We start from the raw sequence: 56687 nt of genomic DNA, 5'->3' as shown, positions 1-56687 counted from the left end.
CTGGTCGCCGGCGCCGAACAAAGTGCGCAGCGAGGTCAGCACGCGCAGATTGTTCACCGGGTGGATGTCGCAGGCGATCATCTGCGCCAACATTCGCACGCGCGCCCGGCCGAGCGCGTCCTTCGGCAACAGCGGCGGTTCGGGATGGGTCTCGTCGAGATATTCGATGATCGCCAGCGACTGCGTCAAAAGCGTGCCGTCGCCCAGGATCAGCGCCGGCACCAGCCCCTGCGGATTGACCGCCAGGTAAGCCGGCTCCAGATGGTCGCCATGACGCAGATGATGCGGCACGTAATCGTAGGTCAGGCCCTTCATCTCCAGCGCAATGCGTGCGCGATAGGAGGTGGAAGAGCGGTAGTAGTTGTGGAGGACGAGGTCGCTCATTGGATCACGGCTTGTCGGTGGAATTTTGGCCGATCGAATCTTGGCCGACAGTGATCTCGATGGTGCCGATGCCGTCGACGCCGCCGGTCATCGTCTGGCCCGGCACCACCGCGCCGACGCCGGCCGGCGTGCCGGTGAAGATCAGGTCGCCCGGTTGTAGTACAACCGCACCGCTGCAGATCGAAACGATATCGGCGATCGGCCAGATCAGTTCGGCGAGGTCGCCCTCCTGTTTCACCGTGCCGTCGACGGCGAGCCAGATGCGGCCCTTTTGCGGGTGGCCGGATTTGGCGGCTGATACCAACGGGCCGCAAGGCGCCGAGCGGTCGAAGGCCTTCGACCAGTCCCACGGCCGCGCCGCTTTCTTGGCCTCGTCCTGCAGGTCGCGGCGGGTGAGGTCGATACCGGCGCCGTAGCCCCAGACATGGTCGAGCGCTTGCGCGCGCGGGATGCGGAAGCCGGCCTTGCCGATCGCCGCCACCAGCTCGATCTCATGGTGCAGGTTTTTGGTCAAAGGCGGGTACGGGACCGTGGTGCCGCTATCGACCACCGCATCGGCCGGCTTGGTGAAGAAGAAGGGCGGGTCGCGTTCGTCATTGCCGAGTTCGCGGGCGTGCGCGGCGTAGTTGCGGCCGACGCAGAAGATGCGGCGCACCGCAAAGCGAGCCGACGAGCCTGCTATGGCGACCGACGAGGTTGCGGGCAAGGGAAGGACGAAGTCTGTCATGCCAGGTCTTTCTGCTTCAGCTGCCGGCACATTTGACCGATTTGAACCGCCGGGCAAGGCATCGGCGTCCGCAAAAGCATCGGCTGCGCCTTGATTGTCGGATAAAGTCGGCTTCGCCTTCGGGGGTTAAGATGGCGATAGACTATTTGCCAATAAGCTGCCCATGGTCCGGGGAGTATCCTGCCCAGGGAGGACTGAAACGAACACCATGACCGCAATCAACGATCGCGCCCGGTTTCTGATCATCGATGACCATCCGCTGTTTCGCGAGGCGTTGCACAGCGCCGTGCAGATGGCGTACCCGGAAGTCGACACGGTGGAGGCGCGCTCGATCGCCGAAGCGCTCGATCTCCTGGGTGGGATAAAACCGTTCGATCTGGCGCTGCTCGATCTCAACATGCCCGATGTCCATGGCTTCGACGGCCTGCTGCAGCTCAGGACCCGCCATCCGCGGCTGCCGGTGGTCGTCGTCTCGGGCTATGAGGAGCCGAAGATCATTTCGGAGGCGCTGTCCTATGGCGCTGCCGGCTTCATCCCGAAATCGGCGCGCAAAAGCGATCTCGCCGCCGCCATACGCTCGGTGATGGAAGGCGCGATCTACGTGCCGGAAAACTATGAGGGACAGCCGCCGGACGCCGACAGCACTGACCGCGCCGACATGGTGCAGCGGCTGGCGAAACTGACGCCGCAGCAGTTGCGGGTGCTGCAGATGCTGCGCCAGGGCCTGCTCAACAAGCAGATCGCCTACGAGCTGCAGGTCGGCGAGACCACGGTAAAGGCGCATGTCTCGGAGATCCTGCGCAAGCTCAATGTCTACAGCCGCACGCAGGCGGTGATCGAGGTGTCGAAGCTGGACAATGCGGAGCTGTTTCGCGATCAGGCCGGATTTTGAGATTCCTGTCTATCGGCGAAAATCCAGGCGTCCCGCCGGCCAGCGGCCGTCGATCCTCTCTTCGTTCACAATCAGACCGATCCAGGGCCGCGTGACTGAGGGATCGCTCAGATTGATGTACTTTCCGACCATCCTGCTGCCTTCGCGCCGCGCGTCGATGAGGCCGTGGCGGGCCGCGTTGTCCCAATTGAAATGCAGATAGACCCGCTCCCCCACGGTTCTCACCTCGGCTTGCCCCTGTTTCCATTTGTCCTTTGCATCGCCGGCTATCGTGGGATCGGCGCCGCCGTTCCAGCGGCTGGACCAGTTGCCTTCGATTGTATCGTTTGAGCCACCGTTGCCGCCCCAGGCCTCGGCATTCTCGTCATCCGCTGATCCGGAGAGCGTTGCACTGGAGGCGAAGTCCATGACCTCCTGATCGCCAGGGTTTGGGACGTCCATGACGCCAAACGGGTTGCGTACGGTGCTGCCTGGTTGGGCTGCTTTACTTTTCTGGTTTTTCGGCGTCACGACGAAATCCCTTTCCTGCCTGCTTTTCAATACGCGGGGCAAGTGTCGAGGTTCGCAGATCGGGTCAGGCCCCGCCACCCGTTTCCGGCGATGCGCTATCAGGCCAGCAGATGCTCGGCCAAGTTCAGCGGTAATTTCCTAGTGCGCCGGATGCTCGGCGGGGTACTTTCGCTTGGCGAGATGAGTGTTCACGTCGATAGCTAGCTGTTTCACCCTTTCCGCGTATTTGTAAAAGGAGGGAGTGGCTTGGACAATTTGCTGATAGTCCATCTCCTGCTCGTTCGTTGAAAAAACCGAGTAGCGGATGAACTGGACGGCTTCGCTATTCTCCCTGTGCCAAGCCTCGCCGTGTGCAAGAATGTTGCGTCTAGCGTATAGCGTGCCGGCCTTGTTTTTGATTGCGTTCCATTCGGCCAAAAGAGCATCATCTTTCACGAGCCGCTTGATCATATGCCCGATTAAATCGAGACGCCCTCGGAAATTGCTTGTGGCATTGAACACGTTGCCGAGGATGAAAAATCCTTCGCCGGTGGGACTGCCGATCCCACCTCCGCTGATTGCGCAAAGGATGAGCCTCTGGAACAGATCGCAGTATGCGGACTCCACGCGACTCCACTGGAAGATCGCGAGGCCAAGAGCTTCATAAAACTCGGCATCCGTATTATTTTTGGGCATGACAGCGCACTACCTTACAACTGTATTCTGACGCCGGCGCTGCCCCTCATCCGGCTGCCGCCACCTTCTCCCCGTATAGTGACGGGGAGAAGGAGCTAAGCCAGCAGATGCGCCAGCAGCGCCCTCAGTTGCGCTGGTTTCAGCGGCTTGCGCATCAGCTCTATGCCGGCGGCGCGGGCTGCTTTGGCGACGGCCTCCGATCCGTCGGCGGTGACGATCAGCGCCGGCACGGCGCGGCCGAGATAATCGCGCACTTCGGCTATTGTTGCGGTGCCGAGGTCGCCGTCGTCGAGATGCTGGTCGGCAATGACGATGTCGGGCACCCAGTCGGTGTCGCCGAGCAGGCTGAGCGCATCCTCGGTCGAGGTCGCGGCACGCACCAGGCACTGCCAGCGCTCGAGCAGGAAGGTCATCGCCTGCAACACATCGGCGTCGTTTTCGACCAGCAGCACCTTGGTGCCGAACAGGCCGTAGCCGCGCGGCCGCTCCATCTCGGCAAGGCTGGCGATGGCGTCGGCGCTGGCGCCGATGCCGACCGGCACATCGATGTGGAAGATGGTGCCGCGCCCGACTTTCGACGAAAACGTCACGGGGTGGCCGAGCGCGGCGGCCATGCGCCGCACGATGGCAAGGCCCAGCCCCAGCCCGCCGCCGGAAATTCCGGTATCGGCCGGAATGGCGGAGCCGCGATGGAATTCCTCGAACACCGCCTCGCGCTGGTCGTCGGGAATGCCGCAGCCGGTGTCGGCGACATCGATGCGGATGGTGTCGCCGCGATGCCTGGTGCCGACCAGCACGCCGCCCGAGCGGGTATAGCGCAGCGCATTGGACAGGATGTTCTGCAGGATGCGGCGCAAAAGCGTGCGGTCCGAACGCACCACGGCGCTGACCGGGCGGAATTTAAGTGTCAGCCCCTTCAGCTTGGCAACCGGCTTGAAATCCGAGCGCAGCGACGAAAACAACGTCTCCAGATTGACGTCGCCAATGTCGGGCTGGACCACGCCGGCGTCGAGCTTGGAAATGTCGAGCAGCGTGCGCAACAGGTCTTCCATCGTCTCCAGCGAGCGCTCGACCTGACGGACGAGTTTCTTGCCCTCGTCGCTGGTCTGCACTTCGGCCAGTGCCGAGACCGAGAGGTGGGCGGCGTTCAGCGGCTGCAGCACGTCATGGCTGGCGGCGGCCAGGAACCTGGTCTTGGACAGGTTCGCCAGCTCGGCGTTTTCCTTGGCGGCGCTGAGGTCGATGTTCGACTGTTCCAGCCGGCGCAAGGTCGAGTGCAGTTCCTCGGTGCGCATGCGCACCCGGTTTTCCAGTGAAATTGCAGTCTGGAACAGCGAGAAGGCATTGCCCTGCTGGTCCATCGAGCGCTCGACGCGGCTGACCAGAGCGGCGTTGATCTTCTTCAGCCTGTCGACGTCGTCGATGTCCCTGAGCGGCATGGGCTATTCCGCCGCCTGGCATTCGCCGAAGGCGATGCCGGTGAAAGTCTGGTTGAGGTGCATCGAACGATACTGTTCGCCATAGGTGCCGAAGCCGATGACATTGTTGACCCGGTAAAGCTCCGAAATGTCGCGGAACACCTGGCGGTTGCGGGCGTCGAGCCGGCGCAGCACGCAATCGAAGCCGAGGATCATGTCGATGCCGCCGAGCCGCTCCTCGACGTCGCGCAGTGCGGCGCGCGTCGATTCCACCATGTCCTTGGGCTGGGCGATGGACAGCACGACGCCGTCGTCGATGGCGCAGAAGAACGACAGCGAGCCGTCGGGATGCATCTTCTGGATCGAGCGGCAGTAGTATTCGCCGCCCACCTTCACCACAACGGGGTGAGAGGCGAAGCTCAGCGGCGTCAGGTTCTGCGCAACGATGCCGACCGAGGCTGCATATTCCTCGGCCGCATTGGTGGCGTTGAACTCGCGCACGGTGCGGTGGTCCGGGTCGGATGCCGTCACCACCAGCTTTTCGTCGGTGGGGATGAAATTGTCGGTCTTGAAGACGTGGAAGGGAATTTCGGTAGCAATCAACACGATGATGGCGCTGTCTGACGCCACCTTGCCGTTCGAAATCAGACTGGTGGTTTCGAATTTGAGGTCGTCGCCCGCCGAACCGCCGAGCAGCGGGATGTCGTCCAGCCCCCAATGGATGGCCGAGGTCACCGCTTCCTCGGCAAAGGACAGGCCGTCGATGAAGCAGAGCGCGAAGGTGCTTTTGGTATGGCAACAGCCGAGGCGCCCGCGCAGTAGGCGCCGCAGGGCCTCGACTTCATCAGTGATCCTGTCCATGCCCGACGAGGAGAGATTGTCGACCATGGTGCTGACCGCCGAAAACGACGCGGAGGGAAAGAGCAGCGCCAGCACATGGCCTTCCTCCAGGCCCTGGGGGGTAATCTCGCCGGCGGTCGAGCAGGCGGCGTAGGCCAGCGTCGGCGCGTGGGTCTTCAGCCCTTGCGAAAGGACGCTCGCGTCAAACAGGCTCTGGGAGAAGAACAGCAGGGCAAAGCCGGCATCGATGGCTGCGGCCTCGACGGCGACCGCCAGGGCGAATGCATCGGCGTCGGGCTCGTCGGTGGTGAGCGCCGACAGACCGGATGCATAGCTCGTCCGTGAACTGGCCAGAGGCTTCCTCCCGATATCCTCCGACGCTTCCTGCGCGCGCCCGTTTTATGTCTCTCGGCGCGCTGGCGTCGAGGGCATTGTTGCCCCCTATTCGCTCTTTGGCAATGGGGCGGACAGGCCCATGATTTTCGTTTTCTCCATGACCGAAAGTACAATGAGCGCCGTGTGTTTTTTGCGCTTTGTGCAGTGTACCAATAGCGCATGGCCGAGCGCCAAAGCCGCATCGGCAGCATGACTACCAAGGTCATACCCAGGGAGGATGCATGTCGGACGTTTCGTTTGTCGTGAACGGAAAACGGATCAGCGGCGCTGCCGAGGACCGAACGCTTCTGGTTCATTTCCTGCGCGAAAATCTTGGTCTCACCGGAACGCATGTCGGTTGTGACACCTCTCAATGCGGCGCCTGCGTCGTGCATGTCGACGGCAAGGCGGTGAAGTCCTGTTCGATGCTGGCCGTGCAGGCCTCCGGGTCGACCGTGGTGACGATCGAAGGGCTTGCCAATGGCGGCGACCTGCATCCGATGCAGGCCGCGTTCAAGGAACATCATGGGCTGCAATGTGGCTTCTGCACGCCGGGCATGATCATGACCGCGACCGACATGGTCGCGCGCCATCCCGAAGGCCTCGATGAGGCGACGGTGCGCGCCGAGCTCGAAGGCAACATCTGCCGCTGCACCGGCTACCACAACATCGTCAAGGCGATCCTCGCCGCATCGCAGACTATGGCGAAGGTGCCGAAGGGCAGGGCGAAACAGGCAGCGTAAGAAAGAAGCGAGTAGCGAATAGGGAGTAGCGAGTAGTCGGTTTAGCCGAACCGCTCCGAGCACAATTCCCTACTCACTAATCACTATTCGCCACTCACTATTCGCTATTCCGGAGGAATTCCTATGGGCATTGAAGGCATCGGCGCTCGGGTCGTGCGCAAGGAAGACAAACGCTTCATCACCGGCGCCGGCCGCTATGTCGACGACATGGTGGTTTCCGGCATGAAGCATGCCGCTTTCGTGCGCAGCCCGCACGCGCATGCTCAGATCAAGAAGATCGACGTCAGACGAGCGCAGGCGATGCCCGGCGTCATCGGCGTCTTGACCGGCAAGGAGCTCAAGGCCGACGGCATCGGCAACCTGATCTGCGGCTGGATGATCCATTCCAAGGACGGCTCGCCGATGAAGATGGGCGCGTGGTCGCCGCTGGCCGTCGACAAGGTGCGCTATGTCGGCGACGCGGTCGTCATCGTGGTGGCGGAAACCAAGGGCCAGGCCCGCGACGCGGCCGAAGCGGTCGAGATCACCTACAAGGAATTGAAGGCGGTGGTCGATGCCACTAAGGCGCTGCAAAAAGGTGCGCCGCAGGTCCATGCCGAAGCCGAGGACAATCTTATCTTCGACTGGGAGATCGGCGATGCCAAGGCGACCGACGCGGCGATCCAGGCGGCGGCCCATGTCACCCGCATGAAGATCGTCAACAACCGGCTGGTTCCCAACGCCATGGAGCCGCGCGCTGCGCTTGGCCATTACGACAAGGCCGAGGACCATTTTACCTGCTGGACGACGTCGCAGAACCCGCATGTCGCGCGGCTAGTGATGAGCGCCTTCTACAATGTCGCGCCGGAAAACAAGCTGCGCGTCATTGCGCCCGATGTCGGCGGCGGCTTCGGCTCGAAGATCTACATCTATCCCGAAGAGATCGTCTGCCTGTGGGCGTCGAAGAAGACCGGCGTGCCGGTCAAATGGGTTGCCGACCGTACCGAAAGCTTTCTCACCGACGCACATGGCCGCGACCATGTCTCGACGGTCGAAATGGCGTTCGACAAGAACAACAAGATCACCGGCTTCAAAGTCGACACCATCGCCAATCTCGGCGCCTACATGTCGCTGTTCTCGTCTTGCGTGCCGACCTATCTCTACGCGACGCTGCTGTCGGGCCAGTACAACATCCCGACGATCCACGCCAATGTGCGCACCGTCTACACCAACACGGCACCCGTCGATGCCTATCGTGGGGCAGGGCGGCCGGAAGCGACCTATTTGCTCGAACGCACAATGGAGACCGCCGCACGCGAACTCGGCGTGTCTCCGGCGGAGCTTCGGCGCGCCAATTTCATCACCGAGTTTCCGCATCAGACGCCGGTCATCATGAACTATGACGCCGGCGACTATGGAGCTTCACTCGATGCGGCGACACAGGCGTCCGACTATGCCGGCTTCGCCAAGCGCAAAGCGGCGGCCGCCAGCCAGGGCAGGCTGCGCGGCATCGGCATGAGCTGCTATATCGAGGCCTGCGGCATCGCGCCGTCGGCGGCGGTCGGTTCGCTCGGCGCCGGCGTCGGTCTGTGGGAATCGGCCGAGGTGCGGGTCAATGCCGTCGGCACGATCGAGGTGCTGACCGGCTCGCACAGCCACGGCCAGGGCCATGAGACGACCTTCGCGCAACTGGTCACCCAGCGCTTCGGCGTGCCGCTCGACTCGGTGTCGATCGTCCATGGCGACACCGACAAGGTGCAGATGGGCATGGGCACCTACGGCTCGCGCTCGGGCGCGGTCGGCATGTCGGCAATTGCCAAGGCGCTCGACAAGGTCGAGGCCAAGGCCAAGAAAATCGCCGCCCATCTGCTCGAGGCCGACGAGGGCGACATCGTCATCGAGAATGGCGAGGTCAAGGTTGCCGGCACCGACAAGAGCCTGCCCTGGTTCCAGGTGGCGCTTGCCGCCTACACCGCTCACAATCTGCCGGCAGGCATGGAGCCGGGACTGAAGGAAACAGCCTTCTACGATCCGGCGAACTTCACTTTCCCGGCGGGCTGCTACATCTGCGAGGTCGAGATCGATCCGGAAACCGGCACGACCGAGATCGTCCAGTTCGTCGCGGCGGACGATTTCGGCAACATCATCAACCCGATGATCGTCGAGGGTCAGGTGCATGGCGGCATCGCCCAGGGCATCGGCCAGGCGCTGCTGGAAGGCGCGCACTATGACGATAGCGGGCAGCTGCTAACGGCGAGCTACATGGACTACACCATGCCGCGCGCGGACGACCTGCCGTCATTCAAGGTGTCGACCTCGAACACGCCGTGTCCGAGCAATCCGCTCGGCATCAAGGGCTGTGGCGAGGCCGGCGCCATCGGCTCGCCGCCGGCGGTCATCAACGCCATCACCGACGCTTTGGGGATTGTGGACATCGCCATGCCAGCCTCGCCGTCAACGGTGTGGGCGGCGATTAGGGCGAAGAAATGAGTGAGTAGGGAGTAGTGAGTAGGGAATGGGCATTACCGGAGATGACAGCGTCCCTATTCCCTACTCACTACTCACTACTGCCTAACCACTTCAGGGGAGGATCCCATGTACGCAGTCAACTACCACCGCGCCGCCTCGGTCGCCGACGCCGCCAAGCTGGTGAAGAGCGGCGACGCCAGGCTTTTGTCAGGCGGCATGACGCTGATCCCGGCGATGAAGACGCGGCTCGCCGCACCGTCCGACCTGATCGACCTGTCGCGGATCAAGGAGCTGCAAGGCGTCAAGGTGTCGGGCAAGACCGTCACCATCGGCGCCGCCACAACCCATTACGACGTCGCCAATGACGAGAAGCTGCGGAAGGCCTGTCCGGCGCTTGCCCACCTTGCGTCGCTGATTGGCGATCCGGCGGTGCGCCACAAGGGCACGATCGGCGGCTCGGTCGCCAACAACGACCCAGCCGCCGATTATCCGGCGGCGCTCTTGGCGCTGGGCGCCACCATCGTCACCAACAAGCGCGAGATTTCAGCCGCGAAATTCTTCACCGGCCTGTTCGAAACGGCGCTGAAAGAAGGCGAGATCATCACCGCGGTGAGTTTTACCGCGCCGGCCAAGGCTGCTTACGAAAAATTCCGCAACCCGGCCTCGCGCTATGCGATCGTCGGCGTGTTCGTGGCAAAGGGCAAGGACGGGGTCAGCGTTGCCGTTACCGGCGCCGGCGATGACGGTGTGTTCCGCTCGAAGGAGATCGAAGCAGCACTGGCGAAGAATTTTGCCGCATCGGCGCTCGACGGCGTGAAAGTGCCGGCGAAGAATTTGATGACCGACCTCCACGCTTCGGCCGAATACCGTGCCAATTTGATCGCCGTGATGGCCAAGCGCGCGGTGGCGGCAGCCAACGCCTGACATCATAAAGCTACTGACAAGGAAAGGGGCCATCGCGGCCCCTTTGTTCGTCTGTGGCGGGCTGTAACTGCCCAGTCCTTGCGGGTTCGCTGCCACGCGCAAATCCGTTGTTTCAGGAAATTCCCGTGCAAGAACAGGCGCATACTTCCCAAGGGACTGCCCAGCCCCATTCTCGCACTTGCACAATCTGATATTGCACTGCAATATGTATAGCTTGGCGGAACACGGGGTGGATTCTGCGCGCGGCGGTGTGAGCTGCGCCAAGATCTTGCGTCGTAGAGGATCGGCATGGCCGACATCTCCGCAGCGTCTGTTGCCCTGCCGCGGGCCACAGCCGACAAAGCAGCCAGAGCAAGACTGGCCTATCTCGATGGTTGGCGCGGGCTTTCGATCGCACTGGTGCTGATCGGCCATTTCTTCCCCGTTCCCGGGATCAATCTCGGCGTGCTCGGCGTCGAGTTCTTCTTCGTGCTCTCAGGCCGGCTGATGGGCGAGATACTGTTCATCGAACGCTTTCCGCTGAAAAAATTCTTCAAGCGCCGCTTTTCGCGCATCTATCCCGCGCTGCTGGTGTTCGTGACATCAGCCATGATCGGGCTCTCCGGCACCTTTATCGGCTTCAAATGGAAGGCGGCGCTGACGGCGCTGACATTCACCTACAACTATGCCGGAATTCTCATCACCCGCGCCGGCGCGCTCGACCACATCTGGTCGCTATGCGTGGAAGAGCATGCCTACATCATCCTGGCGCTGATCAGCGTGGTGGTGACCGGGCGGGGTAATGTCGTTCGGCTGCTGGTGACGCTGTCGCTGCTGGCGATGGCCAATGGCGCCATTTCGTACTGGGCACTCGGCATGGATTACGAGCACAGCTATTGGCGCACCGATGTGCATATCGCCTCGATCCTGCTGTCGGCATCGATCTGCCTGCTCAAGCACGATGACCGGCTGCCGGCATTCCTGACGAGCCCCTATGTCAGCCTCGTGTCGGCGGCGGCGGCTATATTGCTGTTCCTCGATCCGGTGCCGACGCCGATCCATTACCTACTGGCGGTGCCGTTGCTGGCGCTTGCCGTCAATACGCTGGACACCAGCAACTGGCATCTTACCGGCCTGCTTTCATCCAGGCCGATGGTGATGATCGGGCTATGGTCGTACTCGCTCTATCTCTGGCAACAGCCCTTCTACAAATTCGTCGCCGAGCAGGGCAGTGCACCGATCCCGATGCTGGCGGCTGTCTTCGCCTGTGCATTATGCAGCTACTATCTGGTCGAGAAGCCCGCGCGGGCCTGGCTGAACCGGAATTGGTGAGGGCTACGGACTCCTAATCTTATGCTGCCGTGGCGATCTGCTTGCCGATCATCAGCCAGCGATGCGTCAGCCCGCAATCTGCCTGAGGTAGTAGCGCACGGTCTTCTTGCCGCCATGGATCACCGCGTCGCCGACCTCGGCGAAGCCAAGCGCGGCATGGAAGGCGTCCGAAGCCGGATTGGGCGGTTCGGCATTCACCTCGCACGTGACGATGCTGTGGCCCGCGCATGCGACTTCCCCGAACAGATCCTCGTAGAGCCGGCGGGCATGGCCGCGGCCGCGCGCTTGCGCCGCGACGACGACGCGGTCGACATAGACGAAGCGTGGATAGCGCTCGCGGAACCAGAGGAAATTCGGGCTGTCGTAGCGCGCATCCTGGTCGAAGGTCATGATGAAGGCTTCGAGCGCGCCGATGCGCCTGACGTAAAACGCTTCGCCAAGAAGGAAGGACAGCCGTTCGGGCTCGAGCCATGACAGTTCGGCGGCGTGCTCGTTGTTGAGTGCGAGGATGGCCGCTTCGTCCTGAGGCGAGACACGGCTGATCGGCGACGGCCCACTCACGGCTTCGCTCATCATGCTCTGGCCGCCGCAATCGTCGCGGCAACCAGCGCCCCATCGGTGACTGTGGTGCGATACTCGCGGTCGAGATCGGTGCCGCCCATGCCGACTTGCGGGTTGCGGTAGGCCATGGCGCTCGGTACGTCCTTGAGCGCGGCGAAATGCAGTTCCGTCAGCCCGGTTGATGCCAGCACCCCGGCGATGTTTTCGGGGTCCAGCGCGCCGCAGCCGAGGATGATGATGCGGCCGTCGGCCTGGCGGACGAGATCCGCCAACAGGCCGGCGCCTTCCACCGCGGTGTCCCTCTGGCCGCTGGTCAGCACGCGGCCGACCTTGCAGCGGATTAGCGCTTCCAGCGCCTCGGCCGGGTCGCGCGTCATGTCGAAGGCGCGGTGGCAGGTAACGGCGAGCGGACCGGCGGCATCGACCAGCGCGCCCATGCGGGTTTCATCGATGGTGCCGTCGGCATCGAGGCAACCGACAACGACGCCGGCGACGCCGAGGTCACGAAGCGCTGCGACATCGGCGAGCATCGAGCTGTATTCGGCCTCGCTGTAGAGGAAATCGCCGCCGCGCGGCCGCACGATGACATGGAAGGGAATGGTCGCGCTCTCGAGTGCGGCGCGCACCGTGCCGAGGCTGGGCGTGATGCCGCCTTCGACCAGGCTGGCGCAGAGCTCGACCCGGTCGGCGCCGGCGGCCTGCGCAGCCAGCAGTCCATCGATGCCTTCGACGCAGATTTCGATCAGGGGGCGAGCATTTCCGGCCAAGGGGCGATCCTTCATGATTGCATGACGGCCAGCCCTAGCATCGGCTCGGTTGGCGGGGAAGCCGGAACAGCCAGTCGCTGCTTGGGCCAGCCCGGCAACCCTGCCTAGGTCCGTAGCGAGAGATCTATTGTTTCTGCAGCACCGTGTTCTTGGCGCCTTGTTCGACCTGGTCGATGACCAGCAGCTTGACCGGGGCGTCGCCGATGTTGGTGGCCTGGTGCCATTGGCCGATCATCTCGATGATGAAATCGCCCGTCTTGTAGGTGTTGCTGTTGCCGGTCTCGACATTCGTCACTTTGAGTGTCCCGGCCTCGACATAGGCGTAGCGGGCAAACGGGTGCTTGTGCACCGGCAGAGTGGCGCCGACCGCAATGTCATAGGTTGAAACCAGCACCTGGACATTTTTCTGCGGCAGCACGATCGGCTGGCCGGACGCCGTCTGGCTGCGATCGGCAAGCGGTGTGACGACAACCGGCGGGCTGGTACTGTCCAGCGCCCGAGCGGGGTTTGCAGATAGCGCTGCCGCGAACAGCAGCATCGATGCCAGAATCTTTCGCATGGTTCCTCCAGGTTTTACCGCCACCGCGCGGCGCGACGCCAAAGTTCTAACTCTCGTCAGTTACTGGAGACACAACGTCATCCGCCGGTGCCGTCGTCCATCATCGTATTGGTGAGCGCTTCATAGATGTTGCTGCATACCTGAGACCGCGGACAGTGTTTTACGATGAATGCCGGCACGACAGTCAGTGCGGCGGCGATCAGGATTTGCAGGAAGAGAGGAGCAGGCTCGAAGCGTTTGCCAAACAAGGCTCGGCAAGCGAAGTAGAGACTTTGAGCCAGGCATGCCCAGACAAGGACATGCAACAGCGTGCTCGTTGCTCGGGCATAGGGCGTTATGTATCCGTCGGGAAAGCCGACCATGCCAAGGTCGACGAGCCACTGCAGAGCCAGAACGCAGGACAGGCATGCCCACAGGAAGAGCGCTGCGCGGGTAACCAAAACTCTGCTGCGATCCACGCTCATGTGCGATCGAAGCACAACTGCGCTCGGTCTTCCAGAGCGGCTGCTGCGTGGCTTGGAGTGTGGCCTATTTCAGAGTGCGCAGCGTGATCGAATAGCGGTGCCCGGCGACCGGAGGAATGCTGTGCTCCCACTCGTGGCGCGCCGGGCCGTCAATGAGATAGACAGATCTCGGCTGAACCTCGATCGTCTTGCGATCCCATTTCGAGCCGTTTTTTCGGCGCAGCCGAAAGCTGCAGGGCGCCAGCAGGGAGACGCCGGCGACGAGATCGAAATGCGGCTTGTCGCGATGCCAACCTATGCCCGCGCCCGGCCGATACTCGTTGATGAGCACTTGCGCGAATTCCGTGGCCTGCCTGCCGGCAAAATCCGCGACCTTGTCGCGAAGCGGCAGCAGGAATTTCGGGATGGGCGGCGCTTCGACGACCTGGCGCCGGTCGTAGTCATAGCGCCAGCCGAAGCCGGCGACCTGCCGGTTGGCAATATGGCCATGGAAATCGAACGGCTTGAAGGACAGTTCATTGAGGTGACGGACCAGTTCCGCCTCTTCGTCCGTTGTGATCAGGCCCGGCCGGTAGGAAAATCCTTCCGGCAGCGTGTCGGCCGCGCCGAAGAGATCGCCCTGGCTGGCATACGCTGTTGTGCTGGATTTCGTCTGTGCCATCTGACGGAGAGATAGGAAGCCTCGCCGCCTGGGCAAGATTTTCGGCGTTGTGATGCGCCTCCCTGACGGAACCTCCGCATCGTTGCGGCATTACGCATTTTCGAAGCAGGATCTGGGGCGAAGCAAGATTTTGGGACGAAGCAGGATTTTCGACATGCCGTCCACTGCCATCCGCAACACCCATTACGACCCGTCGACGAAAATCCTCTCGGTCTGGTTCGTTCCAAGCGGAGCCCGCTACGACTATGAAGAGGTCGAGCCTGAGACCTATGCGGCGTTCCGGGCCGCCTTCTCGAAAGGGCAATTTTTCAACGAGTTCGTGCGCGACCGCTACCGGTTTCACTTGGTTGAAGAAGGGCGTCCGCGAGCAACCGGGTTCTGAAGGTGCGGTGATCCGTATAAGGTCGCGAACCCCAATTGCTTTTCAAATTGACTTGTTTCAACCTGCTTTGTGGGGACGGACAATGCCGTGGTCGAGATGGCCGTAACATTGGGGGAGGCAGCTTTTGAAATGCATATTGATTATACTCGGCGTGGTAGGTGTCCTGTCTTCAGCTGCGTCTGCAAAAGATAATCGACAACACATCGACCCTGCCTATCAAAAAAACATCAACTATCTGGCCGGGCTGTCCGACGCCCAGTTGAAATTGGTCGTAACATGGTCAGCTAACGTCATCGCCGTTACGACGCGATGCCCGGCGCTGCAGCTGACTCCAGACGGAAAATCCAAAATAACGGCGATATACATCTTGTACGATGTGCAAGATAAACACCTGATACCCAATCCCCCCGAATTCAAGAGAGCCATCAGGTTTTATGAAGGCGCTTACCGCACGGCGGCGCAACGCACGGACAGCTGTCGGGCGGAGAAAGCCAAGGACCCGGGAAGCTACCGGTAAATAGTTGTCGGCATGATCGACTAGAAGTGATTTGGCTCGCCGGAACCCCGGCGAAGCGCGAATTCTCTATAGCCCCTTCGCCAAATCGCCGTGAGAACTCACGGCCCGAAAACGCGACCGGACCGCGCGGACGCGCTTCGCCTTGCTGGTGACGCCCCCACCGTCACTTCGCAACCGAGCCCCCGAGAAAATGGACCTGGAGGCTTCTAGCGCGGGCATCGATTGTCTGGAAAGGCAACGGCGCTCTGGCTTGGTTGAATTATCGGCCGCCACCGCGGAAATCGTGCGGACGGAAGCCAAACGGCGACTGCATAGCCGCTCATCAAAGCCCTGTTCAACTCCTCAATTCGTGGTAAGGTGATTATACCAGTTAATAACATGACGATCGGCGCGGCCGTCGTTCAAAGCGGGAGTAGGGATAGATGACGACGATTGCGCTGTTCGGTGCCGGCGGCAAAATGGGTTACCGCCTGTCGACCAATTTTCGCGGATCGCCCTACACGGTACGCCATGTCGAGGTCAGCGAGGCCGGCCGCGATCGGCTGAAGACCGGACTGGGCTTCGACGCGGTCAGTGCCGATGCGGCGCTGGACGGGGCGGATATCGTCATCCTGGCCGTTCCCGACACGCATATCGGCAAGGTGGCGGCTGATATCGAGAGCAAGCTCGCGCCTGGCACGATGGTGATAGTGCTCGACGCGGCCGCACCCTTCGCCGGCCATCTGCCCAACCGGCCGGACCTGACCTATTTCGTCACCCATCCCTGTCATCCGCCGATCTTCAACGACGAGACCGACATGGCGGCCAAGAAGGATTATTTTGGCGGCGTCAAGGCCAAGCAGCATATGGTCAGCGCGCTGATGCAGGGGCCGGAAGCGGACTACGCCAAGGGCGAGGCGGTCGCAAAAATCATCTGGGCGCCGGTCATGCGCTCGCACCGTGTCACCGTCGAACAGATGGCGCTGCTGGAGCCCGGTCTATCGGAGACGGTGTGCGCGTCACTGCTTGTCGTCATGAAGGAAGCCGTCGACGAGGTCGTCGCGCGAGGCGTCGACCAACAGGCGGCGCTCGATTTCCTGCTCGGCCACATGAACGTGCTCGGCGCCGTGATTTTCGGCGAGACCAAGGGCGTATTCTCGGATGCCTGCAACAAGGCGATCGAATTCGGCAAGCCGGTGCTGATGCGCGACGACTGGAAGCGGGTGTTCGAGCCGGAAGAGATCGCCGCGAGCATTCGGCGCATTACCTGAGACAGGCCGAGTCGGGGGGCTTGCCGGAGCGCCTCGATGGCTCGACACACCCGCCATGACGCCCAGATGTTTTTGCTCGGTGGGCACACGTCACCTCAATTCATGATTGACTCATCATACCAGTTGGCTTAGCTGTTGATGGCTTGAGCAAGGGTCCGCGGGAAGTACGAAGCCTGGGCGAGTGGAGGGACGGCGGGGGAGCAGCGATCGTTTGGGAAGCCGGCAACGGCATTTCAGCCCGAACCGATCGGCGGCCCGCGCTGCGCGACGAATTCGAATGCAGAGGCCTTGATTGATCAAGGCAATTTTTCAAACGGGAGGACATCATGAAACTCACACGCAGAATGACACTTGCGGCGTTCGCCGGCATGCTGGCGCTTGGCACGGCGGTACCCGCCTATGCGGCCGACCTCATTGCCATCATCACGCCCTCGCACGACAATCCGTTCTTCAAGGCGGAAGCCGTCGGCGCCGAAGCCAAGGCCAAGGAACTCGGCTACGAAGCGCTTGTGCTCGTCCATGACGACGATGCCAACAAGCAGTCCGAATTGATCGACACCGCGATCGGTCGCGGCGCCAAGGCGATCATCCTCGACAATGCCGGCGCCGACGCCACTGTCGCTGCCGTGCAGAAGGCCAAGGACGCGGGCGTGCCGTCGTTCCTGATCGATCGCGAGATCAACGCCACCGGCGTCGCCGTGGCTCAGATCGTCTCCAACAACTACCAGGGCGCCCAGCTCGGCGCGCAGGAGTTCGTCAAGCTGATGGGCGAGAAGGGCAATTTCGTCGAGCTGGTCGGCAAGGAATCCGACACCAATGCCGGCATTCGCTCGAAGGGCTATCATGACGTCATCGACGATTATCCGGATCTGAAGATGGTCGCCCAGCAATCGGCCAACTGGAGCCAGACGGAAGCCTATTCCAAGATGGAATCGATCCTGCAGGCCAACCCGGATATCAAGGGCGTCATCTCCGGCAACGACACCATGGCGATGGGCGCGTATGCGGCGCTGGTTGCGGCGAACCGCAAGGACGTCATCGTCGTTGGCTTCGACGGATCCAACGACGTGCGCGACTCCATCACCGCGGGCGGCATCAAGGCAACCGTCCTGCAGCCGGCCTATGCGCAGGCGCAGATGGCGGTCGAGCAGGCCAACGACTTCATCAAGAACAAGAAGTCGCCGGCCAAGGAAAAGCAGCTGATGGACTGCGTCTTGGTCAATGGTGACAATGCTGCCAAGCTGGAAACGTTTGCGCTGACCAACTGAGCCGGCGTGACATGAATAGCGAGGGGCGACCCAAGGGTCGTCCCTCGTCGCCATTTTCCGTGGGTGCCGACCACCATGCTGAACAACAAACCATCATGCTGAACAACAAGCCGAACTGGCCGATCCTTGTCGTTGCAGTCGGCATCAGCCTGACCGCCTGCAAGATCCTGCCGACGCCCTCGGGGGACAGCGGCAGCGCCGCCGCCTTCAATCCGGACAAGATGGTCGAGGAGATATGGGCGGCGAAGGTCGTGCCTTACCTCCAGCAGAAAGCCGGGCCGTTTGCCGAAGTCCACGCTCTGGCGAAAACCGATCCTGCTTCCGCCGGCGCCAAATATGGCAATCCGAAGAAGCAGGCGAATTCGCCATGGACCTTCGCGGTTCGCGTCGAGGGCAAGATCATCGCCGCCAACACGCAGTCGCGGGCAGCGACCATGGATGTCGATGTCGACGGCGACGGCAAGGCCGATGCGCGGGTACAGATCGGACCGGCGATGCGCGGAACCGCGCTGCGCGACAGCCTCGATTTCATCCAGTTCAACGATTTTACCAACCAGATCGACTTCGCCCAGTTCGGCAAGGCGTTCAACGCCTATGCCGTCAAGGCCGTGCTTGCCAAACTGCCGCGTGACGCCTTGGAGGGCCGGACCGCCAAGGTCCTCGGCGCCTATACGCTCGAAAACGGCCAGGACCTGCCGCTGGTGACGCCGGCGGAGGCAGAAATCGGGCCGAAGCCATGAGCGCTGCGGTTGCTCACGATGTCATCCTGAAACTGGAGGACGTCTGCAAGGTCTATTCCGGCACCGTCGCGGTCAAGCGCGCGAATTTCGAGGTGCGCAAGGGCGCCGTCAATGTGCTGGTCGGCGAAAACGGCGCCGGCAAATCGACGCTGATGAAGATCATCGCCGGCGTCGAACAGCCGACGCTCGGCCGGATCCTCCTGGAAGGGGAGGAGGTCTCCTTCTCGTCATCGGGCGACGCGGTGAACCGCGGCATCGGCATGGTGTTCCAGGAGCTGAACCTGTTTGGCAATATGACCGTCGCCGAGAACATCTTCGCCACGCGCGAGATCACCAACCGGTTCCGCAAGATCGACCGCAAGGAGCAGGAGCGTCGCGCGGCGCAATTTCTCGAACGCCTGCAGGCCGGGATAAGGCCCGACATGCTGGTCGAGGATCTGCGCATCGGCCAGCAGCAGCTGGTCGAGATCGCCAAGGCGGTTTCGCTCGATGCGCGCATCCTGATCATGGACGAGCCGACCTCGGCGCTCAGTGCGGCGGAAGTCGAGATCCTGTTCAAGGTGATCGCCGACCTCAAGGCGCGCGGCGTGGCGATCGTCTACATCTCGCACCGGCTGGAAGAACTGATCCGCATCGGCGACTACATCACCGTGCTGCGCGATGGGCACATCACCGGCCAGGAGGAGATGAAGAACGTCGACACCCGGTGGATCGTGCGGCAGATGATCGGCTCCGACGCCAAGGATTTTGCCAAAGCCGACGGCCATGTTCCCGGCGAAGAGATATTCCGCGCCGAGGACATCTGCCTGCCGCGGGCTACCGGCGGGCTGGCGGTCGATCATGTCTCGCTGTCGCTGCGCGCCGGCGAGATACTCGGCATATACGGCCTGATGGGCGCCGGGCGAAGCGAGCTGTTCGACTGCATCATGGGCCGCCATGGCCAGGCGACCGGCGCGATCTTCATCGCCGGCAAAAAGGTCAAGGAGCGCGACACGACGCGGCGCATCCGGCGCGGGCTGGCGCTGATCCCCGAAGACCGCCAACGCGAAGGGCTGGTGTCGATCCTGTCCGTCGCCAGCAATCTGACGCTGGCCAGCCTGTCGCGGTTCGTGCGCATGTTCCACATTCGTGGCGGCCAGGAGAAGCAGGCGGTGACGCAGATGGTGCGGGAACTGGCGATCAAGGTCGCCGACCCGGCGCAGGAGGTCTCGTCGCTGTCGGGCGGCAACCAGCAAAAGGTGGTGATCGGAAAGGCGCTGCTCACCGGGCCGAAGGTGCTGCTGATGGACGAGCCGAGCCGTGGCATCGATGTCGGCGCCAAGGCCGACGTCTTCCGCACCATGCGCAAACTGTCGCGAGACGGGCTCGGCATTCTGTTCGCCACCTCGGATCTCGATGAGGTGATGGCGCTGTCCGATCGCATCGCGGTGATGAGCAATGGAAAACTGACGGGCATGTTCGATCGCGCCGAGGCGACGGAGGCAGCCCTTGTCGCCGCCTCGGCACTTGGCCACGGACCGGCCCCGCATACGGAGAACCCATGACTGACATCCCGGCCAAGGCGGCTGTCTCCTCCGTTTCGAGCGGCTCGCTGCTGCTGACGCTGATGAAGGCGAGGACCTTCATCGCGCTGATCGCCGTCTTGATCTTCTTCTCGATCGCGGCGCCGAATTTCCTGTCGACAGCCAATCTGATCCTGATGTCGAAACATGTGGCGCTGAACGCCTTCCTCGCCATGGGCATGACCTTCGTCATCATCACCGGCGGCATCGATCTCTCAGTCGGCTCGATCGTCGGCCTGTGCGGCATGGTCGCCGGCTACCTCGTGCTCAACGGCATCGACCTGCAATTCGGCTACACCGTCTATTTCAACGTCGTCGAGATCGCGCTGATCACGCTGGCGGTCGGCATATTGATCGGCGCCGTCAACGGACTGCTGATCACCAGGCTGAACGTCGCGCCGTTCATCGCCACGCTCGGCGTGCTCTATGTCGCGCGCGGCCTGGCGTTGCTGTCGTCGGACGGCCGCACCTTCCCCAACCTCGTCGGCAAGCCGGAGCTTGGCACCACCGGGTTTGGTTTCCTCGGCGCCGGGCGGCTGCTCGGCCTGCCGGTGGCGATCTGGATCCTGATCGTCGTTGCGCTGGTTGCGGCATATCTCGCCAAATACACGCCGCTCGGCCGCCACATCTTCGCCGTCGGCGGCAATGAACGGGCGTCGCGAATTTCGGGCGTTCGTGTCAACATGGTGAAAATGTTCGTCTACATGTTCTCCGGCTTTTGCGCGGCGATCGTCGGTTTGATCATCTCGTCCGAACTGATGGCCTCGCATCCGGCGACGGGCGAAAGTTTCGAGCTCAACGCCATTGCGGCGGCAGTGCTCGGCGGCACCTCGATGTCAGGTGGGCGCGGCACGATCGGCGGCACCATTGTCGGCGCCTTCGTCATCGGCATTCTTTCGGACGGGTTGGTGATGATGGGCGTGAGTTCCTTCTGGCAGATGGTGATCAAGGGCCTTGTCATCATCGTCGCCGTCGTCGTCGACCAAGCGCAGCGCCGGCTGCAGAGCCGGGTGACGTTGATGCAGATGGCAAAGGCAGGCTGAGCATGGCGGAGTTGCGGGGAGGGCTCATCGGCTGCGGCTTCTTTGCCATCAACCAGATGCATGCCTGGCGCGACATTGAAGGCGCCGCGATGGTCGCCATTTGCGACCGCGACCCGGAGCGGCTGCGCATCATCGGCGACCAGTTCGGCATTGCGAAGCGCTACACCGACGCGGCAGAGATGTTTGCAAGCGAAAGCCTCGACTTCGTCGATATCGCCACCACCGTTCCCAGCCATCGTCCGCTGGTCGAGATGGCGGCCCTGCACCGTGTGCCGGTGATTTGCCAAAAGCCGTTCGCGCCGACGCTTGCCGACGCCAAGGCGATGGTGAGGGCCTGCGTGGAAGCCGGCGTACCGCTGATGGTGCATGAGAATTTTCGCTGGCAGTCGGCGATCCAGGCGGTGCGTGCCGTGCTGGACAGCGGCGAGATCGGCACGCCGTTCTTCGGGCGCATCTCCTTCCGCTCCGCCTATGACGTGTTTTCCGGCCAGCCCTATCTCGCCAAGGGAAAGCGCTTCATCATCGAAGACCTCGGTATCCACATCCTCGACATCGCCCGTTTTCTACTCGGCGACGTATCGACGATCACGACGCGAACGGCGCGCATCAACCCCGATATCGCCGGCGAGGACGTCGTAACGATGCTGATGGATCACAAGAGCGGCGCCACCTCAGTCGTCGACTGCAGCTACGCGACGAAGCTTGCCGTGGAGCCGTTTCCCGAAACGCTTATCGAGATCGACGGCAGCGACGGCACGATCCGCTTGGCGCAGGGATATCGGCTCACCGTCACCGGCAGGAGCGGCACGAAGATCACCGACGTTTCGCCGCCCGTACTCGCCTGGGCATCGCGCCCATGGCACAACATCCAGGAGAGCGTCGTCGCCATCCAGCAGCACTGGGTCGACTGCCTGGCAAAGGGAACCGAGCCGGCGACCTCGGGCGCCGACAATCTCAAGACATTCGCGCTGGTCGAGGCGGCCTATCTGGGCGCCGCGAGCCACGAACCTGTCCACCTGGATGGCTTGCTGACATGACAGCCGACGCCTTCCTCCTATACGGCACACGCGTGGTCGAGGCCGAGCCGGTTAGGCTGAGTGCGGGCTTGCTCAGCGCCGACTTTGTCAACGGCAGCCTGCGCACCATCCGTTACGGCGGCATCGAAGTGCTGCGCGCCATCGCCTACATCGTGCGCGACCGCGACTGGGGCACCTATGAACCGGCGCTGACGGACCTTGCCGTCGATCAGAACGCCGACAGCTTCTCCGTCAGCTACTCCGCAACTTGCTTAGCACCGGGCGGAAGCCGGCTCGACTTTCGCGCTACGATCAAGGGCTCCGCCAACGGTCACCTAGTGTTCGACGTCAGCGCGGTCCCTGAAAGCGATTTCGAGACCAATCGCTGCGGTTTTTGCGTCCTGCATCCGATCGCCGGCCTCGCCGGCAGCCCGGTCACGGTCGAGCATACCGACGGCAGCGTGGTGGCGACGAAACTGCCGCTGTTGATCGATCCCTGGCAGCCTTTCAAGGATTTGCGCGCGATCACCCATGAAGTCCGGTCGGGCATTACTGCCGAATGCCGGATGGAGGGCGACACTTTCGAGATGGAGGACCAGCGTAACTGGTCGGACGCGTCCTACAAGACCTATGTGCGGCCACTCGCGCTGCCTTGGCCCTATGTACTGCCGGCCGGCCAAACTGTAAGCCAGACGGTCAGCCTGCGCATCACCGGCGAGGGGGGAATGCCGGCCGCAGCATCTGCCGCCGAACCGGTCAGCGTCGAACTCGGCGAGACCGGGCAGAGGCTGCCGGATCTCGGCGTGATCATCTACCCGGATGAGGTCGAAGCAGCGCTCGCAAATCTTTCGACATTGACCGAGCTCGGCCCGCAGCAACTTGTCTTCCACTACGATCCGACGCGCGGCCACGGTCTCGAAGCATTGCGGTCTTATGCAAGGCTCACTGCTGCCTATCCAGTCGGCACCACACTCGAATGCGTCGTTGCCTGCGCGGGCGATCTCGACGCTGAACTTTCAGCCGTCGCGAACCTGGTGCGGCAGGCCGGACTAAAACTCTCGGCCATTGCCGTCTCGCCTTCGGTCGACCGGCAGTCGACGCCGCCGGGCAGCGCGTGGCCGGACTGTCCGCCGCTGGAAGATGTCTATGCCGCTGCCCGTCGCGCCTTTCCGGGTATCAAGCTTGGCGGCGGCATGTTCAGCTATTTCACCGAGCTCAACCGCAAGCGCGTGCCGGCGGGCCTGCTCGATTTCATCACTCACTGCACGTGCCCGATCGTGCACGCCGCCGACGATCTCAGCGTCATGCAGTCGCTGGAGGCGCTGCCCTTCATCACCGCGTCGGCGCGGGCAATCTTCGGGGCAAAGCCTTACCGCATCGGTCCGTCGACGATCGCCATGCGCCAGAACCCCTACGGGGGCGCGACCAAACCCAATCCCGAGGGACAGCGCATCGCCATGGCCGATCGCGACCCTCGCCATGCCGGCCTCTTCGCAGCCGCATGGGCGATCGGCTATGCCGCGCGTGTCGCGTCGGCCGGGCTGGAACTGCTCACGCTCTCCGGCTTCGCCGGACCGTTCGGCGTGCTCGCAGCGTCCGGCGAACCCGTCGCCGAAGGCGCACCCCGGCCGATCTTCGATGCCATCAAGGGTCTTTGCGAAATGGCCGGCCTTGCGTATGTGGCGGCAAGGACGAGCGATCAGACGAAGGTGCTGGCGCTGGCCGGCCGCTCCGCTTCGGGCAAGACCGTGGCGTGGCTGGCGAACCTGACGGCGGACGACGTGACGGTCGACATCTCAGCGTTTGGCCGAGGCCAACTGGTGATGACCCCTTACGCGATCACGCGGATCGGCTGAATCAGTTGCCGGAGTTCATCACATAAAGCGCGCGCGAGCGCTCGAGATGCTTGATCATCGCCTTCTCGGCGCCGTCGGCATCCTTCTTCTCGATGCGGCCGATGATCTCTTCATGCTCGGTCAGCGTGAACTGTTCCTTGCCGGTCCAGATCAGCATTTCGGTGTGATATTCCTTCAGCCAACCGAGCATCGCTTCGCTCACGGCGACATAGATCGGGTTGCCGGAGATCGCCGCGATTTGGGTATGAAACTTCATGTCGGCGGAGATAAAGGCCTCGGAATCGCCGCGAAAACCGCGCTGTTCGGCAATTGTGGCGCGTAGCCGCTGAACGTCCTCGGCGGTGGCGTTTTCGGCGGCTTCCCTGACCATGCCGCGCTCGAAGAAGATGCGCGCGGTTTTCAGGTGTTCCAGCGTGTCCTTCGAGGACGACAGGATGATCTTGGCGGCGCCGTCGACCTGCTTGATGATCGACTTCGCGGTCAGTTGCAGCACCTTGGCGCGTTCCCCATGCGAGATCGCGACGAGGCCCATATTGCTCAGCGCCTGCATCGCCTCGCGGATCGCGGGACGGCCGACCTCGAAGCGCTCCATCAACTCGCGCTCCGACGGCATGTCGTCGCCCGGCGTCAATTCTCCGCTGGTGATCAGGCGCTTCAGCCGCAAAAACACTTCGTCGGAAAGTTTGCGCCGGACGATCGGCTCCGAACGGTTCATCGTCGCGAATCACTCCCTTGACCTGTGTCTATCTAGCACTGCCGCAGCTGTTCCCGGAATGGCCGTCGCCCCGATCGCCCATAGCCGCCAGACAGGATATTGCTTGCAAAGCTTATGTACTCATTATACCAGATTCCGACGATCAAGGAACTCTTTTCGAACCCCCTGCGGCCTCAGACAACGAATCATGATCACGCTCACCTACCGCATCGAGACATCAGGCAGCATCGAGACGCTGGCAGCCAAGATCGCCAGCGACCAGTCGACTGGAACCTTCGTCGCGCTGCCCGGCGAGACCGAGGAACTGAAAGCCCGGGTGGCCGCGCGTGTCCTGGCCATTCGGCACCTGCCGGACGCACTTCGCCCCTCCATTCCCGAGGCCGGTAACGGGCCGTTCAAGCGCGCGGATGTCGACATCGCCTTTCCATTCGATGCCATCGGCCACGACCTGTCGGCTCTGATGACCATTGCCATCGGCGGCGCCTATTCGATCAAGGGCCTAACCGGCATTCGCGTTGTCGACATGAAGCTGCCGGAGCAATTCCGCGGCGCGCATCCAGGTCCGCAATTCGGCGTCGCCGGCAGCCGCAGGCTGACAGGTGTCACGGATCGGCCGATCATCGGCACCATCGTCAAGCCGGCGCTGGGGCTGCGGCCCCCCGAAACCGCCGCGATGGTGGGCGAGCTGATCGCCGCCGGTGTCGATTTCATCAAGGACGATGAGAAGCTGATGAGCCCAGCCTATTCGCCGCTGGCGGAGCGGGTAAAGGCAATCATGCCGCTGATCCTCGACCACGAGCAGAGGACCGGCAAGAAGGTGATGTACGCCTTCGGCATCTCGCATGCCGACCCGGACGAGATGATGCGCAATCACGATCTGGTGGCCAAGGCCGGCGGAAATTGCGCGGTGGTCAACATCAACTCCGTCGGTTTCGGTGGCCTGGCCTTCTTGAGAAAACGCTCCAGCCTGGTGCTTCACGCTCATCGCAACGGCTGGGACATCCTCACCCGCCATCCCGGCCTCGGTATGAACTTCAAGGTCTGGCAACAGTTCTGGCGGCTGCTCGGCGTCGACCAGTTCCAGATCAACGGCATCCAATCGAAATACTGGGAGCCGGACGCGTCTTTCGTCGAGTCCTTCAAGGCGGTGACGACGCCGATTTTTGCCCCTGAGGATTGCGCCTTGCCTGTGGCGGGCTCCGGCCAATGGGGCGGGCAAGCGCCCGAGACCTATGAACGGACCGGCCGGACGGTCGATCTGCTCTATCTGTGCGGCGGCGGCATCGTCAGCCATCCGGATGGACCGGGCGCCGGGGTGCGTGCCGTGCAGCAGGCCTGGCAGGCGGCGGTCGACGGCATTCCGCTGGCGGATTTCGCCTTGAGCCATCCGGAGCTGGCGCGGTCGATCGAAAAATTCGGCGACGGCAAAGCAGCCTGAAGCAATGCAAGACCTGCTTCTCAGCTATTATGGCGACGACCTCACCGGCTCGACCGACGTCATGGAAGCGCTCGAACTCGGCGGCGTGCCGACCGTGCTATTTATGCGCCAGCCGGACGCGGCCATGCTTGCGCAGTTCAGCCACTGCCGCGCCATTGGATTGGCCGGCACCAGCCGCAGCGAGACGCCACAATGGATGGACACGCATCTGAGCGATGCCTTCGCTTGGCTGAAGACGCTGAATGCCGCGATCTGTCACTACAAGGTCTGCTCGACCTTCGATTCTAGTCCGACGATCGGCAGCATCGGTCGCGCCATCGAGATCGGCCGCTCGGTCTTCGCGCAGGACAGCGTGCCGCTGCTGGTCGGGGCGCCGCAGCTCAAGCGTTACACCGCCTTCGGTCATTTGTTCGCGGCCTATCGTGAAAAGTATTTCCGCATCGACCGCCATCCGGTGATGAGCCGCCACCCGACGACGCCGATGGATGAATCCGACCTGCTGATCCATCTGTCGCGGCAGACGGAGCTCACATCGGGGCTGGTCGATCTCGCGACGTTGCAGTCGGCGTCGCGCTCGGAAGCCTTCGACCGCTTGCTCGCAAAGGGCACCGACATCGTACTTGTCGATGTCGACAGCCTCGAGACGCAGGCGCTTGCCGGCAAGGAGATATGGCGCGCCCGCAAGCCGGGCGGTTCGTTCGTCGTCGGCTCGTCGGGGATCGAATATGCGCTGCTGGCCGAATGGGTGTCGAACGGGACAGTCAGAGCTGAACCAGAATTTTCGCCGCCGGGTGCCGCCGACCGGATCGCGGTCGTCTCGGGCAGTTGTTCGTCGACGACCGAACGACAGATCCGTCACGCTTTGACTGACGGCTTCGACGGCATCGAGGTCGATCCCGTCGAACTGATCTCCGAAGCTTCCGGAGATGCGATCGCACGCGCAGCGCTAGCCGGTCGCGCCAGCCTGGAAGCCGGGCGCAGCGTCGTTCTCTACACGGCCCTTGGACCCACGGCCGACAGGGGGGGCGAAATCGACCGCCAGGAAGGCGCCCGCCACAAGCTCGGGCGGGGCCTCGGCGAACTGCTTCGCGCGCTGACCATCGAGCAGAAGTTGCAGCGCGTGGTCGTTGCCGGCGGCGATACGTCGAGCCACGCGCTCGGCCAGATGGGTGTCGATGCGCTGACCGTGCGGATGCCGTTGCCGGCGTCGCCGGGCTCGCCGCTTTGCGTCGCTCACTCGCGCGTCAAGGCGATCGATGGGCTGGAGGTGGCACTCAAGGGCGGGCAGGTTGGAACCGACCGCTATTTCAGCGCCATCCGTGACGGCCTTAGCAGCTGATTACGCGTCGCCTGGCAACCGCGAGATCCATCCGTGGCTCCCTGGCGCCGAAGCCTTTTTGTCGCGTATGTTGACGTTAAATTCACATAAAGATATGAGTTCTTTGTTGCGGCGAGGTGCTTTTGCCGTTTGTCCCCCTTGCTCAATCGGGGTTGTCGCCATGTGTTTCGCCCTTGCATCAGACTGCAGGATCGCCCTGTAGCAATCGCCAGTTGCTGAAAGAGGCGGTGATCATGCCCAGCCTGCTCGGAATCGATAACGGCCTCACGGTCACCAAGGCGGTCATCTTCGATGCCGACGGCACGCAATTGTCCGTGGCCCGTCGTCGGGTGCCGCAATCGATGCCCCACGCGCGCTGGGTGGAGCGCGACATGTCAGGCCTGTGGCAAGCAACAGCCGACGCCATCAAGGAGGCGATCGCGCTCTCCGGCAGGCCGGCGGAAGACATCAAGGCGGTGGCGGCGACCGCGCATGGCGATGGTCTCTATCTGCTCGATCATGATCGTCAGCCTTTGGGACCAGGCATCCTGTCGCTCGACAGCCGCGCCGGCGACATTGTCGAAAGCTGGTCCGCCGGTACCGTTTTCACCGATGCACTGGCGACGACAGGCCAGACGCCGCATGTTTCGGCGCCGTCGGCGCTGCTGGCGTGGCTTAAGCAGAACGATCCTGATCGCTATGGCCGCATCGGCCATGTGCTGGCCTGCAAGGACTGGCTGCGCTTTTGCCTGACCGGCACGATCGGGACCGACCGCACGGAGGCCAGCACTTCATTCACGGATTTTCGCACGCAAGCCTATGCGCCTGAAGCGCTGCGCATCTTCGGGTTGGAGGATCTGTTCAACGCGCTGCCGCCGGTGGCGCATTCCGCTGACATCGCCGGTCAAGTCACAGCCGATGCCGCCGAAAGGACCAGCCTTCGCAGGGGAACACCGGTCGCCTGCGGCCTGCACGACGTGGCCGCCTCGGCGCTTGGCATGGGCGGCCATGAAGACGGCGTGCTCGCCATCGTCGCCGGCACGTATTCCATCAACGAAGTCGTCTCTTCGCAACCGCGCGTCGACCGACGTTGGTTCTGCCGCAACGCCATCGATGCGGGGCGTTGGAACAACATGTCGATCTCGCCGGCCTCGACCGCGAACTACGACTGGTTTCTCGACACTTTCTGTCGCTTGGAGCAAGACAGGACAAACGCGGATGGCGGCTCGCTCCACGAATCGCTGGCGGGAGAGATCGACGCGGCGTTGAAGAAGCCTTCGACCATCCTGTTTCATCCCTATCTGTTCGGCTCTCCCTATGGCGATTTGGCCAGCGGCAGCTTTGTCGGCCTGCATGGCTGGCACAATCGCGGCGACATGCTGAAGGCGGTTCTGGAAGGCATCGCCTTCAATCACCGCACCCATGTCGAGGCTTTGCGCGACGGCTTTGCCGTCAGCGAGATCCGCCTGACCGGCGGCGGTTCGCGCAATCCTGCTTTCGTCCAGATGTTTGCCGACGTGCTGAACGCCCCGGTCACCGTCACCTCGACGGATGAGACCGCGGCCCTCGGTGCCGCGCTTTGCGCAGGTGCTGCGGTCGGCTTGTTCAAGACGCCGCAAGAGGGCGCCAGGCAGGTCGGCATGACGGAGCGGACGTACCAAACCGTGCCCGCCTCCAGTGCTGTGTTCAATGAGCGGTTTTCGCTCTACTGCCGCATAGCCGAGCAGCTGAAGTCGCATTGGCCTGATATCGAAAGGCTGGCGGGGGTAAACGCATGATCAAGGCCGACGAACGACGCGAAGAGATCGCCGATTATGTGATCAAGCTCGGCCAGGTGCGCATCGATGATCTGGTCGAGCATTTCGGCGTGTCGCGCATGACCATCCACCGGCATATCGACCGGCTGGCGCAGCAGGGCGTGCTGCGCAAGCTGCACGGTGCGGTGACGGTCCAGCCTTCCGGCCTCTACGAGAGCGCTTTCCGCTACCGGGTGACCGTCAATCGAGCCGAGAAGGATGCACTGGCGCGGGCGGCACTGGATTATATCGAGGCCGGCCAGGTGGTGATGCTGGACGATTCATCGACGGCAAACGCGGTCGCGACGCTGCTGCTCGACGTCAAGCCGCTGACCGTCATTTCCAACAGCGTCTCGACGGCGGGCCAATTGATCAATGTGGACGATATCGATTTCATCTGCCTCGGCGGCCAGTATCATCCCACTTACAATGCCTATATCGGCATTGTCTGCGAGAACGCCGTGGCGCAGTTGCGCGCCAATGTGCTGATCTGTTCGGCTTCGGCCGTCACCGGAACCACTGCTTTCATCCAGGATCCGAATGTCGTGCGGGTCAAGCAGGCGATGATGACCGCCTCCGTGAAGCGCGTCCTTTTGGTCGACCACGCAAAGTTCGACCGGATCGCGCTGCATGTCTTCGACGATTTGACCAGTTTCGACGCCGTGCTGGTGACCGAGGGCCTCGGCGATGCGCAGGCGCAGAGCCTCGAGCGAGCCGGGGTGAAACTGCGCATCGTCAAGACGAAGGCGCCATGAACCCAACAGATGGAGCAGCGGCGGACAATCCCGCCGGGCGTCTCGCCGCGATGGCCGGGACCGGCGAAGTCGACGTCGTCATTCTTGGCGCCGGCATCAACGGGGCTGGGCTGTTTCGCGATCTGTGCGCGCAAGGTGTCAGCTGCCTGATCGTCGAAAAGGCGGATTTCGGCTCGGGCACCAGTGCCGCGCCGTCGAGGCTCATCCACGGCGGCTTGAAATATCTCGAGACCGGCGAGTTCGGGCTGGTGGCGCAGTCGACGCTCGAACGCAATCTGCTTCTTCAAAACGCGCCGCACTATGTCAGCCCGCTGCCGACCGTCATCCCGATCTTCTCGTGGAGCAAGGGCATGCTCGCGGCGTTGCGAACGCTGTTCGGCTCGACCAGCGCGCCGCGCAGCCGCGGCGCCATACTGATCAAGATCGGCTTGATGATCTACGATTTCTACGGTTCACGAAACCAGGTCATGCCGCGCCACCGCATGGTCGGGCGGCGGCAGGCGCTTGTTGAGATGCCGGCGCTCAATCCGGCGATCGTCGCCACCGGCACCTACTACGACGCCAAGATAAGTCACCCGGAAAGGCTGGTGCTGGAACTGATCCTCGACGGCTTGCAGGCTCACGCGGCGTCTGCCGGTGCCAACTACACGACACTGGCGGCTTCAGCCAATGGCGTGCTCACCTTCCAGCCGGAAAACGGCGCGGCCTTTTCGGTGCGGCCGAAGCTGGTGGTGAACGCCGCCGGTCCGTGGATCGACGACGTCAACGCGCTGCTTGGTGCTCCATCGAAGATGATCGGCGGCACCAAGGGCTCGCATATCCTTTTAAGGCATGACGAACTGGTCAAAAGCCTCGCCGGGCGCATGCTCTATTTCGAGGCCGATGACGGCCGCATCTGCCTGGTCTACGACTATCTCGGCCTGGCGCTGGTCGGCTCGACCGACATCAAGGCCGACAATCCGGACGCGGTCCGCTGCGAACCCGAAGAAGTCGACTATCTGCTCGACAGCGTGCGAACGCTGCTGCCGGGCATGGCGTTCGAGCGCGACCAGATCGTCTACGCCTATAGCGGCATCCGGCCGCTGCCGACGTCTGAAGCAGCGACGCCCGGACTGATCAGCCGCGATCATTCGGCGCCCGTTGCCGAGCCGGACGGCAACAGGCCCTTTGCAGTCATTTCGCTGGTCGGCGGCAAATGGACGACGTTCCGCGGCTTTGCCGAGGAAGTCACTGATACCGTACTCAAGCGCTTGCAGCGCAGCCGCAAGATGTCGACTCAGTCGATGCCGATCGGCGGTGGGCGGGATTTTCCGGCCAATGCCGCCGCGCGCGCGGACTGGCTGGCTGAGGCACAGCAGGCAACGGGCGCCGGGGAAGGGCGCCTTGATCAATTGCTGTCGCGCTACGGGACCAGAGCCGTTGAGATCGCCAGGCACGGGTCGGATGATGAGGGTTGCCTGCCGGACTCCGGCGGCTACGGCAAGGCGGAAATCGACTACATCGCGCGCAACGAGTTCGTCGAACATCTGGCCGATGTCGTTATGCGCCGCAGCACGTTGGCGATAGGCGGCTCGCTGACGAGCCGCGACCTGCAGGAGATTGCCGCGATCGCGGGGCGGGCGTTGGGGTGGAGCACCGAGCGCCTCACGCGGGAGGTCGAAGCCGCTGTTGTCGAGCTCGAAGGCAGGAACCTGATGCGGCTGGACTGATCGCTTGATCGCCGACGCCTAGCTTTTCCTGAGGCAATCCGATCGATTTGCCCTTGTTGCGCCCTGTGCATCAACCTTCCCATTTTGCACCCGGATTGGGATTTGCCGGCGCCTACGGGCTCATGCCGTCACTGGATACGGTAACACAAATTGACGTTAAATTAACACTACCGTATGGTCATATTGTATGCTTACCTTCTAATAGGCTCGCGTTGGCTGCCGAACGTCGGCTGAGGCAACCATCTGCGGAGGGATTGACAGCGGTGCAAAGGTATGAAAATTTTTGCACACAAAGATAATATTATCACCCTGGGGAGGGGATGGCTTGAATTCCGGCGGAAGCGCAAACCGCGACCATGAATCCAGCCTCGCCACGCGCGCGGCCTGGCTGCACTATGCCGGTGGTCTGACCCAGGCCCAGGTGGCCAAGCGGCTTGGCCTGACCAGCCTCAAGGCGCATAGGCTGATCACCAAGGCCAACCAGGAAGGTCTGGTCAGGGTCTTCATCGACGGCGACGTCGCCGAATGCGTCGACCTGGAACAGCGCCTGATCGCCGCCTATGGGCTCCACTATTGCGAGGTGGTTCCCGATCTCGATCAGGACGAACTGCCGCTCAAGGGGCTGGGCATTGCCGGCGCCCAGTTCCTGAAGCGCGAAATCGATCGCGGCGAAGACATGCTGATCGGCGTCGGCCATGGCCGCACGCTTGCCGCCAGCGTCGAATATCTGACGCGCGCAACTGCTGCTCACATCCGTTTCGTCTCGCTGCTTGGCGGCGTGACGCGCAAATTCGCCGCCAACCCGCACGACGTCATGCATCGCCTGGCAGAGCGGACCGGCGCGCAGGCCTTTGTCATGCCGGTGCCTTTTGTCGCCAACACCGCCGAGGACCGCGAGGTGCTGCTTGGTCAGCGCGGCATCAGCGATGTCTTCGCTCTCGCTAGCCGCTCCGACCTGATGTTCGTCGGAATAGGCACGGCCGAGCGGGAGGCGTCGCTGGTTGCCACAGGCATGATCGAGCCGTCCGAAATCGACGATGTCAAACGGGACGGCGGCGTTGGCGAGTTGCTGGCGCATTTCTTCGACGACAAGGGGCGCCCGGTCGAAACAGCGCTGTCGGAAAGAATCCTGGCGCTTCCGCGAGACCAGTTGAAGGGCCGCAGGATCGTTGCCGTCGCCGGCGGCAAGGTGAAGGTACGCGCCATCAAGGCAGTACTCGAAAGCCGTTATCTCAGCGGCCTGATCACCGACGAATGCACGGCCCGCGCGCTGGTCGAGCTCGACGATGCAGCCGGGGCCGCGAAGCGCCGCGTGAACGGAGGAACTTCGAATGCGTGACAACGGACAATCCGCACCGCTGGTGGTTGCATCATGAGCGCGAAGGCCACCGCCCGGCAAGCTTCGCCCGGCCTGCGCCGGGTCCTTGCCGGCGCCGCGGCTCTGGTTCTGCTCGGCGCCATGGCGCTCGACACCAAGGTGATCAAGATCGGCTCTGCCGGCGATGTTCGCAACGCCGTGTTTTCGGCGGCCGACTACGGGAAATCTGAATTCCCCAAGGTGCAAGCCGATGTCGAAGCGCGTGCCGCGGACGCCGCGACGGTGGCGACGGCGATCGCCAAGGACAGGGCGACGGCCGAAAAGGAATATGGCGTGCCGGCGGGAGTCGGACCGGTCATCTCGGTCAAGTTCACCGGCGTCGTCGGCGAGGGAAAATCGGGCATCTACAAGGTCGCCGTCGACGGTTTGCCGGACACGTTGACCGTCCGCGTACAGACTGGGCCGGCGATCAACGGCACCGAGCTTCGCGACGCCACCGGCAAGATCACCTTTGGTCAGTTCACCAACCAGATCGAGTATCAGGACGCCGGCTCGGCGCTGAACAACGAGATGAAGAAGGAGGTGCTGGCGAAAGTCGACACCAGCGCCTTGACCGGCAAGACAATAGCGGTGGTCGGCGTCTTCAAGCTGGTCAATCCGAAGAGCTGGCTGGTCACACCGGTGAGGCTGGACGTCAAATGACAATGGCTGCCGGCACAGAACCCGCGACTGGCGATGCCGTGCTTTCGGCGCGCAATGTCGTCATGTCGTATGGCGGCGTTCACGCGCTCAAGGGCGTCAACTTCGACATCCATCGCGGCAAGGTCACCACCCTGTTCGGAGAGAATGGCGCCGGCAAATCGACGCTGATGAAGATCCTGTCCGGCGTGGTGACGCCGACATCCGGCGACATCGTGCTCGACGGCAATCTCGTCAGCTTTGCCTCGTCTTCAGACGCGCGCGATCGCGGCATTTCGATCATCCACCAGGAGCTCAGCCTGGCGCCGAATCTGAGCGTTCGCGACAACATCTTCATGGGCCGCGAACTGCGCACCAGAACCGGCCTCGACTTCGCCGAGGAGGCGCGCCAGGCGCGGGCGCTGATGGCCGACCTCGAAGAAGACATCGATCCGATGACCCTGGTCGAGGACCTGCGCCTGGGGCAGCAACAGATCGTCGAGATCGCACGCGCGCTGTCGGTCGATTCCCGCATCCTGATCATGGACGAGCCGACCTCCGCGCTGAGCGCGACCGAGGTGGAGGTGCTGTTCAAGGTGATCCGCGACCTGACCAGCCGCGGCGTCTCCATCGTCTACATCTCGCATCACCTCGAAGAGGCGCTGCAGATCACCGACTACGCCGTCGTGCTGCGTGACGGGGCGATCACGGCGACGGCCGAGGCCAAGGACATCGACCTCGAATGGATCGTCCGCAACATGGTGGGCGAGAATTTCGATCTCGGCTCGCCGCCGACCGGCCACGAGTTCGGCGCGGTGGCGCTGTCGATCGAGGATGTCAGCGTCACCGACGCTTCGGGTTCAGGATATGTGGTCGATCATCTGTCGCTGGATGTCAAAGCGGGCGAGATCGTCTGCATCTATGGGCTGATGGGCGCGGGCCGCACGGAATTGCTGGAGGCCGTCGCCGGCCGTGTGCCCATGGCGGGCGGGCGGGCGCTGCTCGAAGGCGAGGACGTCTCGGGGCTGACCATTGCGCAGCGTATCGCCAGAGGTCTGGTGCTGGTGCCCGAGGATCGCCAGCGCGACGGCCTGGTTCAGACCATGACGGTCGGCCGCAATCTGTCGCTTGCCAGCATCGAGGCGTTCGCGAAAGGCCTGTTCCTCTCCCGGCCGAGGGAACGCGCACTGATCGATGATTCGATCCGCAAGGTGACCATCAAGACCGCGGGCGGCAACGCCATGATCGGATCGCTGTCGGGCGGCAACCAGCAGAAGGTCGTCATCGGCAAGATGCTGACGACAGATCCCAAGGTCATCCTTCTCGACGAGCCGAGCCGCGGCATCGATGTCGGCGCCAAGGCCGAAGTCTTTCGCTTGCTCAGCGAGCGCGCCGCGCAAGGCTTGGCGGTCGTCTTCTCGACTTCGGAGGTCAATGAGTGCCTCAGCATCGCCCATCGCATCGTCGTGATGCGGCGCGGCAAGATTTCAGCCGAATTTGGCGCCAACGCCACCAAAGAGCAGATCATGGCCGCCTCCGGCGAAGCCGTGGTCGCCTGACCATAGAATTTCGGAGCCCCGACCCATGAGCGATGTCAGCCAGGCCAGCAAACAGTCCAGCCCCAATGCGGGCGGCGAGGGCTTCGACGTGGCCAAGCTGCTGCTCGAAGGCCGGGCCTTCTTTGCCCTGATCGTTATCATCGTCGTCTTCTCGATCCTGTCGCCCTACTACCTCTCGGTGGCGAATTTCCTGACCATGGCCTCGCATGTCGCCATCTTCGGGATTCTCGCCGTCGGCATGCTGCTCGTCATTCTCAATGGCGGCATCGACCTGTCGGTCGGCTCGACACTCGGGCTTGCCGGCGTCGTCGCCGGGTTTCTGATGCAGGGCGTGACGCTGACCTGGCTGGGCGTCGTTCTCTATCCGCCCGTCTGGGTGGTCGCGGTGCTGGCCTGCATGCTGGGCGCGGCCGTCGGGCTGATCAACGGCGTGCTGATCGCGCGGTTCAAGGTTCCGGCCTTCGTCGCCACGCTCGGCGTCATGTACATGGCGCGCGGCTTGGCGCTGCTGATGACCAGCGGCCTGACCTACAACAATCTCGGCGGCAAGCCGGAGCTGGGCAACACCGGTTTCGACGCGCTTGGCTTCAACCGTCTGTTCGGCGTGCCGACCGGCGTGGTGGTGCTGGCGGTCATCGCGCTGATCGGCAGCATCGTCTTGAACCGCACCGCGTTCGGGCGCTGGCTCTACGCCTCGGGCGGTAATGAGCGCGCCGCCGAACTCTCCGGCGTTCCGGTCAAGACCGTGCAGATTTCGGTATATGTGCTTTCAGGCATCTGTGCCGCCATTGCCGGCCTGATCCTGTCCTCGCAGTTGACCTCGGCCGGGCCGACCGCGGGCACCACCTACGAATTGACGGCCATCGCCGCCGTCGTCATCGGCGGCGCCGCACTGACCGGCGGCCGCGGCAATATTCGCGGCACCCTGCTCGGGGCCTTCGTCATCGGCTTCCTGTCCGACGGTCTGGTGATCATCGGCATCTCATCCTACTGGCAGACAGTGTTCACCGGCGCGGTCATCGTGCTCGCCGTGCTCCTCAACGCCGTTCAGTATCGCCGCCGTAGCAAGCTTCCAACTTCGACGGGCGGCCAACCGACTTCTCAGAAACGGGGGAAGGCCGAACCGGCCAATCCTGCCCAAGGGAAGACTGCCAGCTGACTGGCAGCAATACCGCGTAAATCATTGGAGGAATGTACATGAAAATCGTGCTTAGAAGTTTGCTTGCCGCCGCGATGATGGTCGGGTTTAGCGCAGCCGCATCGGCCGCTGGCCTGATCTCGATCATCGTCAACGATCCGGCCAACCCCTACTGGCTGACCGAAGGCAACGTCGCCAAGGCCGAAGCCGAAAAGCTCGGCTATACGGCGAATGTCGCTGCCCATAAGGGGGATACCAATACGGAAAGCAATCTGATCGATACCGCCATCACCAACAAGTCGGTGGCGATCATCCTCGACCCGGCCAATGCCGATGGTTCGGTCGGCGCGGTGAAGAAGGCGATTGCCGCCAACATCCCGGTTTTCCTCGTCAATGCCGAGATCAACCAGGAAGGCCTTGCCAAGGGACAGCTCGTCTCCAACAACGCGCAGGGTGCAGCCCTCGGCGCCCAGCAGTGGGTGCAGGCGGTCGGTGAAAAGGGCAAATATGTCGAACTGCTCGGCGCCCCGTCGGACAACAACGCGGCCACGCGCTCGAACGGCTACGCGACCGTGCTGAGCCAGTATCCGGATCTCGAAAAGGCTGCTTCGCAGGTCGCCAACTGGGATCGCACCCAGGGCCACGACAAGATGCAGAGCATGCTGCAGGCCAATCCCGACATCATCGCCGTGATCAGCGGCAACGATGAAATGGCGCTTGGTGCGGTTGCGGCACTGAAGGAAGCCGGCAAGCTCGCCGGCATCAAGGTCGGCGGCTTTGACGGCTCCCCGGATGCGGTTGCGGCGATCAAGTCCGGCGAACTGCAGTACACCGTGCTTCAGCCGGTGGCCATCTTCTCGGCCAAGGCTGTGCAGCAGGCCGACTCGTTCATCAAGTCGGGCGCTACCGGCGCCACCAGCGAGAAGCAGCTGTTCGATTGCCTTCTCATCACCAAGGACAATGTGGACAAGTACACCGCACCCTTCGTGCTGTCGGAGTAAAACCTGCTCAGGGGGTGTCCTTCGCGGACACTCCCTGGCTCTTCCATGGGTTCGAGACAACAAAGACTGCTCCTTGTGAATTGCCTTCATAAACATCCGGAACTTGCGGCATGAAAGACCTGCTGATCGGGATCGACGCGGGAACGTCCGTGATCAAATCGGTCGCTTTCGATCTGTCGGGGCGGCAGCTTGCCATGGCGTCGGTGAGCAACAGCTTCGTCACGCTGCAAGGCGGCGGCGCCGAGCAGGACCTTGATCAAACCTGGCGCGACATGGCGCTGACGGTTCGCGATCTGGCGACGAAAATTCCCGACCTCGCGCGGCGAGCCGCTTCTGTCGCGATCACCGGGCAGGGCGACGGCACCTGGCTGATCGATCGCGACGGCATGCCGGTCGGGCGCGCGTGGCTCTGGCTCGATGCCCGCGCCGGCCATCTGGTGGACGAGATGCGCGGCGATCCCCGGGATCGCACGCGGTTCGAGATCACCGGCACCGGGCTCAACGCCTGCCAGCAGGGAGCTCAGCTCAGCTGGCTGAAGAGGAACAGCCCGGAAATTCTGGAGCGCGCCGCCACTGCCTTTCACTGCAAGGACTGGCTCTATTTCAAGATGACCGGCGAGCGCGCCACAGATCCTTCGGAAGGCACCTTCACCTTCGGCGATTTTCGCTCGCGCAGCTATTCCGACGAGGTGCTCGACATTCTGGATCTGACGTCGCACCGCCGCCTGTTGCCGCCCATGCTCGAAGGCACGACCGATCATCATCCGCTTTCTGTGTCGGCAGCAGGCGAGACCGGCCTGCTTGCGGGCACGCCGGTGGTGCTGGGCTACGTTGACATGGTCAGCACCGCGCTTGGCGCCGGCCTCTATGATCCAAGCGGTAATGTCGGCTGCACGGTCATCGGCTCGACCGGCATCCACACGCGCCTGGCGCGCACAGCCGACGATGTCATCCTCAACGACAACGCATCAGGCTACACGATCGCCATGCCGGTTCCCGGCGCCTATGCGCAACTGCAATCCAATATGGCGGCGACGCTCAACATCGACTGGCTGCTTGGACTGGCGCGCGACGTGCTGACCGCCAGCGGTGTAAAACCTTCGCGCGACGAATTGCTGAAAGCGCTCGATGCCTGGGTCGAAGGATCGGAGCCCGGATCGCTGGTCTATCAGCCCTACATCTCGCTGGCCGGCGAACGCGGACCGTTCGTCGATCCAGACGCGCGCGCCGGCTTCATCGGGCTTTCCGTCAAGCACGGTTTTGGCGATCTGGCGCGCGCGGTTCTCGAGGGATTGGCGTTTGCGGCACGCGATTGCTACCAGGCGATGGGCAGCATGCCCAGCGAGATCCGCCTGTCTGGCGGCGCCGCGCGCAGCCCGTCGCTGCGCCGTATCATCGCTGCGGCGACCCGCGCGCAAGTCAGGACCAGCAGCCGCCAGGAAGCCGGCGCCGCGGGTGCGGCGATGATGGCCGCGGTCGGGCTTGGCGTCTATCGCTCGATGGATGTTTGCTGCGCCGAGTGGGTGACGCCGCTGCTGGGCGAATGCGACGCCTATGACGAGGCGCTTTCGCAAACCTACGATGCGCTGTTTCCGTCCTTTGTCGCGGCGCGTCAGGCGCTGCATCCGGTGTGGAAATCGATGGCGCACCGCACAGGAGCTAAGTCTTGAGCGATACAACGGATATTGTCGATCTCTTCGTGATCGGCGGTGGCGTCAACGGCGCCGGTATAGCGCGCGATGCCGCGGGTCGCGGGCTGTCGGTCATCCTGTGCGAGAAGGACGATCTGGCGCAAGGCACCAGCTCGCGTTCCGGCAAGCTGGTGCATGGGGGCCTGCGCTATCTCGAGTACTACGAGTTCCGGCTGGTGCGCGAGGCGCTGATCGAGCGCGAGGTGCTGCTTGAGGCGGCGCCGCACATCATCTGGCCGATGCGCTTCGTGCTGCCGCACAGCCCCGAAGACAGGCCGGCATGGCTGGTCCGGCTCGGGCTGTTTCTCTACGACCATCTTGGCGGCCGCAAGCGCCTGCCGGGAACGAGGACGCTGAATTTGAGAACCGCGCCGGAAGGAGCGCCGATCAAGGATGAATTCAAACGAGGCTTCGAATATTCGGACTGCTGGGTCGATGACGCCAGGCTGGTGTTGCTCAATGCGCTCGACGCCAGTCAGCGCGGCGCAAAAGTCTTCACCCGCACCGCCTGTATTGCTGCCAGGCGCGAAGGCGGCCTGTGGTCGATCGACATGCAGGATGGCCGCACGGGTGCTGTGACGAGGGCCCGCGCACGCGGGTTGGTCAACGCGGCCGGGCCATGGGTGAATGACATCGTCAGCCGCGTCGCTGGACAGAATTCCACCCGCAACGTTCGCTTGGTGAAAGGAAGCCATATCGTCGTGCCGAAATTCTGGGAGGGACGGCAGGCCTATCTCATCCAGAACAACGACAAGCGGGTGATCTTCGTCAACCCGTATGAGAACGAACTGGCGCTGATCGGCACCACCGACATTCCTTATGAAGGTCGGCCCGAAGAAGTGGCCGCCGAGGCAAGCGAGATCAATTATCTGATCAAGGTGGTCAATCGCTACTTCAAGCGGCAGCTGACCGCGCAAGACGTGGTCTACAGTTTCTCGGGCGTGCGGCCGCTCTATGACGACAATGCCGACAACCCGAGCGCGGTGACGCGCGACTACATCTTCGAACTCGACGCCCCGAACGGTGGCGCGCCGCTGCTTTCTGTGTTCGGCGGCAAGATCACCACCTTCCGCAAACTGTCCGAACATGCGCTGGAAAAGATCCAGCCCTTCTTTCCGACCATGAAGAAGGCCTGGACAGCCAAAATTCCCCTGCCGGGAGGCGACCTGCCCAACGCGGATTTCGAGCAGTTCCTGGGCGATCTGCACGCCGAGTTTTCGTGGCTTAGCCCGTCGCTGGTGAAGCACTATGCCCGCAGCTACGGCACGCGCACGCGCGCCTTGCTGAAAGGCGTAAAAGGCGAAGCCGATCTCGGCCGTCGTTTCGGCCCGGATTTCTATGAGCTCGAAGCTGTCTTCCTGTTCGAGACCGAATGGGCGATGACCGCCGCCGACGTTCTCGAACGCCGGACCAAACACGGGCTGCATATCAATGCGGCCGAGCGGAAAACATTCGAAGACTGGTGCACAAAGACAATGGCGGCGGTGAACTGATGGCCTTCACGCTTTCGCTGAACACCAACCCGCTGGTCAATCGCTTCGCCGATCCCGACGATCTGATCGACGCCATTGCCTATGGCATCGGCATCCGCGACGTGCAACTGACGCATGAATTCGTCAATCCGGGCTGGCCGGCGGCAACGATCGCCAAGTTCGTTCGCCTGTTCAACAGCGCCCTGGCGCGGACCGGCGTGCGGATCACTTCGGGTATGACCGGTCCCTATGGCCGGCTCAATCATTTCGGCCATCCGGACGCGGATGTGCGCCGCTATTATGTCGATTGGTTCAAGACCTTCGCCGACATCTCCGCCGAACTCGGCGCGTCGGGCATGGGCACGCAGTTCGCCATATTCACCTACAAGGATTTTGACGATCCGCAGCGGCGCGCGGCGCTTCTCGGCATCGCGCTCGAATGCTGGCGCGAAGTGGCCGAGCACGCCAAAGCGGCGGGCCTGACCTACCTTTTCTGGGAACCGATGTCGGTCGGCCGCGAGTTTGGCCACACCATCGAAAGCTGCGTCGAATTGCAGGGCGCCATCGATGCGGCCAAGCTGCCGATCCCGATGCAGATGATGGTCGACATCGACCATGGCGACGTGACCTCGCCCAATCCTGACGACACTGATCCCTATGCCTGGGCGAAAGCGTTCCCGTTGCAATCGCCGATCATCCACATCAAGCAATCGTCGATGAACAAGGGCGGGCACTGGCCGTTCACCGCCGCCTACAACAAGGATGGCCGCATCATCCCGCAGAAGCTGCTCGACGCCGTGCGGGCGGGTGGCGGAACCGACAATGAAATCTGCCTTGAACTTTCCTTCCGGGAGAGGGAACCGGTCGATCATCAGGTTATTGCAATGATCCGTGAGTCGGTGGATTTCTGGGCGCCTTACATCGACAGCGGCCGCGAAAGTCTCAAGCCTCGCGCTTGAGGCAAACCGCCGGCCCGAAGGCCGGCGCAGACCCGGAAACACGCATCATTCGAATTTCGGATCGAAGGAGAGAAGAATGGCCCCATATTGGGTCGGCACGAGCTGGAAGATGAACAAGACGCTGGCGGAGGCGCTGCAGTTCGCCGAGGCATTGGCGGCGTTCGTGCCGGGCTTCGATCCGGCGATACAGCCTTTCGTCATTCCCCCCTTCACCGCGGTGCGGCAGGTCAAGGCGGCGCTCGCCAACACCCGCGTCAAGGTCGGCGCCCAGAACATGCATTGGGCCGATGCCGGTGCCTGGACGGGCGAGATTTCGCCGGTGATGCTGAGGGATTGTGGGCTCGACCTGATCGAACTCGGCCATAGCGAGCGCCGTGAGCATTTTGGCGAGACGGACAAGATCGTAGGACTGAAAACCGCAGCGGCAGTCAAGCACGGCTTCGTACCCTTGATTTGTGTCGGCGAGACGCTGGCCGAGCGCGAGGGCGGCCGCGCTGATGAAATCCTGACCGCGCAGGTTCTGGGCGCGCTGCAGGGTCTCACAAACAATGAGTTGTCGGCGGAAATTCTGTTTGCCTATGAACCGGTGTGGGCGATCGGCGAAAACGGCATCCCGGCCAGCGCCGACTATGCCGACAAGCAGCAGGCGCTGATCAAGCAGATCGCAGCAACCCGGTTGCCGACCGCCCCGCTTGTGCTCTACGGCGGCAGCGTCAATCCCGGCAACGCGGCCGAACTGATCGGCCAGCCGCATATCGATGGGCTGTTCATCGGCCGCTCGGCATGGCAAGCGGAAGGCTATATCGACATTCTCAAAAAGGCGTCGGCCGCCATCGCGCGCTGACCACGAAAACGAAGGAGTTAATTGCCATGAAGATCGCACTCGGAGCCGACAGCGCCGGCAAGCCGCTGCTCGATGTCATCGCCAAGCATCTCGCCACCAAGCCAGAACTGCAGGTCGTCGATCTCAGCCAGGCCGGATTCTACGCCGATATTGCCGCTGCGGTCGGCCACGAAATTGTCGACGGCAATTACGACCGCGCCATCCTGTTTTGCGGCACCGGCATCGGCGTCAGCATCTCGGCCAACAAGGTGCCCGGAATCCGTGCCGCGCTAACCCACGACACCTATTCGGCGGAACGCGCTGCGAAATCCAACAATGCCCAGATCATCACCATGGGTGCGCGCGTCATCGGCCCCGAACTGGCCAAATCGATCGCCGACGCCTGGCTGGCCTCGGAGTTCGATCCGAACGGTCCCTCTGCCGCCAATGTGCAGGCTGTCGACAGGCTCGACGCGAAGCGCTGAGGATTCGCTCCCGACCTAGCCGGTCAAGGCGATCCGCATCGCCTCGATGACGGTTACGGCGGACGCCGCGCCTGGATCCATATGGCCAAGCGAGCGTTCGCCGAGGCGGGAGGCCCGGCCCTTGGTGGCGATCATCGCCTTGGTCGCCTCCGCGCCGGCCTTTGCCGCCTCGGCTGCAGCCGCGAGGCTGCCGGCCAGCCCCTTGCCGGCGGCCAGTGCCTCGCCCGCAGCCCTCGCGGCCGGCGCCCACGCATCGATCATCGTCTTTTCGCCAGGCTCGGCCTTGCCGCGATCCTGAATGCCTCTGGCCATCGCTTGGAACATAGCGACCGCGTCGGCGTCGTCGAGCGTCGCCTTGCCCTTGACGGCGGCCGCGCCGCGCATGAATGCCGTGGCATAGAGCGGGCCCGAGGAGGCGCCGACGGCATTGAGGAACGACTTCGCCGCCGTGTTCAGCAAGATGGTCGGATCGGTGGTGCCGGTATCCAATGCGGCCACCGCATCGCGTGCCGCGGAAAATCCAAGCTCCATGGCAATGCCGTGGTCGGCATCGCCGATCACCCCGTCAAGCGCGCACAACCGATCCCGGTCGGCTGACATGGCGTCGGCGATGGCCGCGAACATCGCGGCAAGGCGGGTGGTGTCGATTGTCGTCATCTCTTGTTCCTTGCCGTTCACCAAGTTTACCCGGCGCGGAACATGGCGCAGTCGCAAGGGTGGTCGAGCATCGTTTGCAACTCGTCGTCGAGGTGGTGCAGCGTAATCGAAGCGCCGGCCATTTCGAGCGAGGTGCAGTAATTGCCGACCCAGCTTGCGTGAATGGATACACCGATATCGTCAAGCCTCTGCTTCACGCGCCGGTTCATGATGTAGAGTTCCATCAGCGGCGTCGAACCCAGCGAATTGACCAGCACGGCGACCTTTTCGCCGCGTGCCGGCGCCATCTCGGCGAGAATCCTGTCCAGCATTTCGTCAGTGATCTCGTCGGCCGTTTTGAGTTTTCCGCGTGCGATGCCGGGTTCGCCATGGATGCCCATGCCGATCTCCATCTCGTCGGGTCCGATTTCGAAATTCGGCCGGCGGGTTTGCGGCAACGAACAGGGCGCCAATGCGACGCCCATGGTAAAGGTGTGGTCGTTGGCTTTCCCGGCAATGCGTTGGCATTCATCGAAAGACAACATGCGGTCGCAAGCGGCGCCTGCCGCCTTGAAGATGAAGAAGTTCCCTGCGACACCGCGCCGCTTGTGCCTGTCGCCAACGGGCGCGGAAGCGACGTCGTCGGTGCTCAGCACCGTGCGCACCTCGATGTCGTCCATCGCGGCCATCTCGGCCGCCATGTCGAAATTCATGACGTCGCCGGCATAGTTGCCGTACATGAACAGCACACCGGCGCCGCCGCTCGCCGCCTTGGCGCATTCGAGGATCGGGTCGGGCGGCGGAGAGGCGAAGACATTGCCGATCGCCGCCGCGTCGGCCAGCCCCTTGCCGACGAAGCCGAGAAAACTCGGCTCGTGGCCCGAGCCGCCACCAATGACGAGGCCTACCTTGCCTTGGCGCGGTCCATCGCGGGCGATGATCGAGCGCGGGCTTCCGTCAACGGCTTTGAGATGGCGGGGATGCGCAGCCAGGATGCCTTCCAGCATCTCGTCGACGGCCCGATTGCCGTCATTGATGATCTTCTTGGTTTGCACCAACGTCCTCCCGATTTGGTATTTTCATAGATGATACCGGGCGTTATCAGGCTGCCTTCGGGCGAGGGCAGGGGCGCGATGCCCACCAAACTGCCTCGATCGGCTTCGTAGCTGTTACCAGCCGTTCTGGCAGAAGCTAAGCGGACCGAAGTGCGCGGACAATGGCGCTGTAGTGTACAAGATCGCACCACGGCTTAGAAAAGGCGGTGGCTCCCCGGGCCGGATTCGAACCAGCGACCAACCGGTTAACAGCCGGTTGCTCTACCACTGAGCTACCGGGGAATAGAGGCTCTCATGTGAGTGGCGCAGCCTATAGCAAACCCTTTTCGGCTTTGCAAAGAAGCATTTCGCATTTTTTAGCGCATTTTCACCCAATGGTTTCTGGCAATCGCCGGATGACACCACATATGAGCCGTCTTGGGCGCCGTCGGACCTTGGTCGGCGGAACCTGAAAGGCGATTGCAGCCTTTAGCGCATATGGCTTTATCGAAGGCAACCGGATCGACTTTCGACATGACTGCAGCAGACGAAAACCAGGCACCGGCGCGGAAAATCTCGGTGTTCGGGCGCGAGTTCACCATGCCGCGCTCGCGCGGGCTGAGGATCGCCATCGGTATCGTGCTGGTGTTTTTCGGCCTTCTCGGTTTCCTGCCGATTCTCGGCTTCTGGATGATTCCGCTCGGCCTTTTGGTGCTTTCCTACGAATTTGCCGCGGTGCGCCGCCTGCGGCGCCGGTTCGTCGTCTGGTGGGAACGGCGTCGCCGGCCAAATTGAAAGCGATGGCGCGCGGTCCCGGTTCAGCGGACGCTTCGCTTCCAGCCCCTCGCAGACCTTCCCCTCGAATATCTCCTTGAGAACGGCAGCCCTGGTGTCAGCCGCGCGTTTACGGTGGAAGCCAGTTTGCACCCGCTGCGTAAAGCCGCGGGTTCGAGTTTCGCCGGTCGCGCAGCCATGCTTGAGGAGCGGCCAATATGCCGGTGCGCCAAGCGCTGAAACCGCTCGGGAACCCCGTTGCGGCGGCTGATGAGGAAAGCGCGCCGGAATGCCGCGCGGACGCTTGACGACCTTTCGCTGCCACCATATTGAGTTCGCTCGCCGGGAGCGATGAGGCCTCGTGGCGGAGTGGTTACGCAGAGGACTGCAAATCCTTGCACCCCGGTTCGATTCCGGGCGAGGCCTCCAATCGCTTCAACTCCCGCATGCCGGGGGCTTGAGTTCCGGTCGAATGCGCCGCAGTGTCGGCGCGACAAGCGCATTTCAGCGCATTGGCTTTGACGGATTGGTTGGGACATGAGCGCTGATTTCTCCGAACTTCGCGTCAAGATGGTCGACGGCCAGGTCCGCACCACCGATGTGACCGACGCAGCATTGCTCGATGCCATGCTTGCCGTGCCGCGCGAGGCCTTTGTCGGGGCCGGCCAACAGGCTCTCGCCTATATCGACGAGGATATCCGCATCTCCGACGGCGCCGATGGCAGCGGTGCGCGCTACCTCATGGAGCCGTCGCCACTGGCCAAGCTTTTGCAGTTGGCCGAGATCGACGCCGGCGATTCGGTGCTCGATGTCGGCTGCGGCACCGGTTATTCCGCGGCGCTGCTGTCCAGGCTGGCCAAATCCGTCGTGGCGCTGGAAAGCGATACCACACTGGCGGAAGCAGGCAAAGCGGCGCTTTCGGCGCAGGGCTGCGATAACGTCACCGTGGTCACCGGCCCACTGCCGCAAGGTCATGCCGCCAAGGCGCCCTACAATGTGATTCTCATTGGCGGCAGCGTCGAGAAAGTGCCTGCGGCGCTGCTTGACCAGCTTGCCGAAGGCGGCCGTCTGGTGGCTGTGGAAGGGCAGGGCAATGCGGGCGTAGCCCGGCTCTTTTTCAATGCAGGGGGGGTTGTAACCGGAAGACGGGCATTTAATGCGGCAATTAAGCCACTACCCGGATTTGAACGCATTCATGCCTTCGAGTTCTAAGTGATTTTGCCTTGCAGCAAAGACTCTGTCATGTTGGCTTGCGATTGAACAATCGTTGCTGATTGGTTAACCGGGGTTTCGGGAGGCTGTCAGCGGGGGAACGATACATCGACGCGGCGCTGGCCGATCCCTAGGGATGGGCTGGCGTGGCGTGGTTCCCGTGCAAAACGAATGAGGGATATAAAGTGCCGTCCTTAGCCAAGAGTCTGTTTGTTACTGTCCTCATTTCCGCGACAGCGCTTTCGCCGATAGCCGCCTCGGCGGAAACCATTCTCGGCGCGCTTTCCAAGGCCTACCAGAACAATTCCTCGCTGAATTCGGCCCGTGCCGGCGTGCGCGTCACCGATGAGGGCGTGGCGATCGCCAAGTCGGGCTATCGCCCGGTGATCACTGGTTCGGCTGATATCGATTACACCTCCAGGCACCTAAACGGCAGGAACGCGAGCCTGGCATTGACCACCGGCAGCTTCGGCGTTCGGATTGATCAGACGCTGTTCGACGGCTTCCAGACCAAGAACAGGGTCGCGTCGGCCGCTGCACAGGTGAGGGCCTCGGTCGAGGGCCTGCGCAACACCGAAGAGAACACGCTGTTCAACGCGGCGAGCGCCTATATGGACGTGATTCGCGACCGCCAGGTGGCGGTGCTGACCGAACAGAACCTGCAGTTTCTGACCGAGCAAGCGCGCGCGGCGCGCTCGCGCTTCGAGGTCGGCGAGGGCACGCGCACCGATGTGGCGCAGGCCGACGCGTCGCGTTCGGCCGCGGTGGCGCAGTTGAGTGCCGCCCGTGCGCAGGCTCTGGCCAGTGCGGCAACCTATCATCAGATCGTCGGCGACGAGCCGGGCAAGCTCAAGGCCGCGTCGCCGTTGGCGAAGCTGTTGCCGAGGAGTCTCGAGGCGGCGATCGGCATTGCATCGAACGAGCATCCGGCCATCCTGGCCGCCCTACATTCCGTCGATGCAGCCGGATTTGATGTAAAGACGCAGGAGGGTGCGTTGCTGCCGCAGTTGACTGCCAGTGCCGGCCTTTCCCATGTCTATCAAAATACCGTACCTGGCGCGGGGGATTCGGACGGCGATTCCAATGCCGCCACCGTCGGCGCGACGCTGACCGTTCCGATCTATTCGGGCGGCCGTACCTCCGCACTCGTTCGTCAGTCGAAGGAATCCCTCAGCCAGGCTCGCATCGAGGTGGATGTCAGCCGTGACTCGGTGCGCCAGGCCGTGACCTCGGCATGGACGCAATACATCGCAGCGCGTGAAAGCGTCGACGCTAATCGGCAGGTGATCGCGGCCGCACAGTTGGCGCTCAACGGCGTCATCGAGGAGCGCAATGTCGGACAGCGCACCACGCTCGACGTGTTGAATGCCCAGAACGCCGTCATCTCGGCAAAGATCGACCTCGCCAGCTCCGAGCGCGATGTGGTTGTAGCGAGCTACGCCATCCTGTCGGCCATGGGCCGCCTGTCGGCCGATCGCCTGGCGTTGAATGTGGTGAAGTACAAGCCTGAAGAGCACTACAGAGCCGTCAAGGACAAATGGATCGGGCTGCGTACGCCGGACGGTCGTTGATCGCGACTGAGCGGTTCAAATCCCGCCAAGATTGAAAGTATCGTAGCGCCGCGCTTCCCCAAGGATGCGCGGCGTTTGTCTTTTGTAGCCTAAATTGTTGAAATCCGGCGTCTTCCGAGATTGGGGATTCTCGGATGGCGATCCGTCGGCTACGCTGTCGCCATGATTCGTATCCGGCTTTGCCGGACAGGAATCCAGGAACGGGTCACTACAGCGCCACGCGTCCGATGGATGCGCAAAGGAGGCTGTAGAACTTTGATTTTGCGCCTGATCCTCTTCGAAAATCGAAGATCGATTTTCGGGATCATGCGCGGGGGCGGCGGATGTGACGATGGCGACGGCAAGCAGCGCACTGCGCGAACCTTCCATGGAAGAAATACTGGCTTCCATCAGGAGGATCATCGAAGACAGCGACACCGGCCGCAAGGGCGACGCCGATGAGTTGCGACAGGACCTTGTGCCGGCCGCCGGGCCTGTTTCGGATGTCGAGGCCTTCCGCAGCGAATTGCACAGCTCGACCGAAAGCAAGAAGCCGGTGACGCTGGCCGAGGTGCAGGCCCAACTGGCCGAGCCGGTGGTTGCGCGGCTGGAGCCGCGCTCCGACCCGTCGCCAGTGAAGCCGGCCATTGCGGCAAATGCCACGACCGCCGCGCCACCCGCGCATGCTCCGATGACATTGGCGGAAGTAAGCGCCAGGATAGCCAGTGAGCCAGCTCCCGCCGTCAGGGCAGAAGCTGCAGTGCGGGCAAAGGCGGAAACCACCGACTCGATCGTCACGGATTGGCGCCGCGAAATCGCGGCCGTTGGCAATCAGGCAAAACCGGCTGACACAGTACGGCGGCCCGAGATCAGGCAGCCGGAGATCAGGCAGCCAGAGACTGAAAATCGGCAGGCAGCAATCGCGGAGGTCGAGGCTTTCGAAGACGATCTCGCTGCCGAGCCCGCTTTCGAGCCTCGTCCTTCGCGCAGCGAGCACGCGCGCCCGGCCGATACAACCCCGGCCCGTCCGGCGATCGTTTCGGAACATACGGGACGGCAGGTCGCAGCCGCCTTCGGCGAGCTCTCCGACGCCTTCGCCAGCCGCAGCAAGAAGACCTTCGACGAGATGGCCGAGGAGATGCTGCGGCCGATGCTGCAGGACTGGCTGGACAACAACCTGCCGACGCTGGTCGAGCGCCTGGTACGCGAAGAAATCGAGCGCGTCGCGCGCGGCGCGCAATAGGCATCACCACAGCCCGTTCCGGATTAAAGCGCCGCCTTCGGGCGGCGCTTTCTCGCTGCAGGCCAGCGTCCGGCTGATGTCGCGAATGCGATCAGCTTCCCGTCGGGATCGCTGACGATGAAGGTGCGGGCATGGCCTTCCCGTTGAAATGACCAGGGCCCCGCCTATTTGCGTTGAAGGACTGAGGCAGCCCTCGCGGTTGACTTGGCCAAAACCTTCCGATTTACACCGGGTCAGCAAAACTCCCGACCGCGCGGACCACTTTCCCATGCTTGAAAAGACCTACGACGCCAAGACCGTCGAACCCAAGATCGCCAAAATATGGGAAGAGGCGGACGCATTTCGCGCCGGCGCAGGTGCGGAAGAGGGGGCCGAGGCCTTTACCATCGTCATCCCGCCGCCCAACGTCACCGGCTCGCTGCATATGGGCCACGCACTCAACAACACGCTGCAGGACATACTCGTGCGCTTTGAGCGCATGCGCGGCAAGAACGTGCTGTGGCAGCCGGGCATGGACCATGCCGGCATCGCCACGCAGATGGTGGTCGAGCGCCAGCTGATGGAGAAACAGATCCATCGCCGCGATCTCACCCGCGAGCAGTTCATCGAGAAGGTCTGGGAGTGGAAGGCCGAGTCCGGCGGCGCCATCTTCAACCAGCTGAAGCGGCTCGGCGCCTCGGCCGACTGGTCGCGTGAACGTTTTACCATGGATGAAGGCCTGTCCAAGGCCGTGCTCGAAGTATTCGTCAGCCTCTACAAGGAAGGGCTGATCTACAAGGACAAGCGCCTTGTGAACTGGGACCCGAAGCTGTTGACGGCGATCTCCGACCTGGAGGTCGAGCCCCAGGAGATCAACGGCAATCTCTGGCACTTCCGCTATCCAATCGAAGGCGAGACTTTCGATCCGGAAAATTCGGCGACCTTCATTACCGTGGCGACGACACGGCCCGAGACGATGCTTGGCGATACGGCGGTCGCCGTGCACCCGGACGACGAGCGCTACCGGCATCTGGTCGGGAAAAATGTCGTGCTGCCGATCGTCGGCCGGAAAATCCCGGTTGTGGCTGACGAGTATTCCGACCCGGAAAAGGGTTCCGGCGCGGTCAAGATCACGCCGGCGCACGACTTCAACGATTTCGAGGTCGGCAAGCGCCACAAGCTGCCGGCGATCAACATCCTGACCATCGAGGCGGCAATAACGCTCAGGAATAATGAGGATTTTCTCGCCGGGCTCGACGTGACGCCGGAGCGTCAGGCCGTCTGGGACGAGCTCGACGGTCTCGACCGTTTCGTCGCGCGCAAGAAAATCGTCGAGCTGATGGAGACCGGCGGCTTCCTCGACAAGATCGAGCCGCACCGCCACGCCGTGCCGCATGGCGACCGCGGCGGCGTGCCGATCGAGCCGTTTCTGACCGAGCAGTGGTATGCAAACGCCGCCGAGCTCGCCAAGCCGGCGATCGCATCGGTGCGTGAAGGCCGTACCAACTTCGTGCCGAAGAACTGGGAAAAGACCTATTTCGACTGGATGGAGAACATCCAGCCCTGGTGTATTTCACGCCAGCTGTGGTGGGGTCATCAGATCCCGGCCTGGTACGGGCCGGACGGCCGCGTCTTCGTCGAGAAGACCGAGGAAGAGGCGCTGGGCGCCGCGATTGAATATTATCTGGCGCTGGAAGGCCCGTGGAAGGCCTGGGTCGAGGACAAGCTCGAGACCTTCAAGCCGGGCGAAATCCTGAGCCGCGACGAGGATGTGCTCGACACCTGGTTCTCGTCCGCACTGTGGCCGTTCTCGACACTGGGCTGGCCGGATCACACGCCGGAGCTGAAGACCTATTACCAGACCGACGTGCTGGTGACCGGTTTCGACATCATCTTCTTCTGGGTCGCCCGGATGATGATGATGGGCCTGCATTTCATGCACGAGGAGCCGTTCCACACCGTCTATGTGCATGCGCTGGTGCGCGACAAGAACGGGCAGAAGATGTCGAAGTCGAAAGGCAACGTCATCGATCCGCTCGACCTAATCGACGAGTTTGGCGCCGATGCACTGCGCTTCACGCTGACGGTGATGGCGGCGCAGGGGCGCGACGTGAAACTCGATCCGGCGCGCATCGCCGGCTACCGCAATTTCGGCACCAAGCTGTGGAACGCGACACGCTTTGCCGAGATGAACGAGGTCGCGCGCAACGATGATTTCTGGCTGAACGACGCCAGGCTGCCGGTCAACCGCTGGATCCTGACCGAGCTGACCAGGGCGTCGCACGCGATCACCGAGGGCATCACCTCTTACCGCTTCAACGAAGCGGCGGGCGCTGCCTACCGTTTCGTCTGGAACCTCTTCTGCGACTGGTATCTGGAACTCTTGAAGCCGGTTTTCATGGGCTCCGACGAAGCGGCCAAGGCCGAAAGCCGCGCCTGCGTCGCTTTCGTGCTCGACGAGATCTACAAGCTGCTGCACCCGATGATGCCGTTCATGACCGAGGAATTGTGGGCGCAGACGGCAGGCGAGGGCAGGACGCGTGGTACGCTGCTTTGCCACGCCGCCTGGCCATCACCCGATTTCGAGGACGCAGACGCCGCCGCCGACATCAATTGGCTGGTCGATCTGGTCTCCGGCATCCGCTCGGTGCGCTCGGAAATGAACGTGCCGCCGGCGGCGATCGCGCCGCTGGTGGTGGTCGGCGCCAGCGCCGAGACCCACCAGAGGCTGGAACGCCATTCTTCCGCCATCCAGCGGCTGGCGCGGGCCGGCGACATCTCGCTGCAGGACGCCGCACCCAAGGGCTCGGCCCAGATCGTGCTCAACGAGGCGACGATCTGCCTGCCGCTCGGCAGCCTGATCGATCTCTCCGCCGAGGCGGCGCGGCTGCAGAAGGAACTGGCCAAGGTGACCGAGGAGATCGCGCGGTTGCACAAGAAGCTGTCCAACGAGAGATTCGTCGCCAGCGCGCCGGAAGAGATCGTCGCAGCCGAGCGCGAAAAACTCGCGGAATACCGTGATCAGCAGGAGAAGCTTTCGGTGGCGCTGACCAGGGTGCGCGACGCCGGTTGAGCGCCGGATTCGCGAGACGCTTGCAGCGCTTCGCGAAGGTTCTTTTGCTCGAAAAATAGGCGTTCCGTTGCGTTAATATTGACGTAAACGGAAAGTTTCGACCCCATTGTTGCCATAATGTAACAATGGGGCCGAATGCCGGCAAAATAGCCGGTTTTGGTGCCGTTTTGAGCGGTTTTTTCTGATTTGTTCCCCAGTCTGCCGCCCAAATGGTCATTTTCGAACCTACCGGCCAAGCCGCCACTGTGTTCGAAATGCGGTCCGCAAGAGTGTACATGTACGCTATGTGAATTCATTGTTGCACCGTTAACCCGAATTGGTTCTAGCTTGATGCACTGTATTTCGGGGAGGACATCCATGAACAATTTGCGTTTGAAAACACTGCTGGGGGCGGGGTGTTTTTCGCTGGCTTTGATTGGTTCCGCGATGCATCCGGCGCGTGCCGGCGGTCTGGAGCGTGGTGGCTACGACATCGACCTGCTTTTCGACCCAGCGCCGTTTGCGACGGAAGCTGAAGCGACCTATGTCATGCCGGATCGCAAGTTCAAGAATGCGGCCGGTCCGAACGGCGCCAACCTAGGTCTTGGCACGACGGCCGACGGAGCCGAGGGTTACTGGATACCGCACATAGGAATGAAGGTTCAGGTTGTGCAGGGCGTCGACTGCATGGTCGACTATTCGCAGCCTTGGGGTGCGCATACAGCACCTGGTATATGGAACGGTGCGCTTTCCAACACGGAAACCGATATCAAGAGCAACAACTACGCCGGTACATGCTCATATAAATTTGATGCTGGTAAGGGCCAGCTTCGTTTTATCGGCGGGTTGTTTTACCAGGACATAGGGGGCTTCAAAGAAAGCTTGGTAAGCGTTTTCCCGGTATTGACAGGTCGTGTCGATCTGGAGGCTAACGGCTGGGGCTGGCGCGCCGGCGTTGCCTACGAAATCACCGACATCGCGTTGCGCGCGAGCCTCGTCTACAATTCGAAAGTCAAGCTCGACAATCTCTCAGGTGAACTCGATCTCACCAGTGTCGGCCAAGGCGTTATCCCGATCTACGGCTCAACGCAGTACATGCCTGATACCGTGGAGTTGAAATTGCAGTCGGGTATCGCTCCAGGATGGCTAGCCTTCGGTTCGATCAAGTGGGTGAACTGGCGTGTGCTGCAGAGCGTTCCGATCTGCCCGACGATTGCTCCATCGTCACTTTGCTACACCAATGGTCCGGGAGAGGTCACCTCGCTTGACCTGATGTATCGCGACGGCTGGACCGTTTCAGGTGGCGTCGGCCACAAGTTCAACGATCAGTGGAGCGGTGCGGCCCAGATTTCCTGGGATCGCGGCACCTCGCATGGCTATGGTTCGCAGTCCGATACCTGGACGCTGGGTGGCGGCGTCGCTTATACGCCACAGCCCAACATCGAGGTTCGGTTGGGCGGTGCAATCGGCGTGCTGACCAGCGGTCACTCCGGCATAATGATTGGCGAGAACGGCAAAGTCGTTGGTGCAGACGCAACCTACGACTTTGGCAACGATCTGATCACGGCTATTTCGGGCGGTGTTAAAATTAGGTTCTAAGCTTCTGAAAATACAGGTAAAAGGCCGGGCGTTGCCCGGCCTTTTACGTTTTTCGGACAGAGTTGGCCCTGCGCTGGCGGGCGCGCCAGCGTTGCAGATACGCCGCACTGGCGTCGCCTCTCGCGATTGTGACGTTTTGGCAACAGTTTCTGAACAACCCCCGCGCTACAACTCCGCCAGACCAAATTGCCCATTTCCCGCCATAAACCCGGCGCACCTCGAATTTGTCTCGGGACACGCGCCAGAAGGCTCGGCGATGGGGCAGGCCGCACCGCCCGCGGCAAGGAAGAGTATGGACGCCAGAGTCATTTCCAAGGCCAAGCTGCCGAGCCGCCATGTGACCGTCGGTCCGGCGCGTGCGCCGCACCGTTCGTATCTCTATGCCATGGGCCTGTCTGCCGCCGAGATCGCACAGCCGCTGGTCGGCGTCGCCTCCTGCTGGAACGAGGCGGCGCCTTGCAACATCTCGCTGATGCGCCAGGCGCAAGTGGTCAAGAAGGGCGTCGCCGCAGCCAACGGCACGCCGCGCGAATTCTGCACCATCACCGTCACCGACGGCATCGCCATGGGGCACCAGGGCATGAAGTCGTCGCTGGTGTCGCGCGATGTCATTGCCGATTCGGTCGAACTCACCATGCGGGGCCATTGCTACGATGCGCTGGTCGGCCTTGCCGGCTGCGACAAGTCGCTGCCCGGCATGATGATGGCCATGGTGCGGCTCAACGTGCCGTCGATCTTCATCTATGGCGGCTCGATCCTGCCGGGCTCCTATCGCGGCCGCCAGATCACTGTGCAGGACGTGTTCGAAGCAGTCGGCCAGCATTCGGTCGGCACGGTCAGCGATGCCGAACTGCTCGAGATCGAGCAGGCGGCGTGTCCGTCCGCCGGCTCCTGCGGGGCCCAGTTCACAGCCAACACCATGGCCACCGTCGCCGAGGCGATCGGCCTGGCGCTGCCGTACTCCTGCGGTGCGCCGGCGCCTTACGAGATGCGCGACCGCTTCAATTTCGCCTCCGGCGAAAAGATCATGGAGCTGATCGCCAAGAACATCCGGCCGCGCGACGTCGTCACGCTGAAGGCGCTGGAGAATGCGGCGACCGTGGTTTCGGCCACCGGCGGCTCGACCAATGCGGCTTTGCACCTGCCGGCGATCGCGCATGAGGCAGGCATCAAGTTCGACCTGTTCGACGTTGCCGCGATTTTCGAGAAGACGCCCTACATCGCCGACCTCAAGCCGGGCGGCAAATATGTCGCCAAGGACATGTTCGAGGCCGGCGGCATTCCGCTGTTGATGAAGACGCTGCTCGACCACGGCTATCTCCATGGCGACTGCATGACCGTGACTGGCCGTACTTTGGCCGAAAACATGGAGCATGTTGCCTGGAATGATAGCCAGGATGTGGTCCGTCCCGCCAACCGTCCAATCACCCAAACCGGCGGTGTCGTGGGCTTGAAGGGCAACCTTGCCCCCGAAGGCGCGATCGTGAAGGTCGCGGGCATGACGGAGCTGAAATTCTCAGGTCCGGCACGCTGTTTCGATTCGGAAGAGGAATGTTTCGAGGCGGTCACGCACCGCAACTACCGGGAAGGCGAGGTTCTCGTCATCCGTTACGAAGGTCCGCGCGGCGGCCCGGGCATGCGCGAGATGCTGTCGACGACTGCGGCGCTCTACGGCCAGGGCATGGGCGGCAAGGTCGCCCTCATCACCGACGGTCGTTTTTCGGGCGCGACGCGCGGTTTCTGCATCGGCCATGTCGGGCCCGAAGCTGCCGTTGGCGGCCCGATCGGGCTCTTGAAAGACGGCGATGTGATCTCGATCGATGCAACCAAAGGCACGATCGCGGTCGATTTGTCCGAGGCCGAACTGGCAACGCGGGCGAAGGCCTGGAAGGCGCGCACGACCGACTATCAGTCGGGCGCGATCTGGAAATACGCACAGACGGTAGGGCCTGCCCGCGACGGCGCGGTCACCCATCCGGGCGGTGCCAAAGAAACACATTGCTATGCGGATATCTGAGTTGTTGAGGTCGTCTGTCCTTCCGGCACTGGTCGCTGTTGCGATCTTTGGCGCCGTGGGCCAGGCCATGGCCTTCGACGACAAGGTGTTCGACGACAAGACCGGCGTGAAGCCGCAATCGAGCCCATGGGCCGTGTTCCAGTTCGGCTTCTCCGCCTACAAGAGCGGTCATAAGGAACAGGCGGTCGAGGCCTATAAATACGCCGCCGAGAACGGCCAGATCGGCGCCACCTGGAAGCTCGCGCGCATGTACGCCGAAGGCGACGGCGTGACGCGCGACGACTATGCGGCCTTCAAATTCTTCTCCGAGATCGTCGATCAGGATGTCGAGCCGGGATCGCCGGAGGAAAGCTATGTCTCCGACGCGCTGGTGGCGCTGGGCGACTATCTCCGGACAGGCATCCCCGGCAGCCCGGTCGAGGAAAACGAGGTCGCGGCGCAGGAATATTACATGCGCGCGGCCGCCAATTACCGCAACCCGAACGCCCAGTTCGAGATGGGCCAGATGTTTTTGAAGGGCGAGGGCGGCGTCAAGGCCAGCGTCAAGCAGGCCGGCCGCTGGTTCCAACTCGCCGCCGAAAAAGGCCATGCCGGCGCCCAGGCGACGCTTGGCAATCTTCTGTTCCAGAGCGGCAAGATCGTGCGCGGTCTGGCCATGATGACCGCCGCGCTCGAACGCGCCTCGCCGAGCGACCAGCCGTGGATCCGCGGCATGCAGGAAGAGGCATTTGCCGCCGCCGGCGAAGCCGACCGCCGCACGGCGATTTCGCTTGCCGACGATATTCTCACCAAGGGTGGTGACGACTAGTGAAATTGCCAATCTCCCCCTCAAGGGGGGAGATG

Annotated in this window: 53 protein-coding genes and 2 tRNA genes (1 of these 55 only partly in view); 38 read left to right on the top strand and 17 right to left on the bottom strand. The window is 62.7% G+C overall.

Features of this window, described 5'->3' with window-relative positions; genetic code table 11:
• Together maiA and NLY36_RS03340 are read right to left on the bottom strand one after the other, a co-directional pair.
• Nucleotides 1-384, bottom strand: the 5' portion of a protein-coding gene (maiA, locus tag NLY36_RS03345; protein WP_023688172.1) for a maleylacetoacetate isomerase. 267 nt of this gene lie to the left of the window's left edge; 384 of the gene's 651 nt are visible here — the first part of the coding sequence; the start codon lies at nt 382-384; its stop codon lies beyond the left edge, outside the window.
• Between the two features lie 4 nt (nt 385-388).
• Nucleotides 389-1111: a fumarylacetoacetate hydrolase family protein gene (locus tag NLY36_RS03340; RefSeq protein ID WP_023735270.1), complete on the bottom strand. Its 723-nt coding sequence runs from the start codon at nt 1109-1111 to the stop codon at nt 389-391.
• 208 nt (nt 1112-1319) lie between these two features.
• Here NLY36_RS03340 and NLY36_RS03335 point away from each other — a divergent pair, with 208 nt between their 5' ends.
• Entirely contained in the window at nt 1320-2003 is a 684-nt protein-coding gene (locus NLY36_RS03335) for a response regulator (RefSeq protein WP_023681717.1), read from the top strand.
• 9 nt (nt 2004-2012) lie between these two features.
• Here the strand turns inward: NLY36_RS03335 and NLY36_RS03330 are convergent, their stop codons facing one another.
• The 4 genes from NLY36_RS03330 to NLY36_RS03315 form a co-directional block, all read right to left on the bottom strand.
• Nucleotides 2013-2513 carry a hypothetical protein gene (locus NLY36_RS03330; protein ID WP_348524899.1) on the bottom strand — a complete coding sequence of 167 codons (501 nt, stop codon included), beginning with the start codon at nt 2511-2513 and terminating at the stop codon, nt 2013-2015.
• Between the two features lie 138 nt (nt 2514-2651).
• Entirely contained in the window at nt 2652-3188 is a 537-nt protein-coding gene (locus tag NLY36_RS03325; RefSeq protein WP_023735272.1) for a hypothetical protein, read from the bottom strand.
• 95 nt (nt 3189-3283) lie between these two features.
• Nucleotides 3284-4627: a hybrid sensor histidine kinase/response regulator gene (locus tag NLY36_RS03320; protein WP_023672626.1), complete on the bottom strand. Its 1344-nt coding sequence runs from the start codon at nt 4625-4627 to the stop codon at nt 3284-3286.
• Nucleotides 4628-4630: 3 nt separating this feature from the next.
• Nucleotides 4631-5722, bottom strand: coding sequence for an FIST signal transduction protein (locus NLY36_RS03315; protein ID WP_245271815.1), 1092 nt, complete (start codon nt 5720-5722; stop codon nt 4631-4633).
• 341 nt (nt 5723-6063) lie between these two features.
• Here NLY36_RS03315 and NLY36_RS03310 point away from each other — a divergent pair, with 341 nt between their 5' ends.
• The 4 genes from NLY36_RS03310 to NLY36_RS03295 all read left to right on the top strand — a co-directional run bounded on the left by NLY36_RS03310 (nt 6064) and on the right by NLY36_RS03295 (nt 11247).
• Complete coding sequence (locus tag NLY36_RS03310; RefSeq protein WP_023706035.1) at nt 6064-6564, top strand: (2Fe-2S)-binding protein; 501 nt, start codon at nt 6064-6066, stop codon at nt 6562-6564.
• Nucleotides 6565-6687: 123 nt separating this feature from the next.
• Entirely contained in the window at nt 6688-9033 is a 2346-nt protein-coding gene (locus tag NLY36_RS03305) for a xanthine dehydrogenase family protein molybdopterin-binding subunit (protein WP_023707866.1), read from the top strand.
• Between the two features lie 105 nt (nt 9034-9138).
• The gene (locus tag NLY36_RS03300) at nt 9139-9936 is read left to right on the top strand and encodes an FAD binding domain-containing protein (RefSeq protein ID WP_023672622.1); all 798 of its coding nucleotides are present in this window, start codon (nt 9139-9141) and stop codon (nt 9934-9936) included.
• A gap of 288 nt (nt 9937-10224) precedes the next feature.
• A complete protein-coding gene (locus NLY36_RS03295) occupies nt 10225-11247 on the top strand; it encodes an acyltransferase family protein (protein ID WP_023735274.1) in 1023 nt (340 codons plus the stop codon).
• Between the two features lie 66 nt (nt 11248-11313).
• On the opposite strand, the gene NLY36_RS03290 is transcribed toward NLY36_RS03295, so the two are convergent.
• The 5 genes from NLY36_RS03290 to NLY36_RS03270 form a co-directional block, all read right to left on the bottom strand.
• Nucleotides 11314-11820: a GNAT family N-acetyltransferase gene (locus tag NLY36_RS03290; RefSeq protein ID WP_023735275.1), complete on the bottom strand. Its 507-nt coding sequence runs from the start codon at nt 11818-11820 to the stop codon at nt 11314-11316.
• Nucleotides 11820-12590 (bottom strand): copper homeostasis protein CutC, encoded by a 771-nt coding sequence (locus tag NLY36_RS03285; protein ID WP_023735276.1) that lies wholly within the window; start codon nt 12588-12590, stop codon nt 11820-11822. The genes NLY36_RS03290 and NLY36_RS03285 overlap by 1 nt, the downstream gene beginning before the upstream one ends.
• Nucleotides 12591-12699: 109 nt before the next feature.
• Nucleotides 12700-13134 carry a cupin domain-containing protein gene (locus NLY36_RS03280; RefSeq protein WP_023735277.1) on the bottom strand — a complete coding sequence of 145 codons (435 nt, stop codon included), beginning with the start codon at nt 13132-13134 and terminating at the stop codon, nt 12700-12702.
• Nucleotides 13135-13211: 77 nt separating this feature from the next.
• Nucleotides 13212-13598, bottom strand: coding sequence for a hypothetical protein (locus tag NLY36_RS03275; RefSeq protein WP_023735278.1), 387 nt, complete (start codon nt 13596-13598; stop codon nt 13212-13214).
• Between the two features lie 64 nt (nt 13599-13662).
• Nucleotides 13663-14259 carry an alpha-ketoglutarate-dependent dioxygenase AlkB gene (locus NLY36_RS03270; RefSeq protein WP_023735279.1) on the bottom strand — a complete coding sequence of 199 codons (597 nt, stop codon included), beginning with the start codon at nt 14257-14259 and terminating at the stop codon, nt 13663-13665.
• A gap of 52 nt (nt 14260-14311) precedes the next feature.
• On the opposite strand from NLY36_RS03270, the gene NLY36_RS03265 reads away from it, so the two are divergent.
• The 9 genes from NLY36_RS03265 (at nt 14312) to apnL (ending at nt 23893) form a co-directional block, all read left to right on the top strand.
• On the top strand, nt 14312-14641 hold the full coding sequence (locus NLY36_RS03265) for a KTSC domain-containing protein (RefSeq protein WP_348529202.1): 330 nt from the start codon (nt 14312-14314) through the stop codon (nt 14639-14641).
• 136 nt (nt 14642-14777) lie between these two features.
• Nucleotides 14778-15158: a hypothetical protein gene (locus NLY36_RS03260; protein WP_023697645.1), complete on the top strand. Its 381-nt coding sequence runs from the start codon at nt 14778-14780 to the stop codon at nt 15156-15158.
• Between the two features lie 422 nt (nt 15159-15580).
• On the top strand, nt 15581-16408 hold the full coding sequence (locus NLY36_RS03255; RefSeq protein ID WP_023697644.1) for a phosphogluconate dehydrogenase C-terminal domain-containing protein: 828 nt from the start codon (nt 15581-15583) through the stop codon (nt 16406-16408).
• 326 nt (nt 16409-16734) lie between these two features.
• Nucleotides 16735-17676: a D-ribose ABC transporter substrate-binding protein gene (locus tag NLY36_RS03250; protein WP_023681704.1), complete on the top strand. Its 942-nt coding sequence runs from the start codon at nt 16735-16737 to the stop codon at nt 17674-17676.
• Nucleotides 17677-17771: 95 nt separating this feature from the next.
• Nucleotides 17772-18416: a DUF2291 family protein gene (locus NLY36_RS03245; RefSeq protein ID WP_023688188.1), complete on the top strand. Its 645-nt coding sequence runs from the start codon at nt 17772-17774 to the stop codon at nt 18414-18416.
• Nucleotides 18413-19960, top strand: a complete 1548-nt coding sequence (locus NLY36_RS03240) for a sugar ABC transporter ATP-binding protein (RefSeq protein WP_023697643.1) — start codon at nt 18413-18415, stop codon at nt 19958-19960. The genes NLY36_RS03245 and NLY36_RS03240 overlap by 4 nt, the downstream gene beginning before the upstream one ends.
• A complete protein-coding gene (locus tag NLY36_RS03235) occupies nt 19957-21021 on the top strand; it encodes an ABC transporter permease (RefSeq protein WP_023697642.1) in 1065 nt (354 codons plus the stop codon). The genes NLY36_RS03240 and NLY36_RS03235 overlap by 4 nt, the downstream gene beginning before the upstream one ends.
• A gap of 2 nt (nt 21022-21023) precedes the next feature.
• Nucleotides 21024-22058, top strand: a complete 1035-nt coding sequence (locus tag NLY36_RS03230; protein WP_023697641.1) for a Gfo/Idh/MocA family protein — start codon at nt 21024-21026, stop codon at nt 22056-22058.
• The gene (gene apnL, locus NLY36_RS03225; protein ID WP_023735280.1) at nt 22055-23893 is read left to right on the top strand and encodes a D-apionate lactonase; all 1839 of its coding nucleotides are present in this window, start codon (nt 22055-22057) and stop codon (nt 23891-23893) included. Before NLY36_RS03230 ends, apnL begins: the two co-directional genes overlap by 4 nt.
• 1 nt (nt 23894) lies before the next feature.
• Here apnL and NLY36_RS03220 read toward each other — a convergent pair whose 3' ends face one another.
• Nucleotides 23895-24608 carry a transcriptional regulator NanR gene (locus tag NLY36_RS03220; protein ID WP_023697639.1) on the bottom strand — a complete coding sequence of 238 codons (714 nt, stop codon included), beginning with the start codon at nt 24606-24608 and terminating at the stop codon, nt 23895-23897.
• A 187-nt stretch (nt 24609-24795) separates the two neighbouring features.
• On the opposite strand from NLY36_RS03220, the gene oiaX reads away from it, so the two are divergent.
• The 15 genes from oiaX (at nt 24796) to derI (ending at nt 42748) form a co-directional block, all read left to right on the top strand.
• Entirely contained in the window at nt 24796-26046 is a 1251-nt protein-coding gene (gene oiaX / locus NLY36_RS03215; RefSeq protein WP_023697638.1) for a 3-oxo-isoapionate-4-phosphate decarboxylase OiaX, read from the top strand.
• Nucleotides 26047-26050: 4 nt separating this feature from the next.
• Complete coding sequence (locus NLY36_RS03210; protein ID WP_023697637.1) at nt 26051-27385, top strand: four-carbon acid sugar kinase family protein; 1335 nt, start codon at nt 26051-26053, stop codon at nt 27383-27385.
• A 233-nt stretch (nt 27386-27618) separates the two neighbouring features.
• Nucleotides 27619-29142 (top strand): FGGY-family carbohydrate kinase, encoded by a 1524-nt coding sequence (locus NLY36_RS03205; protein ID WP_023735281.1) that lies wholly within the window; start codon nt 27619-27621, stop codon nt 29140-29142.
• Nucleotides 29139-29915 carry a DeoR/GlpR family DNA-binding transcription regulator gene (locus NLY36_RS03200; protein WP_031249056.1) on the top strand — a complete coding sequence of 259 codons (777 nt, stop codon included), beginning with the start codon at nt 29139-29141 and terminating at the stop codon, nt 29913-29915. The genes NLY36_RS03205 and NLY36_RS03200 overlap by 4 nt, the downstream gene beginning before the upstream one ends.
• Nucleotides 29912-31624 (top strand): glycerol-3-phosphate dehydrogenase/oxidase, encoded by a 1713-nt coding sequence (locus NLY36_RS03195; protein WP_023735282.1) that lies wholly within the window; start codon nt 29912-29914, stop codon nt 31622-31624. Before NLY36_RS03200 ends, NLY36_RS03195 begins: the two co-directional genes overlap by 4 nt.
• A 325-nt stretch (nt 31625-31949) precedes the next feature.
• Nucleotides 31950-32963, top strand: coding sequence for a sugar-binding transcriptional regulator (locus NLY36_RS03190; RefSeq protein ID WP_023697634.1), 1014 nt, complete (start codon nt 31950-31952; stop codon nt 32961-32963).
• 33 nt (nt 32964-32996) lie between these two features.
• Complete coding sequence (locus NLY36_RS03185) at nt 32997-33644, top strand: DUF2291 domain-containing protein (RefSeq protein ID WP_023697633.1); 648 nt, start codon at nt 32997-32999, stop codon at nt 33642-33644.
• Entirely contained in the window at nt 33641-35179 is a 1539-nt protein-coding gene (locus NLY36_RS03180; protein WP_023697632.1) for a sugar ABC transporter ATP-binding protein, read from the top strand. The genes NLY36_RS03185 and NLY36_RS03180 overlap by 4 nt, the downstream gene beginning before the upstream one ends.
• Before the next feature lie 25 nt (nt 35180-35204).
• A complete protein-coding gene (locus NLY36_RS03175; RefSeq protein ID WP_023697631.1) occupies nt 35205-36338 on the top strand; it encodes an ABC transporter permease in 1134 nt (377 codons plus the stop codon).
• Between the two features lie 38 nt (nt 36339-36376).
• Nucleotides 36377-37318, top strand: coding sequence for a D-ribose ABC transporter substrate-binding protein (locus NLY36_RS03170; protein ID WP_084026169.1), 942 nt, complete (start codon nt 36377-36379; stop codon nt 37316-37318).
• 110 nt (nt 37319-37428) lie between these two features.
• Nucleotides 37429-38988 carry an FGGY-family carbohydrate kinase gene (locus tag NLY36_RS03165; RefSeq protein WP_023735283.1) on the top strand — a complete coding sequence of 520 codons (1560 nt, stop codon included), beginning with the start codon at nt 37429-37431 and terminating at the stop codon, nt 38986-38988.
• Nucleotides 38985-40502 (top strand): glycerol-3-phosphate dehydrogenase, encoded by a 1518-nt coding sequence (locus NLY36_RS03160; RefSeq protein ID WP_023735284.1) that lies wholly within the window; start codon nt 38985-38987, stop codon nt 40500-40502. The genes NLY36_RS03165 and NLY36_RS03160 overlap by 4 nt, the downstream gene beginning before the upstream one ends.
• The gene (locus NLY36_RS03155; protein ID WP_023691090.1) at nt 40502-41440 is read left to right on the top strand and encodes a sugar phosphate isomerase/epimerase family protein; all 939 of its coding nucleotides are present in this window, start codon (nt 40502-40504) and stop codon (nt 41438-41440) included. Before NLY36_RS03160 ends, NLY36_RS03155 begins: the two co-directional genes overlap by 1 nt.
• A gap of 76 nt (nt 41441-41516) precedes the next feature.
• On the top strand, nt 41517-42284 hold the full coding sequence (locus tag NLY36_RS03150) for a triose-phosphate isomerase (protein WP_023735285.1): 768 nt from the start codon (nt 41517-41519) through the stop codon (nt 42282-42284).
• Between the two features lie 26 nt (nt 42285-42310).
• Complete coding sequence (gene derI, locus NLY36_RS03145; RefSeq protein ID WP_023688203.1) at nt 42311-42748, top strand: D-erythrulose-4-phosphate isomerase; 438 nt, start codon at nt 42311-42313, stop codon at nt 42746-42748.
• Nucleotides 42749-42763: 15 nt separating this feature from the next.
• Here derI and dhaL read toward each other — a convergent pair whose 3' ends face one another.
• The 3 genes from dhaL to NLY36_RS03130 all read right to left on the bottom strand — a co-directional run bounded on the left by dhaL (nt 42764) and on the right by NLY36_RS03130 (nt 44721).
• On the bottom strand, nt 42764-43405 hold the full coding sequence (gene dhaL / locus NLY36_RS03140; RefSeq protein ID WP_023688204.1) for a dihydroxyacetone kinase subunit DhaL: 642 nt from the start codon (nt 43403-43405) through the stop codon (nt 42764-42766).
• Between the two features lie 26 nt (nt 43406-43431).
• Nucleotides 43432-44439 carry a dihydroxyacetone kinase subunit DhaK gene (locus tag NLY36_RS03135; RefSeq protein WP_023688205.1) on the bottom strand — a complete coding sequence of 336 codons (1008 nt, stop codon included), beginning with the start codon at nt 44437-44439 and terminating at the stop codon, nt 43432-43434.
• A gap of 207 nt (nt 44440-44646) precedes the next feature.
• A tRNA-Asn gene (locus tag NLY36_RS03130) sits at nt 44647-44721 on the bottom strand.
• A gap of 231 nt (nt 44722-44952) precedes the next feature.
• On the opposite strand from NLY36_RS03130, the gene NLY36_RS03125 reads away from it, so the two are divergent.
• From NLY36_RS03125 to NLY36_RS03110, 4 genes are all read left to right on the top strand, one after another.
• On the top strand, nt 44953-45213 hold the full coding sequence (locus tag NLY36_RS03125; RefSeq protein WP_027050334.1) for a PGPGW domain-containing protein: 261 nt from the start codon (nt 44953-44955) through the stop codon (nt 45211-45213).
• A 334-nt stretch (nt 45214-45547) separates the two neighbouring features.
• A tRNA-Cys gene (locus NLY36_RS03120) sits at nt 45548-45621 on the top strand.
• 108 nt (nt 45622-45729) lie between these two features.
• The gene (locus NLY36_RS03115; protein ID WP_023697629.1) at nt 45730-46404 is read left to right on the top strand and encodes a protein-L-isoaspartate O-methyltransferase family protein; all 675 of its coding nucleotides are present in this window, start codon (nt 45730-45732) and stop codon (nt 46402-46404) included.
• A 185-nt stretch (nt 46405-46589) separates the two neighbouring features.
• Nucleotides 46590-47975 (top strand): TolC family outer membrane protein, encoded by a 1386-nt coding sequence (locus NLY36_RS03110; protein ID WP_023691095.1) that lies wholly within the window; start codon nt 46590-46592, stop codon nt 47973-47975.
• A gap of 15 nt (nt 47976-47990) precedes the next feature.
• On the opposite strand, the gene NLY36_RS03105 is transcribed toward NLY36_RS03110, so the two are convergent.
• A complete protein-coding gene (locus NLY36_RS03105) occupies nt 47991-48365 on the bottom strand; it encodes a hypothetical protein (RefSeq protein WP_198020830.1) in 375 nt (124 codons plus the stop codon).
• Between NLY36_RS03105 and NLY36_RS03100 the strand changes: the two genes are divergently transcribed.
• Both NLY36_RS03100 and NLY36_RS03095 read left to right on the top strand, forming a co-directional pair.
• Nucleotides 48307-49197, top strand: a complete 891-nt coding sequence (locus tag NLY36_RS03100; protein ID WP_023735286.1) for a PopZ family protein — start codon at nt 48307-48309, stop codon at nt 49195-49197. The genes NLY36_RS03105 and NLY36_RS03100 overlap by 59 nt on opposite strands.
• 268 nt (nt 49198-49465) lie before the next feature.
• The gene (locus NLY36_RS03095) at nt 49466-52249 is read left to right on the top strand and encodes a valine--tRNA ligase (protein WP_023697627.1); all 2784 of its coding nucleotides are present in this window, start codon (nt 49466-49468) and stop codon (nt 52247-52249) included.
• Here the strand turns inward: NLY36_RS03095 and NLY36_RS03090 are convergent.
• Nucleotides 52198-52458, bottom strand: coding sequence for a hypothetical protein (locus NLY36_RS03090; protein ID WP_156937187.1), 261 nt, complete (start codon nt 52456-52458; stop codon nt 52198-52200). The genes NLY36_RS03095 and NLY36_RS03090 overlap by 52 nt on opposite strands.
• A 148-nt stretch (nt 52459-52606) precedes the next feature.
• Here NLY36_RS03090 and NLY36_RS03085 point away from each other — a divergent pair, with 148 nt between their 5' ends.
• From NLY36_RS03085 to NLY36_RS03075, 3 genes are all read left to right on the top strand, one after another.
• Complete coding sequence (locus NLY36_RS03085; protein WP_023697626.1) at nt 52607-53827, top strand: OmpP1/FadL family transporter; 1221 nt, start codon at nt 52607-52609, stop codon at nt 53825-53827.
• A 292-nt stretch (nt 53828-54119) separates the two neighbouring features.
• Complete coding sequence (gene ilvD / locus NLY36_RS03080) at nt 54120-55844, top strand: dihydroxy-acid dehydratase (RefSeq protein WP_023697625.1); 1725 nt, start codon at nt 54120-54122, stop codon at nt 55842-55844.
• Entirely contained in the window at nt 55831-56652 is an 822-nt protein-coding gene (locus NLY36_RS03075; protein ID WP_023735287.1) for a tetratricopeptide repeat protein, read from the top strand. Before ilvD ends, NLY36_RS03075 begins: the two co-directional genes overlap by 14 nt.
• Nucleotides 56653-56687 lie beyond the last annotated feature (35 nt).

Source organism: Mesorhizobium sp. C399B (genome assembly GCF_030323185.1).
In the GTDB taxonomy this organism is placed as follows: Bacteria; Pseudomonadota; Alphaproteobacteria; order Rhizobiales; family Rhizobiaceae; genus Mesorhizobium.
This window is presented reverse-complemented; position numbering and strand designations above follow the sequence as displayed.

Bases quoted from the DNA above. Each gene is read 5' to 3' on its own strand.
- NLY36_RS03340 (WP_023735270.1), bottom strand. From the start codon at position 1,111: ATGACAGACTTCGTCCTTCCCTTGCCCGCAACCTCGTCGGTCGCCATA.
- NLY36_RS03335 (WP_023681717.1), top strand. From the start codon at position 1,320: ATGACCGCAATCAACGATCGCGCCCGGTTTCTGATCATCGATGACCAT.
- NLY36_RS03325 (WP_023735272.1), bottom strand. From the start codon at position 3,188: ATGCCCAAAAATAATACGGATGCCGAGTTTTATGAAGCTCTTGGCCTC.
- NLY36_RS03320 (WP_023672626.1), bottom strand. From the start codon at position 4,627: ATGCCGCTCAGGGACATCGACGACGTCGACAGGCTGAAGAAGATCAAC.
- NLY36_RS03310 (WP_023706035.1), top strand. From the start codon at position 6,064: ATGTCGGACGTTTCGTTTGTCGTGAACGGAAAACGGATCAGCGGCGCT.
- NLY36_RS03305 (WP_023707866.1), top strand. From the start codon at position 6,688: ATGGGCATTGAAGGCATCGGCGCTCGGGTCGTGCGCAAGGAAGACAAA.
- NLY36_RS03300 (WP_023672622.1), top strand. From the start codon at position 9,139: ATGTACGCAGTCAACTACCACCGCGCCGCCTCGGTCGCCGACGCCGCC.
- NLY36_RS03295 (WP_023735274.1), top strand. From the start codon at position 10,225: ATGGCCGACATCTCCGCAGCGTCTGTTGCCCTGCCGCGGGCCACAGCC.
- NLY36_RS03290 (WP_023735275.1), bottom strand. From the start codon at position 11,820: ATGAGCGAAGCCGTGAGTGGGCCGTCGCCGATCAGCCGTGTCTCGCCT.
- NLY36_RS03285 (WP_023735276.1), bottom strand. From the start codon at position 12,590: ATGAAGGATCGCCCCTTGGCCGGAAATGCTCGCCCCCTGATCGAAATC.
- NLY36_RS03280 (WP_023735277.1), bottom strand. From the start codon at position 13,134: ATGCGAAAGATTCTGGCATCGATGCTGCTGTTCGCGGCAGCGCTATCT.
- NLY36_RS03275 (WP_023735278.1), bottom strand. From the start codon at position 13,598: ATGAGCGTGGATCGCAGCAGAGTTTTGGTTACCCGCGCAGCGCTCTTC.
- NLY36_RS03270 (WP_023735279.1), bottom strand. From the start codon at position 14,259: ATGGCACAGACGAAATCCAGCACAACAGCGTATGCCAGCCAGGGCGAT.
- NLY36_RS03265 (WP_348529202.1), top strand. From the start codon at position 14,312: ATGCGCCTCCCTGACGGAACCTCCGCATCGTTGCGGCATTACGCATTT.
- NLY36_RS03255 (WP_023697644.1), top strand. From the start codon at position 15,581: ATGACGACGATTGCGCTGTTCGGTGCCGGCGGCAAAATGGGTTACCGC.
- NLY36_RS03250 (WP_023681704.1), top strand. From the start codon at position 16,735: ATGAAACTCACACGCAGAATGACACTTGCGGCGTTCGCCGGCATGCTG.
- NLY36_RS03245 (WP_023688188.1), top strand. From the start codon at position 17,772: ATGCTGAACAACAAGCCGAACTGGCCGATCCTTGTCGTTGCAGTCGGC.
- NLY36_RS03240 (WP_023697643.1), top strand. From the start codon at position 18,413: ATGAGCGCTGCGGTTGCTCACGATGTCATCCTGAAACTGGAGGACGTC.
- NLY36_RS03235 (WP_023697642.1), top strand. From the start codon at position 19,957: ATGACTGACATCCCGGCCAAGGCGGCTGTCTCCTCCGTTTCGAGCGGC.
- NLY36_RS03230 (WP_023697641.1), top strand. From the start codon at position 21,024: ATGGCGGAGTTGCGGGGAGGGCTCATCGGCTGCGGCTTCTTTGCCATC.
- apnL (WP_023735280.1), top strand. From the start codon at position 22,055: ATGACAGCCGACGCCTTCCTCCTATACGGCACACGCGTGGTCGAGGCC.
- NLY36_RS03220 (WP_023697639.1), bottom strand. From the start codon at position 24,608: ATGAACCGTTCGGAGCCGATCGTCCGGCGCAAACTTTCCGACGAAGTG.
- oiaX (WP_023697638.1), top strand. From the start codon at position 24,796: ATGATCACGCTCACCTACCGCATCGAGACATCAGGCAGCATCGAGACG.
- NLY36_RS03210 (WP_023697637.1), top strand. From the start codon at position 26,051: ATGCAAGACCTGCTTCTCAGCTATTATGGCGACGACCTCACCGGCTCG.
- NLY36_RS03205 (WP_023735281.1), top strand. From the start codon at position 27,619: ATGCCCAGCCTGCTCGGAATCGATAACGGCCTCACGGTCACCAAGGCG.
- NLY36_RS03200 (WP_031249056.1), top strand. From the start codon at position 29,139: ATGATCAAGGCCGACGAACGACGCGAAGAGATCGCCGATTATGTGATC.
- NLY36_RS03195 (WP_023735282.1), top strand. From the start codon at position 29,912: ATGAACCCAACAGATGGAGCAGCGGCGGACAATCCCGCCGGGCGTCTC.
- NLY36_RS03185 (WP_023697633.1), top strand. From the start codon at position 32,997: ATGAGCGCGAAGGCCACCGCCCGGCAAGCTTCGCCCGGCCTGCGCCGG.
- NLY36_RS03180 (WP_023697632.1), top strand. From the start codon at position 33,641: ATGACAATGGCTGCCGGCACAGAACCCGCGACTGGCGATGCCGTGCTT.
- NLY36_RS03175 (WP_023697631.1), top strand. From the start codon at position 35,205: ATGAGCGATGTCAGCCAGGCCAGCAAACAGTCCAGCCCCAATGCGGGC.
- NLY36_RS03170 (WP_084026169.1), top strand. From the start codon at position 36,377: ATGAAAATCGTGCTTAGAAGTTTGCTTGCCGCCGCGATGATGGTCGGG.
- NLY36_RS03165 (WP_023735283.1), top strand. From the start codon at position 37,429: ATGAAAGACCTGCTGATCGGGATCGACGCGGGAACGTCCGTGATCAAA.
- NLY36_RS03155 (WP_023691090.1), top strand. From the start codon at position 40,502: ATGGCCTTCACGCTTTCGCTGAACACCAACCCGCTGGTCAATCGCTTC.
- NLY36_RS03150 (WP_023735285.1), top strand. From the start codon at position 41,517: ATGGCCCCATATTGGGTCGGCACGAGCTGGAAGATGAACAAGACGCTG.
- derI (WP_023688203.1), top strand. From the start codon at position 42,311: ATGAAGATCGCACTCGGAGCCGACAGCGCCGGCAAGCCGCTGCTCGAT.
- dhaL (WP_023688204.1), bottom strand. From the start codon at position 43,405: ATGACGACAATCGACACCACCCGCCTTGCCGCGATGTTCGCGGCCATC.
- NLY36_RS03125 (WP_027050334.1), top strand. From the start codon at position 44,953: ATGACTGCAGCAGACGAAAACCAGGCACCGGCGCGGAAAATCTCGGTG.
- NLY36_RS03115 (WP_023697629.1), top strand. From the start codon at position 45,730: ATGAGCGCTGATTTCTCCGAACTTCGCGTCAAGATGGTCGACGGCCAG.
- NLY36_RS03100 (WP_023735286.1), top strand. From the start codon at position 48,307: ATGGCGACGGCAAGCAGCGCACTGCGCGAACCTTCCATGGAAGAAATA.
- NLY36_RS03105 (WP_198020830.1), bottom strand. From the start codon at position 48,365: ATGGAAGCCAGTATTTCTTCCATGGAAGGTTCGCGCAGTGCGCTGCTT.
- NLY36_RS03095 (WP_023697627.1), top strand. From the start codon at position 49,466: ATGCTTGAAAAGACCTACGACGCCAAGACCGTCGAACCCAAGATCGCC.
- NLY36_RS03085 (WP_023697626.1), top strand. From the start codon at position 52,607: ATGAACAATTTGCGTTTGAAAACACTGCTGGGGGCGGGGTGTTTTTCG.
- ilvD (WP_023697625.1), top strand. From the start codon at position 54,120: ATGGACGCCAGAGTCATTTCCAAGGCCAAGCTGCCGAGCCGCCATGTG.
- NLY36_RS03075 (WP_023735287.1), top strand. From the start codon at position 55,831: ATGCGGATATCTGAGTTGTTGAGGTCGTCTGTCCTTCCGGCACTGGTC.